Source organism: Sphingobacterium bambusae, assembly GCF_033955345.1.
Lineage (GTDB): Bacteria > Bacteroidota > Bacteroidia > Sphingobacteriales > Sphingobacteriaceae > Sphingobacterium > Sphingobacterium bambusae.
Genome location: NZ_CP138332.1, coordinates 173015 through 230685 on the forward strand (window position 1 = coordinate 173015; position 57671 = coordinate 230685).

The 57671-nt window shown below is 44.7% G+C and carries 46 protein-coding genes and 1 tRNA gene (2 of these 47 running past the window's edge); 14 read left to right on the forward strand and 33 right to left on the reverse strand.

Annotation, left to right across the window (positions count from 1 at the left end; translation table 11 throughout):
* Nucleotides 1-260 carry the end of a mechanosensitive ion channel family protein gene (locus SCB77_RS00785; RefSeq protein WP_320184529.1) on the forward strand. The gene continues 1633 nt to the left of window position 1, outside the view, so 260 of the gene's 1893 nt are visible here — the last part of the coding sequence; the start codon falls outside the window, past its left edge; the stop codon is at nt 258-260.
* 52 nt (nt 261-312) lie between these two features.
* Here SCB77_RS00785 and SCB77_RS00790 read toward each other — a convergent pair whose 3' ends face one another.
* The 7 genes from SCB77_RS00790 to SCB77_RS00820 form a co-directional block, all read right to left on the reverse strand.
* Nucleotides 313-1092, reverse strand: coding sequence for an SDR family NAD(P)-dependent oxidoreductase (locus SCB77_RS00790; RefSeq protein WP_320184530.1), 780 nt, complete (start codon nt 1090-1092; stop codon nt 313-315).
* Nucleotides 1093-1262: 170 nt separating this feature from the next.
* Entirely contained in the window at nt 1263-1640 is a 378-nt protein-coding gene (locus SCB77_RS00795; RefSeq protein ID WP_320184531.1) for a response regulator, read from the reverse strand.
* A 25-nt stretch (nt 1641-1665) separates the two neighbouring features.
* Nucleotides 1666-2259 carry a chemotaxis protein CheB gene (locus tag SCB77_RS00800; RefSeq protein WP_320184532.1) on the reverse strand — a complete coding sequence of 198 codons (594 nt, stop codon included), beginning with the start codon at nt 2257-2259 and terminating at the stop codon, nt 1666-1668.
* Nucleotide 2260: 1 nt separating this feature from the next.
* Entirely contained in the window at nt 2261-3085 is an 825-nt protein-coding gene (locus SCB77_RS00805; protein ID WP_320184533.1) for a CheR family methyltransferase, read from the reverse strand.
* A complete protein-coding gene (locus SCB77_RS00810; protein WP_320184534.1) occupies nt 3086-3451 on the reverse strand; it encodes a response regulator in 366 nt (121 codons plus the stop codon).
* Nucleotides 3452-3471: 20 nt separating this feature from the next.
* Complete coding sequence (locus SCB77_RS00815; RefSeq protein ID WP_320184535.1) at nt 3472-7071, reverse strand: response regulator; 3600 nt, start codon at nt 7069-7071, stop codon at nt 3472-3474.
* Between the two features lie 4 nt (nt 7072-7075).
* Complete coding sequence (locus SCB77_RS00820) at nt 7076-8542, reverse strand: ATP-binding response regulator (protein WP_320184536.1); 1467 nt, start codon at nt 8540-8542, stop codon at nt 7076-7078.
* 617 nt (nt 8543-9159) lie between these two features.
* On the opposite strand from SCB77_RS00820, the gene SCB77_RS00825 reads away from it, so the two are divergent.
* Entirely contained in the window at nt 9160-9609 is a 450-nt protein-coding gene (locus tag SCB77_RS00825; RefSeq protein ID WP_320184537.1) for a nuclear transport factor 2 family protein, read from the forward strand.
* Nucleotides 9610-9657: 48 nt separating this feature from the next.
* Here the strand turns inward: SCB77_RS00825 and SCB77_RS00830 are convergent, their stop codons facing one another.
* Both SCB77_RS00830 and SCB77_RS00835 read right to left on the reverse strand, forming a co-directional pair.
* On the reverse strand, nt 9658-10635 hold the full coding sequence (locus tag SCB77_RS00830) for a Gfo/Idh/MocA family protein (RefSeq protein WP_320184538.1): 978 nt from the start codon (nt 10633-10635) through the stop codon (nt 9658-9660).
* A gap of 137 nt (nt 10636-10772) precedes the next feature.
* On the reverse strand, nt 10773-11201 hold the full coding sequence (locus tag SCB77_RS00835; protein ID WP_320184539.1) for a cold-shock protein: 429 nt from the start codon (nt 11199-11201) through the stop codon (nt 10773-10775).
* Between the two features lie 243 nt (nt 11202-11444).
* Here SCB77_RS00835 and SCB77_RS00840 point away from each other — a divergent pair, with 243 nt between their 5' ends.
* On the forward strand, nt 11445-11858 hold the full coding sequence (locus SCB77_RS00840) for a putative signal transducing protein (protein WP_320184540.1): 414 nt from the start codon (nt 11445-11447) through the stop codon (nt 11856-11858).
* Nucleotides 11859-11888: 30 nt separating this feature from the next.
* Here SCB77_RS00840 and SCB77_RS00845 read toward each other — a convergent pair whose 3' ends face one another.
* Nucleotides 11889-13172 (reverse strand): Gfo/Idh/MocA family protein, encoded by a 1284-nt coding sequence (locus SCB77_RS00845; protein WP_320184541.1) that lies wholly within the window; start codon nt 13170-13172, stop codon nt 11889-11891.
* Between the two features lie 33 nt (nt 13173-13205).
* Complete coding sequence (locus tag SCB77_RS00850; protein ID WP_320184542.1) at nt 13206-14423, reverse strand: Gfo/Idh/MocA family protein; 1218 nt, start codon at nt 14421-14423, stop codon at nt 13206-13208.
* A gap of 144 nt (nt 14424-14567) precedes the next feature.
* On the opposite strand from SCB77_RS00850, the gene SCB77_RS00855 reads away from it, so the two are divergent.
* The 3 genes from SCB77_RS00855 to SCB77_RS00865 all read left to right on the forward strand — a co-directional run bounded on the left by SCB77_RS00855 (nt 14568) and on the right by SCB77_RS00865 (nt 18562).
* Nucleotides 14568-15128: a helix-turn-helix domain-containing protein gene (locus SCB77_RS00855; protein WP_320184543.1), complete on the forward strand. Its 561-nt coding sequence runs from the start codon at nt 14568-14570 to the stop codon at nt 15126-15128.
* Nucleotides 15129-15247: 119 nt separating this feature from the next.
* On the forward strand, nt 15248-15907 hold the full coding sequence (locus tag SCB77_RS00860) for a class I SAM-dependent methyltransferase (protein ID WP_320184544.1): 660 nt from the start codon (nt 15248-15250) through the stop codon (nt 15905-15907).
* Nucleotides 15908-15919: 12 nt separating this feature from the next.
* Nucleotides 15920-18562 (forward strand): heavy metal translocating P-type ATPase, encoded by a 2643-nt coding sequence (locus SCB77_RS00865; protein WP_320184545.1) that lies wholly within the window; start codon nt 15920-15922, stop codon nt 18560-18562.
* 64 nt (nt 18563-18626) lie between these two features.
* Here the strand turns inward: SCB77_RS00865 and SCB77_RS00870 are convergent, their stop codons facing one another.
* The 8 genes from SCB77_RS00870 to fbaA all read right to left on the reverse strand — a co-directional run bounded on the left by SCB77_RS00870 (nt 18627) and on the right by fbaA (nt 28596).
* Entirely contained in the window at nt 18627-20921 is a 2295-nt protein-coding gene (locus SCB77_RS00870) for a GH92 family glycosyl hydrolase (RefSeq protein ID WP_320184546.1), read from the reverse strand.
* Between the two features lie 73 nt (nt 20922-20994).
* Complete coding sequence (locus SCB77_RS00875; RefSeq protein WP_320184547.1) at nt 20995-21960, reverse strand: NAD(P)H-quinone oxidoreductase; 966 nt, start codon at nt 21958-21960, stop codon at nt 20995-20997.
* Nucleotide 21961: 1 nt separating this feature from the next.
* Complete coding sequence (locus tag SCB77_RS00880) at nt 21962-24715, reverse strand: outer membrane beta-barrel protein (protein WP_320184548.1); 2754 nt, start codon at nt 24713-24715, stop codon at nt 21962-21964.
* A 159-nt stretch (nt 24716-24874) separates the two neighbouring features.
* Nucleotides 24875-25402 carry a ferritin gene (locus tag SCB77_RS00885; RefSeq protein ID WP_320184549.1) on the reverse strand — a complete coding sequence of 176 codons (528 nt, stop codon included), beginning with the start codon at nt 25400-25402 and terminating at the stop codon, nt 24875-24877.
* Between the two features lie 171 nt (nt 25403-25573).
* A complete protein-coding gene (locus SCB77_RS00890; RefSeq protein WP_320184550.1) occupies nt 25574-25936 on the reverse strand; it encodes a DUF6686 family protein in 363 nt (120 codons plus the stop codon).
* A gap of 103 nt (nt 25937-26039) precedes the next feature.
* On the reverse strand, nt 26040-26384 hold the full coding sequence (gene hpf, locus SCB77_RS00895) for a ribosome hibernation-promoting factor, HPF/YfiA family (RefSeq protein ID WP_320184551.1): 345 nt from the start codon (nt 26382-26384) through the stop codon (nt 26040-26042).
* A 14-nt stretch (nt 26385-26398) separates the two neighbouring features.
* On the reverse strand, nt 26399-27280 hold the full coding sequence (locus tag SCB77_RS00900; RefSeq protein ID WP_320184552.1) for a tyrosine-type recombinase/integrase: 882 nt from the start codon (nt 27278-27280) through the stop codon (nt 26399-26401).
* Nucleotides 27281-27516: 236 nt separating this feature from the next.
* The gene (fbaA, locus tag SCB77_RS00905) at nt 27517-28596 is read right to left on the reverse strand and encodes a class II fructose-bisphosphate aldolase (RefSeq protein ID WP_320184553.1); all 1080 of its coding nucleotides are present in this window, start codon (nt 28594-28596) and stop codon (nt 27517-27519) included.
* A gap of 402 nt (nt 28597-28998) precedes the next feature.
* Between fbaA and SCB77_RS00910 the strand changes: the two genes are divergently transcribed.
* Genes SCB77_RS00910 through SCB77_RS00925 form a run of 4 tightly spaced genes read left to right on the forward strand, consistent with a single transcriptional unit; the run spans nt 28999 to nt 33513 of the window.
* Entirely contained in the window at nt 28999-29349 is a 351-nt protein-coding gene (locus SCB77_RS00910) for an ArsC family reductase (RefSeq protein ID WP_320184554.1), read from the forward strand.
* Between the two features lie 3 nt (nt 29350-29352).
* Entirely contained in the window at nt 29353-31302 is a 1950-nt protein-coding gene (locus SCB77_RS00915) for a M1 family metallopeptidase (protein ID WP_320184555.1), read from the forward strand.
* Between the two features lie 5 nt (nt 31303-31307).
* On the forward strand, nt 31308-32000 hold the full coding sequence (locus tag SCB77_RS00920) for a hypothetical protein (RefSeq protein WP_320184556.1): 693 nt from the start codon (nt 31308-31310) through the stop codon (nt 31998-32000).
* Between the two features lie 25 nt (nt 32001-32025).
* Nucleotides 32026-33513: an amino acid permease gene (locus SCB77_RS00925; RefSeq protein ID WP_320184557.1), complete on the forward strand. Its 1488-nt coding sequence runs from the start codon at nt 32026-32028 to the stop codon at nt 33511-33513.
* A 102-nt stretch (nt 33514-33615) separates the two neighbouring features.
* On the opposite strand, the gene SCB77_RS00930 is transcribed toward SCB77_RS00925, so the two are convergent.
* The 7 genes from SCB77_RS00930 to SCB77_RS00960 all read right to left on the reverse strand — a co-directional run bounded on the left by SCB77_RS00930 (nt 33616) and on the right by SCB77_RS00960 (nt 46878).
* On the reverse strand, nt 33616-38043 hold the full coding sequence (locus SCB77_RS00930; protein ID WP_320184558.1) for a chemotaxis protein CheB: 4428 nt from the start codon (nt 38041-38043) through the stop codon (nt 33616-33618).
* Nucleotides 38044-38055: 12 nt separating this feature from the next.
* Nucleotides 38056-39543, reverse strand: a complete 1488-nt coding sequence (locus SCB77_RS00935) for a GAF domain-containing protein (protein WP_320184559.1) — start codon at nt 39541-39543, stop codon at nt 38056-38058.
* Nucleotides 39544-39750: 207 nt separating this feature from the next.
* Entirely contained in the window at nt 39751-40215 is a 465-nt protein-coding gene (locus SCB77_RS00940) for an acyl-CoA thioesterase (protein ID WP_320184560.1), read from the reverse strand.
* 297 nt (nt 40216-40512) lie between these two features.
* On the reverse strand, nt 40513-41415 hold the full coding sequence (bla, locus tag SCB77_RS00945) for a class A beta-lactamase (RefSeq protein ID WP_320184561.1): 903 nt from the start codon (nt 41413-41415) through the stop codon (nt 40513-40515).
* 66 nt (nt 41416-41481) lie between these two features.
* Nucleotides 41482-44631, reverse strand: coding sequence for an error-prone DNA polymerase (locus SCB77_RS00950; RefSeq protein WP_320184562.1), 3150 nt, complete (start codon nt 44629-44631; stop codon nt 41482-41484).
* Nucleotides 44628-46130: a Y-family DNA polymerase gene (locus tag SCB77_RS00955; protein WP_320184563.1), complete on the reverse strand. Its 1503-nt coding sequence runs from the start codon at nt 46128-46130 to the stop codon at nt 44628-44630. The genes SCB77_RS00950 and SCB77_RS00955 overlap by 4 nt, the downstream gene beginning before the upstream one ends.
* A 4-nt stretch (nt 46131-46134) precedes the next feature.
* Nucleotides 46135-46878 carry an ImuA family protein gene (locus SCB77_RS00960; RefSeq protein ID WP_320184564.1) on the reverse strand — a complete coding sequence of 248 codons (744 nt, stop codon included), beginning with the start codon at nt 46876-46878 and terminating at the stop codon, nt 46135-46137.
* Between the two features lie 190 nt (nt 46879-47068).
* Between SCB77_RS00960 and SCB77_RS00965 the strand changes: the two genes are divergently transcribed.
* Complete coding sequence (locus SCB77_RS00965; RefSeq protein WP_320184565.1) at nt 47069-48661, forward strand: sulfatase family protein; 1593 nt, start codon at nt 47069-47071, stop codon at nt 48659-48661.
* 24 nt (nt 48662-48685) lie between these two features.
* Here the strand turns inward: SCB77_RS00965 and SCB77_RS00970 are convergent, their stop codons facing one another.
* From SCB77_RS00970 to SCB77_RS00980, 3 genes are all read right to left on the reverse strand, one after another.
* Complete coding sequence (locus tag SCB77_RS00970; RefSeq protein WP_320184566.1) at nt 48686-49639, reverse strand: sensor histidine kinase; 954 nt, start codon at nt 49637-49639, stop codon at nt 48686-48688.
* A 282-nt stretch (nt 49640-49921) separates the two neighbouring features.
* Nucleotides 49922-50563 (reverse strand): carbohydrate-binding family 9-like protein, encoded by a 642-nt coding sequence (locus SCB77_RS00975; RefSeq protein WP_320184567.1) that lies wholly within the window; start codon nt 50561-50563, stop codon nt 49922-49924.
* A gap of 5 nt (nt 50564-50568) precedes the next feature.
* The gene (locus SCB77_RS00980) at nt 50569-51687 is read right to left on the reverse strand and encodes a phosphotransferase enzyme family protein (protein ID WP_320184568.1); all 1119 of its coding nucleotides are present in this window, start codon (nt 51685-51687) and stop codon (nt 50569-50571) included.
* Nucleotides 51688-51949: 262 nt separating this feature from the next.
* Here SCB77_RS00980 and SCB77_RS00985 point away from each other — a divergent pair, with 262 nt between their 5' ends.
* Nucleotides 51950-53278: a hemolysin family protein gene (locus SCB77_RS00985; RefSeq protein WP_320184569.1), complete on the forward strand. Its 1329-nt coding sequence runs from the start codon at nt 51950-51952 to the stop codon at nt 53276-53278.
* Here SCB77_RS00985 and trxA read toward each other — a convergent pair.
* Nucleotides 53275-53580 (reverse strand): thioredoxin, encoded by a 306-nt coding sequence (gene trxA, locus SCB77_RS00990; protein ID WP_320184570.1) that lies wholly within the window; start codon nt 53578-53580, stop codon nt 53275-53277. The genes SCB77_RS00985 and trxA overlap by 4 nt on opposite strands.
* 39 nt (nt 53581-53619) lie before the next feature.
* Nucleotides 53620-54468, reverse strand: a complete 849-nt coding sequence (locus SCB77_RS00995; RefSeq protein ID WP_320184571.1) for a glycoside hydrolase family 25 protein — start codon at nt 54466-54468, stop codon at nt 53620-53622.
* Between the two features lie 59 nt (nt 54469-54527).
* Here SCB77_RS00995 and SCB77_RS01000 point away from each other — a divergent pair, with 59 nt between their 5' ends.
* Together SCB77_RS01000 and SCB77_RS01005 are read left to right on the forward strand one after the other, a co-directional pair.
* On the forward strand, nt 54528-55412 hold the full coding sequence (locus tag SCB77_RS01000) for a bestrophin family protein (RefSeq protein ID WP_320184572.1): 885 nt from the start codon (nt 54528-54530) through the stop codon (nt 55410-55412).
* A gap of 113 nt (nt 55413-55525) precedes the next feature.
* Nucleotides 55526-55613: transfer RNA gene (locus SCB77_RS01005), tRNA-Ser, on the forward strand.
* Between the two features lie 142 nt (nt 55614-55755).
* Here SCB77_RS01005 and SCB77_RS01010 read toward each other — a convergent pair.
* Together SCB77_RS01010 and SCB77_RS01015 are read right to left on the reverse strand one after the other, a co-directional pair.
* The gene (locus tag SCB77_RS01010) at nt 55756-56616 is read right to left on the reverse strand and encodes a hypothetical protein (RefSeq protein ID WP_320184573.1); all 861 of its coding nucleotides are present in this window, start codon (nt 56614-56616) and stop codon (nt 55756-55758) included.
* Between the two features lie 162 nt (nt 56617-56778).
* Nucleotides 56779-57671, reverse strand: partial view of a helix-turn-helix transcriptional regulator gene (locus SCB77_RS01015; RefSeq protein WP_320184574.1) — the 3' portion only. The gene runs 823 nt beyond the window's last position; only the last 893 of its 1716 coding nucleotides appear in the window; the start codon falls outside the window, past its right edge; it ends in the stop codon at nt 56779-56781.

Consider the following 57671-nt stretch of genomic DNA (forward strand, 5'->3'; position numbering starts at 1 on the left):
TGGAAGTGGGTCTGATCGAGAAATCACCGGAACCGTTCATTTTACAGACCAGCCTCGATGATTTCTATGTTTCCTATCAACTCAATGCCTACACGAAAGCGCCAAATCAGCAGGCTTTTATCTATTCCGAGTTATACAAGCATCTGTTGGACACCTTTCATGAGGCCGATATCGAAATATTATCGCCGCATTTCCATGCCGTTAGAGATGGCAGTGCACGAGATATACCTCCACCTAACGCATCCAAAGCGACGAAATAGCAGGATGTAAATTACGGCAGGTAGATTGCAAATCGGTTCCAACTAACGGATATTAAGCGCCTTGTCCCAAATTCAGGCTAAGCCCGCCATCTATAAAAATCGTTGCGCCCGTAACATAAGAGCTTTCCTTGCTAGCGAGGTAGACCGCCGCTGCCTTGATATCGTCTACAATACCCGCTCGCTTCATCGGTATGTGTTGCTCCTTCTCCTTGCGCACGGCATCGTCATCCATAGCCGCTTTATTCATATCGGTTAAAATCATACCGGGAGCAATGTTATTGACAGTAATTCTTTTTTCGGCAAGCTCTAGAGCAAGGCTACGTGCAAAATTCTTCAAGCCGCCTTTCGAAGCATTGTAATCCGCATTTCCTGCCGTGACTACATCTTCATGGATGGAGCTCACGTTAATGATACGTGCATCCTGTTGATTCGGCGTCCAATGTTTTAAGAATGCTCGTGAGCAAAAGAACGGTCCATAGAGGTTTGTTTTGATACAACGATCGAAAACCTCTGTTTCCATGTCTTGAACAGGAATTTCACTTCCGTTTACAGCCGCGTTGTTAACGAGAATATCGATCTTTCCAAACTTGTTCTTTATATTTTCAAACAAGCTCGCGACACGCTGCTCATCCCCTACATCAACCTGATAGACTGCATGCGGATATCCCTTTTCTTGCATGATCTGCCCTAGCGTATCTGCGCTATCTTTATCGCTATGGTAGGTGATAACAACAGTTGCCCCCTCTTCGGCGAATGCTTCGGCAATACCTCTTCCAATACCCGAATCCGACCCCGTAATCAAGGCCACTTGATCTTGTAATTTCTTGTTCATATCCGATCTACTTTTTGTTCTATTGAAAAAACAAACGGATCATACAAAGTGTTCACAAAAACATAAAAATATGATAGAAACAATAATTAGGCTTGTCTCATAACCAAAATTGCCCAGCTCAAGTACATGAACTGGGCAATATATACGCTCGCGAGATGGTCTCTTAGTTATTATTTAGCTTCCGCTTCTGCCAATACACGCTCCACGGTATTCTCTAATTCCGTGATATCGAATGGCTTTGCTAAATAAGCATCCGCTCCGGCCTTTTCCGCCAACAAATGAATGTCGTTATTAGCCGAAATGTACACCACAGGTATGCGCTGATAATCTGCATGCTTTTTTAATAAGCGCGTGGCTTCAATCCCACCGATTTCAGGAATCCAATTGTCCATCAAGATAATGTCGGGATGAATCTCTGAAACTTTCTCGATAATATCGTGAGATGTTTCCGAAATCTTGACGGTGTATCCAGCATCCACCAAGATAATGGTACATACCTCGAGGATATTGACATCATCGTCAAAAATAAGTATCGTTTTGTTTTTCATAGCTATATTTCAATTTCGTTGTTTTTCATTTATTTCTCCGCAAAGCATTGATTGTATCCGCAAAATCCTCCGGTTTTAAAACGGCATCAACCTTAGTCTGTAATATGGCCTGTTTAGGCATATAGGCAACCTCAGCGGTATCTGGATCCTGTACGAATACCAATCCATCTTGTGATTTCACATAGCGCAAACCCTCTACACCATCCGCATTAGCTCCAGACAGCAAAATTGCGACCAATTTATCCTTGCATGCCAATGCCGCAGACTGAAACGAAACATCGATAGAAGGCCTCGAATAGTTCAGCTTCTCTGAACAATCCAAAGAAACCAAATGTTTGCTTTCAAACAACAAGTGATAATCTGGAGGAGCCAAGTAAATTGTGCCTTTTTGTAATTCCATCTTATCTTCAGCCTCCAGCACCGCCAGTTTAGTATGATTCCGTAACAGCACATCAAGTATCGAATCGGGATCTGCCTTCCGGTGAAGCACGATAACGATCGGAAATTCCAGATCGGAACGCAAGCGCGGTAACAGCTTTAACAGCACCTTTAGACTACCGGCCGATCCACCAATTAACAACAGCTCAACGCGGCTATGTAAATGCTGAGGTTTCATCATGCTACATATTTTTGCGCCAAATTTTTTCCATATCCAATTGCCTATACTTGTTTTCCAAATTGGAGAAGCGAATCGTTTCTTTAGCGCCCAGCGCTAAAAAACCCAAGTTATCCAAGCTTTCGTCAAATAAGGTAAACACATGGTTTTGCAAATCCTTCTCAAAATAAATCAGCACATTGCGACACACCACTAGTTGAAACTCGTTAAAGGAGCTATCAGAAACCAAGTTATGCGTCGAAAAGATCATTCTATCACTCAAGTTTTTATCAAACTTTGCAACGTCATAGTTGGCCATATAATACGAAGAGAAGTCCTCTTTGCCACCAGAAAGGATATAGTTTTCTGAATATTGCTTCATTTGTGCTATGGGGAAAATGCCTTTGGCAGCTTTCTCCAGAACGCCAGGATTTAAATCGGTAGCATAAATCAACGAACGGCTATACAAGTTTGCTTCACGTAACAAGATGGCGATAGAATAGGCCTCCTCGCCTGTTGAACAACCTGCAACCCAAATCCGGATAAAGGGATATGTACCAAGCTGAGGCAAAACATTCTCCCGAAGAGCTCTAAAAAAACTAGGATCACGAAACATCTCCGTAACATTTACGGTAATCTCTTCTACAAAACGCTGTAAGTATTCCGGATGATTGAGCAAACGGTATCGGAGTTCCGCGAAACTTGTGAATTTATCGATCAGACAAATCCTATTCACCCTTCGCTTGAGAGAAGCTTTGCTATACTGGGTAAAATCGTAGCCATACAAACTGAATACGTCGGCTAACAAGATCTCCAGTTCCTCGTCTTTAATTACATTCGGTTCCAACATCTAACATACCTTTTCAATAACTGCCACTAATTTATCAATATCTACAGGCTTGGACACGTAACCATTTGCGCCTGCGGCGATGCATTTTTCCCGATCGCCTGACATCGCCTGCGCCGTAACCGCGATTATGGGCATTTCAGCAAAACTAGCCTGCTCCCTTATCATCCGTATCGCGGTGTAGCCATCCATTTCCGGAATCATCATATCCATCAGCACTACACTTACCTGCGGGTTCTCCGCTATCAAGCGTAGTCCTTCAGGTACATTGTTCGCCGATATCACGGCGTATCCCCGAGCCTTCAACACTAGACGTAACGCAAAGATGTTTCGGCTATCGTCATCAATGATCAAAACCAGATTATTCATAGGTATTTTGCTAGCTTCCATTAGTTTTCATATAACCAAACTCTTAACAAAGAAAGCAGCTGATCAATATCTACGGGCTTAGAAATGTAATCCGATGCACCTGCCAAAATACAGCGTTCCCTATCTCCGGTCATTGCCTTCGCGGTTACGGCCATAATCGGCAACCGCGCATACTGTGGCTGTGCCCGAATAAGCTTGATTGTTTCATAGCCATCCATCTCAGGCATCATCATATCCATAAGGACAATTGAAACGTCCGGATTGTTTTGTAATTGTGTGAGTGCTTCTTTTCCATCAATAGCCGATACAATACGCATTTGATATTTCTCCAAAGCCTTGGTCAAGGAGAAAATATTACGCACATCATCATCTGCAATAAGTACTGTCTTGCCATTCAAAACTTCATTCAGCGAGCCCAGCTTGCTGCCCGCCTTTTTTACCGAATCTGTTTTTCGTTCCTCAACAAGGTGCAAAAATAAACCCACCTCGTCCAAAATCCGTTGGTAAGAATGGGCTGTTTTAATAACAATGGAATCAGCGTACTGCTTAATACGAACTTCCTCCGCTTGGGAAAGGTTTTTTCCGGTAAAGATGATGATCGGCAAATTCTCCAATCCCTCATTTTTCTTGATCGCTTCCAACGTTTCGTACCCCGATTTATCGGGCACACCCATATCCAAGATGACACAGTTGACCTCATCGGATGCTAGCGCCCTAACGCTATCTTCAACATTATTTTTGATTTCAGAAACAATATCAAAACTACCCAAGAAATAAGAAAGCGCCATGGCATGTTTTGGATTTTCCTCGACAATAAGCACTTTCTTAGGGTGCACGCTCAATGCATGTTCGATACGTTTAAACATATCGCCGATTCTCTCTAATGCTATAGGCTTATTGATAAAATCGATGGCCCCCTTTAGTAGGCTTTCTTTCTTGACCTGCATCGATGACATGATGTGTACAGGAATATGACGTGTTGCGACATTTCCCTTGATCTCATCCATCACCTGCCAACCATCTTTAACCGGCAATTGGATATCCAACAAAATCGCGAGCGGCTTGTAGGTCAATGCCGCCTCAGCCGCTAAATCACCGCGCACCACCACAATACCCTTATAATTTTGTTGACGCGTATACTTCAGAAGTGCCTTTGCAAAATTGGTATCATCCTCAACAATCAAGATAACAGGATCTCCGGGCTGTATGTTATGACGGTCATCGTCCACCTCATCAGGAATGTTCTCCGTCGTGTAACTCGTTTCTTGGTCAGCGATCAACGTCTTTACTTCGTTAACATCCGAGCTGATAATTTCAATTAACTCATCCGTCACTGGTTTTACAGCTTTCGTTGCTCTTTCTTTCGGCACAAGAAGCGTAAATGTACTACCCTCATTTTCCTTACTGGCGAGCCTTATTTCGCCCCCCAATAAACGGGCTATCTCGCGACTGATAGACAAACCTAGACCGGTACCACCAAATTTCCGTCTGGTAGAGCCGTCAGCCTGCTGAAAGGCTTCAAAAATAACCAGTTGCTTATCATAGGCGATTCCTATTCCAGTATCCACCACCGAAAACGCAATAAAACGACTATCATGCTCGTACTGCTCAATAATAAGTTCAACACGTCCCTTGTTCGTGAACTTGATCGCATTGGCAAGCAGATTACGTAAAACCTGATCCAATCTAAGCCTATCCGTTTCTAAGGTCTGTTCAAGCTCCGCCGATAGATGAATACCAAAATCTAAAGACTTTTCTTGCACCAACGGTGTAAATAAATTATGGAGATCTCGAACTACATCCGACAGGTTTACAGCCGTATATTCTAATTCCATTTTTCCGGATTCGATCTTCGAAAGGTCCAAAATCTCATCAATAAGACTCAGTAAACTAGTACCTGAGCTCTGAATAACTAGTGCCGATTCTATCTGTTCCTCATTCAGGTTTTCTTCGGTATTCTCCGACATAAGGCGCGACAAAAGTAAAATCGAATTGAGCGGCGTGCGCAATTCGTGCGACATATTAGCCAAAAACTCCGACTTGTACTTGGTACTCAAGGCCAGTTCTTCTGCCTTTTGCTGAATTTCCAAATTACGCTCAGCGATCAACTGGTTCTTCTCTTCTAGTAATTTAGACCGCTCTTCGAGCTCTTGATTAGACTGTAGCAATTCCTCCTGCTGCACCTTCAGTTCTTCTTCCGAAGCCTGCAATTTTTGTGTTTGTGCCTCCAACTCTGTATTGAGGTTCTCGAGTTCGCCATGTTGTGTTTGCAATTCTTCTGCTTGAGCCTGTGTCTCTTCTAAAAGCGTCTGCACTTGCCTGCGACTTTTCGCTGCAGCAAGTGCTCGAGCTACATTAGTTGTTGCTTCTTTAAAGAAGGCCAGTGTGAAGCCATCAATCGCCTGCAAGGCGCCTAACTCCACCACGCCAATGCAATTACCCTCCAACAATATTGGTAAGAGCACAAGCTGATTGATCTGCATAGCGCCACTGGCGAAACTGACCACAAAACCACCATTAGATCCAATATCCTTGACTACTTTCTCTTTCGCGTCCAAGAATACCTGACCAACCATTCCTTCCCCCGGAGCATAAATGTCTTTCATCGTATCTTCCAAGCCGTAGGCCGCCTGCAAATGCAAAGCTTCGCCTTCGAAAAGGTAAAATGCCCCGTTCAGACACTCGCCATAGTCGACCAAATGCTGCAGCACATCTTTTGCAATGAGCTGCTCACTCTTATTGCCCATCAATTTGTCGTTCAATAACGCCAAGCCTTCCTGTCTCCATTCGTTGTCATTCAACTCGTCAAACGATTGCTTCAGTGCATCGGTCATATCATTCAATGATACCGCCAAGCTACCCAAATCGTCTTGCTCATTATCTTCAATGCGTGTCGAGTAGTCCCCATGAGCAATTTGATAAGCCACGCGCTGTATTAAGCTCAATCGTTTGGAAATCTCTTCATCCTTCTTTTTCAGCGCATGTTGTAGCTCTTCCCTTTTCTTAAAATCGTCTCGAATCCGCAAATAAAAAATAACCGTGATCAAGAGTGATAGAAGCGCAGCGATAATGATGAACACGGCTGTATACGAAGACGAGCTATCCAAAGTTTTGCGTCTACCATCCAATAACGACTCTTCATGCTGTATAAATCTAGAAATAACCACCCTACAGCTATCCATGTAAAGTTTCCCTTCTTCCAGCTGGCTAATAGTGATTGGCTCTCCGCGTCGTCTACCTGCCACAAGATTGGCTAAAATTGCTGTGCGTGATTCAATGACAGTCTTCAAGGTATCAAGCCGCTTAACCTGCAAGGGGTTATCCGCAGTGAGTCTCGAAGCCCTAGCTAGCGATTTAGGCAGCGATGCCAAGCTTAAATTATAAGGTTCTAGAAAGGCATCCCTCCCTGTGAGGTGAAAACCACGTTGTCCGGTTTCTGCATTCTGCAGATCGCTTAAAATACTATTTGCCGCAGCGATGGCCCTTCGTGTATGGTCTACTTTCTCCCGATTACTGATTTGATCCTGAATACTGATGTACGAAGCAGCAGAGCTGGCTATCAGTATAACGAGCGAAATACCGAACCCAACTTGAAGGTTTCGCAGGAATTTTCTTGGCATATTGTTAATTTAGTGGTATGGTAAAATAAAAAGTGGAGCCCTTTCCCAATTCACTTTCGAGACCAAAAGTGCCCTGATGCTGGCGAATAATTTCCGAACAAATGTAAAGTCCAATACCTAAGCCCTGAAATTTCACCGAAGATTCCTCCACGCGGTAAAATTTATTAAAGATGTCCTGCTGCTTATGTACGGGAATGCCTATGCCAAAATCCTTCACTTCCACCTTCACCGTGTGGGAATCACGCACCGTATTGACGATAACCTGCTCACTATTGGGCGAATACTTAATGGCATTCGTTAAATAATTGATCAACACCTGCTCAATACGAATCTCATCACCCAATACACCAACATCCAAAGAGTCTCCCGTGCGAATAATATCTGGAAGTTTCTCATGGGTATGGCAAATCGTGTCGATAGCATTGACCAGTAGATCCTCGAAGTTAAATGGACGCATGTTCATTTTAAGCTTTCCATTGTCGATTTTAGAAATATCTAATAAGTCTGCTATTAAGCTATTTAGCTTAGCCACCTGCACCTGTACTTTATCAATATATTTATTTGCAGGGTGTTCTTCGTCAATGGTTACCGTGCGTCCTAAGAGCTGCGTATAGGCCTTGATACTTGTCAACGGCGTTTTCAACTCGTGGCTAGCGATACTCAAAAATTCATCCTTCTTTTTCTCTACCTGCTTCCGATCTTCAATATCGGTGAATGTTCCTACCCAACGAGAGCTATGGCCCTGTTCCTTTATGGGGATAATACGCAACAAATGGGAACGAAAACTGTCAGCGCTGATCTCTTTGATCCGAACTTCCATCTCTAATGGCGTACTTTTCACCATCGAAGCAGCCCATTCCTCTTCTATAGCCGGATCTCCAGCAGCCGTGTCGGGAAACAGAGTTGCCGAATTAGAATATCGAAACCACTTATTGTTGACAAAATCTATCTTGCCATCGCTATTTGCTGTGAAGGCTATCTGTGGCAGGGATTCCAAAATAAGATGAAGGTAATCGACCCGTTCCTTTAACGCTTCCTGCGCTTGTTTGCGACTTTCGATTTCACTACGAAGTATACGTTGCGTCTCGTTTAGGGCTAAAGTTTGCTCATATAGCCTGTAAAAGGTCTTCACTTTCAATATCAGGATATCCGGGTCGACGGGTTTGGTGACATAGTCAATTCCACCGGATGCATATCCCCGTGTGATAAACTTTTTATCGGTGTTAACGGCTGATAAAAAAATAATTGGAATATCCCTTGTTTTGCTGAAGCCTGACAATGTTTCGGCAACTTCAAATCCATCAATACCGGGCATCTGTACGTCTAAAATAATTAACGCATAATCATTGCGAAGCACCTTCTTCAAAGCCTCTTCGCCCGACAAGGCAGTATCCACCGAAAAATCCTTCGACTCTAAAAGCTTTTTTAGCGAAAATATATTTTCAGGTTTGTCATCGACTATCAGAATCATCTATACCATATTGAATGTAAAGTACGAAGCCATGGTCATTCCGCAAAACGTTTAAATAACCAAGCGCATACCGCTATAACAAAAGTTTAGCCCTTTTATAAGTTAATAGTTGTCCCAAAACGAAATGTTTCGGCACGCCCTCTATCATCAAAAATCAATCCAATTTAGGGCGCGTTTTTGTTCTATAAATATACATCTTTCCAAACGTAAATGCAGGTTATCCTCCCGTAAAATATATTGCAGACCTTCCATTGTAAAACAGGGAGTCCCATGACACCTGAAAATGAACAGCTTTCGTATAAGAACTACTGCAACCATCGTAAATCCTGCGGCTGCTTCTTGGCATGATGCTGTTGTCAAAAACCGTATATTGGGACCCGCGTGATAAAAACAACAGGTATCAAAACAAAAAACAAGTATTTATACATATGTTATCGCGTATTTTTATCGGAAACATTTTTTCACGGCCATAGGCACATCCCGCCAATTTGAGTAAAAAACAAGTCAATTCCTGATCTATTTATCGTCACCAATGAGCGTATGATCTATTTCTTAAAAAAAGAGTTGTAACAATCCCAAGCTGTTCCTATATTGGTGTGAACAAATTTATAATCCTGATGACTTTTAGCAAAACCCTAACATCATTCCTTGCTGTTCTGGCTTGTTTCGCCTGTTTTCCTAAGGCAAACGCACAAGTACAATCCAAACAACAGGTAGAAACAGCCGTTGAAACGCTTAAACAAGCTATGCTCAAACCTGACGCATCAATTTTGAACAAACTCAGCGCCGACGAATTAACGTACGGCCATTCGAGTGGAAAGATTGAAAGTAAAAAACAATTTGTCGAAACCCTAGTTTCGGGCGCCTCTGTATTCAAAGAAATCAATCTAAAAGACCAGACGATACAGACCGTAGGCAATACAGCTGTTGTGCGTCATATATTAGAAGCAAAAACCGATGACCCGGGAAAAGGGCCAGCGGATGTCAAAATAGGCATTGTGCTAACTTGGGTTAAGGTCAAGGGACAGTGGCAGTTGCTAGCACGTCAAGCATTTAAAGTATCTTAAGGTAAGATGCGCATTTCGCAAAGTACTATGGAAATGCGCATTTTTCCATTAGCCCATTAGTATAGCTTCGATAATTTTTGTTGCACGCAACGCCGTTTCTCCTGTCGAGGGGCAATCGCCCTGTCCGCGCAGTTCATCCACAATAGCGCTTATCAAACCTTGCTGTATATGTAAGGGCCTTTCATAGTCAAATAACGTTTTTCCACTTTCAGTAAGCAATTCTATAGGCTTGAAATCAAAGGTTCCGCATGTCAGCTGACCTTCGGTACCGACAATAACAATCTCATCTTGTGCACTTCCTGCCGTAGTGGAAAAACACCAAACCGCATTACCCAAGACACCATTACGATGTTTCCATACCGCGGTAACCGTATCAGCAACATCGTAATTACCCGCCAAATTGACCGCACGTCCTTGAACATCGTCAATGGGCGAAATTAAGTAGTCAAGTATATCCATGCTGTGGGGTGCTAAATCGACAAAATATCCCTCTCCGCCTACCTTTTTATCGATCCGCCAGGTATGTTTCGCCGGATCTAAGTCGGTCGATAAGGGCGCTTTCATCAGGCGCACCGACACCGCTAAAATCTTTCCTATACTGCCTTGCTCCAGCAGCTGCTTCACCTTCTGAAAGTAAGGAAGGCTCCGTCTGTAAAATGCCACAAAAAGTCGACGTCCCGTTCGATTTGCAACTTCAATCATCTCCTCCGCCTCCCTTACCGAGAGCGCCATAGGCTTTTCCACATAAACATCCTTTCCCGCCTCCATCGCGCGTATTGCAAACTCCTTATGGGTGTCTGGCGGTGTGGCCACATAGACAATCGAAATTTCAGGATCCTCCAACATGTCTTCCCATGCACGGTATACCTTCTCGACCTTGTGTCGCTGCGCGTAATCCACGGCTTTCTCATATGTTCTAGATGTAACGGCGACTAAAGAAGAGTGCGCTACCTTATACAAGGCCGGTCCGCTTTTTACTTCTGTGACGTCGCCCACACCGATCATTCCCCAATTTACTTTTTCCATGTTATCTGCTTAAACGTGTTTAGTAGCTATCGACCTACTCGATATACTTTAAAAATAGGGATTATCAGGTATAATTAACGAAAAAAGGCGGAACATAATAAACTTATGACCGCCTTTTTTTATGAAATATTAAACAATTACGCCTCTACCAATACCTCGGATATCTGGTTTCCTTGCTTTGTACGAACCGACTTATATTTTACTTTTTGGTTTAACTGTAAAACTTTACCAGCTAAATTATCGTTGAAATACACGGTTTGGCTCGTTAAGTTGTCGCGAATAAAACCATAATGCCCTTGCTCATTGTAGTACGAAACCTTACCATGTTGATATTCATCAACGTCTACCGGTCGGTGAAGATCTTCTTCTTTGAATTCGTACTTCTTTTCTGGAGGGGTATTGGATATATTCCCGAACTCATCCACGTAGGCAAACATATCTTCCAATGATTTACCCTTGTCATTGTCCATTTTGTGCATTTCTCTCTTTTCGAGCTTATGCTGTCTCTTAAGCTGTTGCTTTTTTACGCGTTCCTTTTTGTTAAATGTAATCTGGCTTTTTCCCATTCAGTGATTTTAAAATAAATAGATAATTATGTCTCGCAAGACACCTTAGTTTTCCATGCTATCGTAAGCAAAGAAGATAGTGAAGTGAGGTATACCGCAAATATACAAAATTTCGAGCAGTTTTGCAAGTTATGCAACGGCAGGCAACGTTAAGCATGAATTATGCTAACGAAAAATAAGGATAATATTATAAATCTCATGATTTATATGTACATTCAAACATTACTTCTATTTCAAATCCAAATGGTTACAATAAAAACAGTCAACAACCCCGTTGACGCCCATCTGCTTAAAGTAAAATTGGAAAGTGAAGGGATCCGCTGTGAACTTCGATACATAGCATCCGGTGAAGACCAAGACGCATCGTCTACGGCTATCCAATTGCATGTCTTATCGGGAGACATCGAACAGGCCAACAATTTAATCGACGAGTCGAGTTCCTTGCGTTTCGATGAAACGCATTCTATTTGCCCGCAGTGTAATACCGCCAACAGTTTATCGACGAAAGATACCAACAAGCATCTGCGCTTGTTTATTGAATCCCTCTTTACCTTATCAACCATGAACTATCAGAAAACGGAACCGAAAAGCGGATCCATAGGATGCACCTGCAAACATTGTGGCCTAAATTACGCTCCCAATAAATTAGAAAAGTAACTTAGGCCACAGCATATTCCCCAGAACAAGCTACACTACGGGCAATTTAAAGCCATTATGGTAGTTTGCCTGTAAGTATTTATTGGCTTCTTTATCGCTAAACTGACGTTTATCGCGATCCCAAAACAATTTTTTTCCTGTTCGATAGGCGATATTCCCCATTTGCGAGAAAATCGCAATATGCGCCCCCGCCTCAATAGGTGCATGTAGATGTTTCTTATCCTTACGCTGTATGGCTTCAACAAAATTCAACATATGCTTATCCAAACCGTTGTCTACCGATTTCTGAAAGGTAACAGCATCCATACGCCCCTTTTCGGGGATCACCTCCCAGCCTTCACGGTTCAGCACAAGTGTGCCGTTATTACCAATAAAAGCCACACCGTGATTCTTGTTATAGGGACCTAAGTCAATACCATTGGCATGCTCCCATTGAATATTAAAACCCTCAAATTCAAAAACAGTGGTTAAGGTGTCTGGAGTTTGTGCCGCATCGTCTGGATAGGCGAATTTACCGCCGGCCGCCATAATCGACTTAGGGTCTGACACCTTCATCCCCATTAGGGCATAGTCCAACATGTGTACACCCCAGTCGGTCATCAGCCCACCCGCATAATCCCAAAACCAGCGAAATTCGAAATGAAACCTATTCGGGTTAAAGGGACGCTTTGCCGCAGGGCCCAACCATTTGTCGTAGTGAACGCCTGTTGGAACTGCCTCATCGGCTTTCACAGGAATGCTTTTCATCCATCCTTGGTAGGCCCAGGCCTTCACCAAGCGAATCTTGCCCAGTTTACCACTATGTACATAAGCAATAGCATCCTTAAAATGTTGTTGGCTACGTTGCCACTGTCCCACCTGAACCATCTTATCACTTTTCGCCGCCGCAGCCTGCATAATTTCGCACTCACGTATTGAGTTACCAATAGGCTTTTCAACATAAACATGTTTTCCTGCCTGCACAGCATCTACCATTTGCAAACAATGCCAATGATCGGGCGTGCCGATGATCACAGCATCCACCAGATCGGATTGCAACAGGCTTTTGTAGTCGATAAATCGCTTAACCTCAATCTTTCTTTCTGCAAGCTCCTTGATCCGCTTATCCAAAATACGTTCGTCCACATCACAAAGCGCTGTACACTGTACGCCTTTTTGTTTAAGTATGGCATTCAGGTTTGACCACCCCATGCCATTCACGCCAATCAGTCCTACACGAAGTGGAGCGTCGGCACGCGTAAATGCATGCGATTTTAGGAAAACACTGGATGCAGCTAGCAGCGTAGCCTGTTTAATAAAATCTTTTCTTTTCATATGTCAGGTTTAAGAACAATTCCGATTTAAGATCTAGGTTTTAGGAAATTTATAACCATTATGGTAGCGAGCAGCAAGGTATTCGTTGGCCGGCTTTTCCGAAAAGCGTCCTTTCTTTGCATTCCAAGTCAGCTTTTGTCCTGTTCGATAGGCAATATTCCCCATATGCGACAGTTTGGCGATATGGGCAGCTTCTTCAACCGGTGCTTTTATAATTTCCGGTGCACGACGGCGTACAGCGTCTATAAAATTGACCATGTGCAGCTCCAACCCGGCATCCTGCCTTTTTTGTAAAGGTACCGGCTCCATGCGATCATTCTCGGCAATTACTTCCCAACCGCCTCTATCCAAAACCAGCGTCCCTTTATTGCCAATGAAAGCGATTCCATGCTCGCGTCCGTAAGGACCATTGCTGATACTCGTCGCATGTTCCCAAATAATATTGAAGCCGTCAAACTCGTATACGGTCGTTAGCGTATCTGGTGTGTCGCCTGCATCTTCGGGATAAGCAAATTTTCCGCCTGTCGCCATAATGGATTTCGGCGTGGAAGCTTTCATGCCCAACAACGCGTAATCCAAAAGATGTACGCCCCAATCTGTCATCAACCCGCCAGCATAATCCCAGTACCAGCGAAAGTCGTAGTGAAAACGGTTTGGGTTAAACGGATGTCTTTGGGCCGGCCCCTCCCAACTTAAGTAGTCGACGCCTGCCGGCACGGGCGCATCGGTTTTTTCTGGAACACGTTGCTTCCAGCCTAGATAGGCCCAAGCTTTTACAGTCCTTATTTTACCAAGCTTACCACTATGCACAAAAGCTACGGCATCTTGGAAATGGCGTTGGCTACGCTGCCATTGCCCTACTTGAACAATTCGATCTGATGCCTGCTTGGCTTTAATCAGGGCGTCGCACTCCACGATGGAATTGGCCAACGGTTTCTCGACATACACATCTTTTCCCGCCTCCATAGCGGCAATCGCTTGCAGGCAATGCCAATGATCCGGCGTAGCGATGATCACCACGTCCACTTCTGGATCTGCCAGCATTGCATTAAAATCTTTATAGTGTTTCGGAACAACGCCGATCTCGCTTAGCTGCTTGCCTCGCTGCGCCAGCACAGCGTCATCAATGTCGCAAATGGCCGTGCAGCGAACGCCTTCGACCTTTAGTATGGCTTCCAAATTATGCCAGCCCATCCCCTTTATTCCAATAACGCCGACACGGACTTCGGAAGAAAAATTATTAAACTCCATTATATCGATGGTTTACGGATTAGTCTAGCCCAAGATAGCTATTTTTTTGACATCAAAAAGTAAAGCTAAAGTCAATATCGGGATTGTTACGTGTCGACTGTTTGCTTTTTTTCGTAGTTTTATCCGCATCCATTCCAAAGAGCTATGAAACTTTTCATCAAAAATATGGTTTGCGATCGCTGTAAAATGGCGGTACGATCCGAACTTACCCATGTTGGCCTTAGCCCCGTAAGGGTGGAGCTTGGTGAAATCGAAATTGAAGAAACCGAAACCGATGGAAAAATCGACGCCTTAGAACAACGGCTGCGGGATTTGGGATTTGAGTTATTGCTCGATCCAAAAGCTCGCCTTGTCGAACAGATAAAAGCAGCTATTATCCTGCTAGTGCGCCGTGACACAGCAGATGCGCCACCCAACATCTCAACCTATCTTGCTGACTATCTAAACAAGGACTATGCTAGCCTTAGTAATACGTTTAGCCAAATAAAACATACGACTATCGAAAAATACCTAATTCTGCAAAAGGTAGAACGTGTCAAAGAATTGTTGACCTATGGTGAATTCAACATCAATGAAATTGCCTACCAACTACACTACAGCAGTGTGGCACACCTCAGCAACCAGTTTAAAAAAATTACTGGGCTCAGCCCCAGTGCTTATAAAAAGTCTGCCAAAAACTTCAGAAGGCAATTGGATATGCTCTAAGCTTATTCCCCCTTATCCCACGCTCCCCTATAATTTTGCAAATCATTGCTGAAATTGTATAACATAATCCTGCACAAAAATGCGGTACTTTGAGAAACATAATCGCAATTAGGATATATATGGCAAGTACAGAGGAATTAAAGCAGCTAGCGGCACAATTGGCTCATCCTAGGGGCAATATCGGAAAAGATATTTCCCGCATGATGGAGCAGACCAATAGCAATATGACAAAACAAGCGATCCAATCCCTATCCCTTCAAGCAGGACAGCAGGTGCTAGAGCTGGGGCATGGCAACGCCGGGCATGTATCAGCCCTATTCCAAGAGCGTCCAAGCTTGCTCTACTTCGGGCTTGACGTGTCTGAGACCATGCAACAAGAAGCCATGCGCAACAACAAAGAGGCTGTAGAAAAAAAATCGGCCAGTTTCCAGATTTATGACGGAAAAAATATACCATTCCAAGAGCCAATATTCGACTCCATTTTCTTGGTTAACACTATTTATTTTGTCCAAGATCCAGCATCCCTTATACATGATCTTGCGTTGATACTTCGACCTGCCGGTAAATTAGCCATCACATTTGCGGACCGAACGTTTATGGAAAGCCTGCCTTTTACAGCCTACGGCTTTACCTTGTATGAGGAAGCCGAACTTCGCAACTTGGCAGATAATAAACTGCTCGAATACTGCGATAGTCATCACGGCAAAGAGCAGGTTACAAGCAAAGCTGGCGATCAAGTAGAACGACAGTTTACAACCTTGCTGTGGACAAGAAAATAAAAACGAAACAACATGAACAAGCAATACAAAATATGGGGAATGACCTGCAGTGGCTGCCAAGCTAGCGTGCAGCGCAAGCTTAATGAGCTGGAAGGCGTACAGGCCAACGTAACGTTGGAAACGGGCTTAGTCGACATACAAAGCGAAAAAAAGTATACCCTAGCAGAACTGCAGGAGCAACTCGCTCCATTAGCGCACTATGAAATCCATGAAGTTGATGCCGAGGTAGAACAGGTGCCCGTCGCAATCGCTGACTCCGCCAGCAGCACCTACGTATGCCCGATGTATTGCGAAGGCGAAGAAAAAACCTACAGCGAAAAAGGACGTTGTCCAGTGTGCAATATGCACCTTGTGCCCATCGAGTCGTTGGTAGGTAACGATGCACATCAGCATCGCAAGAACACGCCACAACCGTCGGCATCCAACGCGGGAAAATACTATTGCCCGATGATGTGCGAAGGCGACAAGGTCTATGATACATTCGGCTCCTGCCCCGTATGTGGTATGAACCTAGAAAAAATTCCGGAATTGACCCTACAGGTGGTCTATAGCTGTCCGATGCACCCTGAAGTACAACAAGACCATCCCGGCAATTGCCCTATCTGTGGGATGGACCTCCTTGCCAATCAGACTCCGGAAAGTGGCGACCCTGTTTATCAGGATCTACGCAAAAAACTTTGGATCAGTGTGGCATTTACCTTGCCCGTTTTCCTGCTCGCCATGGGCGATATGTTGCCAGGAGCGCCAGTCAGTCGATTGATAGCCCCGCAGACCAACGGTTGGATACAATTGCTATTGACCCTTCCCGTTGTATTTTATACCTGCCGGATGTTTTTTGAACGGGCATGGACCTCCTTTCGATCTTGGAAACTGAATATGTTCAGTTTGATTGGTCTGGGCGCTGGCGCAGCATTTCTTTACAGTCTACTGGCGCTATTTTTCCCAGCTGTGCTTCCGCAGGAGCATACTGCACATCACGGCGTACCGCTTTACTTCGAATCGGTGTGCGTGATTTTAACACTTGTTCTATTGGGGCAATTGATGGAAGCTAAAGCGCATGCAAAAACCAGTAGCGCTATCAAAGAGCTCATAAAACTATCGCCGCACGAAGCGATCCGTATCGAGGGAGCTGAAGAAAAACGCATTGCGGTGTCCGCCATCCGTGTGGGTGATTTGTTGCGTGTTCGTCCTGGCGACAAGGTGCCAATAGATGGCGAAATTACCGAAGGTGGAAGTAGCGTTGACGAATCTATGATCAGTGGAGAACCACTTCCTATCGAGAAATATGTAGGCGATACGGTCATTGGGGGCACCTTGAATGGCAATCACAGTTTTATCATGAAGGCCAAGCACATCGGTAGCAACACCATGTTGGCACAGATTATCCAGCTGGTAAATGATGCCAGTCGTAGCCAAGCCCCCATTCAAAAACGCAGCGACAAAATATCAAGCATTTTCGTCCCTATTGTTATTGGCGCGGCCATACTTACTTTTGCACTTTGGTTTTTTGCAGGTCATGAAGACCGATTTGCCTTTGCTTTCACAAATATGATTGCCGTACTCATTGTCGCTTGCCCCTGTGCATTGGGCCTCGCTACCCCAATGTCGGTCATGGTGGGCATCGGGAAAGGTGCAAAAAACGGAATTTTAATCAAGAATGCAGCTTCGTTCGAGCGATTACAACAGGTGGACACCTTGGTTGTCGATAAAACCGGTACCCTCACCGAAGGCAAACCGCAGGTATCTTATGTACATACGTTCGATACCGCCAAGTTTAAGGAAGCGGATGTGTTGCAGATCGCCGCATCTGTCAACAAAAGTAGCTCCCATCCGCTGGCAAATGCGATGTTACAACAGGCGAAGGCAAAGTCTTTGCAGCTCTTGGATGTCATCCAATTTGAAAATATCGCGGGCAAGGGTGTGTCTGGCAAGATATTCCACATGCAGGTACTACTGGGGAACAGGAAGCTACTCCGTGATCATCATATCGCACTGTCACAGACTATAGAACAAGAAATCGCACAGGCCGAGCAACAGGGGCACAGTGTTTCGCTACTCGCGATAGACCAACAGTGCGTCGGTATGCTTGCTGTAAGTGATGAAGTCAAAGCAAGTAGCCGTGACGCTATCGCCGCCCTGCAGCAACTCGGTATCAGTGTACATATGTTTACCGGCGATAATGAACAAAGCGCTCAGCTTGTAGCACAAAAAACAGGCATCAAACAGGTACATTCGTCCATGTTACCTGCCGATAAATTGGACGAAGTAAAGGTACTCCAACAGCAGCACAAGGTCGTCGCGATGGCAGGCGATGGCATCAATGATGCGCCAGCACTAACACAGGCAGATATAGGAATCGCTATGGGAACAGGAACCGATATCGCCATACATAGTGCGGAAATAACCTTGGTGAAAGGAGATCTCAGCGGTGTCAGCAAAGCGATAAAACTAAGCCACCAGATGATACAGAACGTCAAACAAAACCTAGCATTTGCATTTTTGTACAATGTAATTGGAATTCCCGTAGCTGCAGGCATTCTCTACCCGGCATTCGGCATCTTAATGTCGCCAATGCTTGCAGCGGCAGCTATGAGTTTAAGCTCCGTATCCGTGATCCTGAATGCTTGGAGACTAAATCGCAGCACGCTGGATTAGGAGGCTATCCTTTTCAATAAAAAAAACGGACATTGTATGCTTACAATGTCCGTTTTCTATTTGGTTACTTATCGTCCTTACTTAAAGAGAAAGGTAGATCAGCCTTATTTACGCCGCGCTGTTTGTTAGGCTCGGCCTGCATATCAAAATTCAAGGTGGCGCCTTTCAGCAGTTCACTATGCTTGATATAATTTTTGCTATAACTCTTTCCGTTCCACTTAAGCGCACGGACGTAGCGATTAGCATCCGAATTGTTTGCCGCATTTATAGCGACTTTCTTTCCATTAGCCAAATGCAAGGTAGCTTTCTGGAAAAGAGGTGCACCCAAGATATATTCGTCGGTAGCCGGCGTCACCGGATAGAATCCTAATGCCGAAAATACATACCATGCCGACGTTTGTCCATTATCCTCATCGCCGCAGTAGCCATCCGGATAAGGAGAATACATGCGTTTCATAGTCTCACGTACCCAGTATTGTGTTTTCCAAGGCGCACCGACGTGGTTATACAAGTAAACCATATGCTGAATTGGCTGGTTGCCGTGTGCATACTGTCCCATGTTTGCCACCTGCATTTCACGAATTTCATGAATAGGGAAACCGTAATAGGAATCGTCAAAAATCGGCGGCAAGCTAAATACCGAATCCAACTTTATCTCCATAGCTTGATGTCCACCCATCAATTTCGCTAAGCCTTCCACGTCTTGAAACACCGACCAAGTATAGTGCCAGCTATTGCCTTCGGTAAAGGCGTCGCCCCATTTAAACGGATTGAAAGGAGCCTGAAACTGCCCATCCTTATTTTTACCGCGCATCAATCCAGTAGCCGGATCATACAATTTCTGGTAGTTGTACGCACGTGACTTGTAATACTGCAGATCAGCTTCGGGCTTGTTGAGCGCCTTGGCCAACTGATATATCGAGAAGTCATCGTAGGCATACTCTAACGAGCGCGCTGCATTTTCATTGATATTGACATCATAAGGCACATATCCGAGTTCTTTGTAGTAGGACGCTCCTGCTCTACCAACCGCCGTTAACGGCCCAGCATTATCGGCGCCATGTTTAACCGCCTCATATAGGGTTTCGATATCCTTGGATCGAATACCTTTCACCCAAGCGTCGGCCACAACGGATGCTGAATTGTTCCCCACCATCACGTTACGTAAACCAGGACTTGCCCATTCCGGCAACCATCCGCTCTCACGGTAGGCATTGGCTAGGCCATCCTGCATTTTTTCGCTGATCTCTGGATACATTAAGTTCAAGAAAGGAAACAAACTGCGAAAAGTATCCCAAAAGCCCGTGTCGGTAAACATGTATCCTGGCAGTACCTTACCGTTGTACGGCGAATAATGCACGACTTGTCCCTGCGCATCTATCTCATAAAACATTCGCGGAAACAACAACGAACGGTACAAGCAGGAATAGAATGTACGCATATCATCAATAGAGCCACCTTCGATCTCGATTTTCTTCAACTCGTTGTTCCAAGTTTCTTCACCTTTCGCTACACGTTCATCAAATGTCGCCCCTTCCAATTCTTTTAGGTTCAAGGCAGCTTGTTCCTTCGAAATAAAGGACGACGCTGCCTTCATCAGGATCTGATCGCCTGCATTTGCTATTTGGAAGCCCACCAACGCACCCACATGATCCGCTTTAACCAAATAACGGCCGTCCGTCAACACCGAGTCGGCAAAGGTTGCCACGTTTGCAAAGGGACGATCAAATTCCAATACAAAATAGTTCTTGAAATTCTCCGGAACACCACCGCTATTCTTCGTCGAATAGCCAATGATGCGCTGTTCTTTCGGCAATACTTCTACATAAGATCCCTTGTCAAACGCATCAAGAAGCACATAGCCCTCATTCGTTTTTGGAAACGTAAAGCGGAAATACGCGGCACGCTCCGTTGGGGTAATTTCCGTCTTGACGTCGTAATCCGCAAGGTAAACCGAATAGTAATGTGGCTTGGCCACTTCTGCTTTATGTGAGAAGTAACTGGCACGCTTTTCCTCGTCGAAGGTTTTCTTGCCCACCATCGGCATCACCGAAAATTGACCATAATCGTTCATCCATGGCGACGGTTGGTGCGTCTGTTTGAATCCACGAATTTTTTCGGCGGTGTACATATACATCCATCCATCCCCCATCTTTCCAGTTTGAGGGCTCCAAAAATTCATGCCCCAAGGCATCGCTATCGCAGGATAGGTATTTCCAGTAGAAAGGAAATAGGTTGACTGTGTACCGACCAATGTACTAACGAGATCGATGGGTTTATCGATCTTACCAACAGTCTGGCTGTAGCCAAGTGAAACAGCAGCGCTGAGTATAAACGTCGTTAAAAATCTAAACTTCATATAACTATAGGCTTATTTTTGTCTAAAATAGCTATTCTTCGACAAAAAACCATAGCTAAAAGTATTTAGCAACTTAAAAAAGTAAGACTAGCTTGCCAAGAAAGTCACCATTTTCCAACAGTTGATGCGCTTCCGCAGCTTCCGTATAAGGAAAGGTTTTATATACCTGCGGCTTAAATGCGCCGCCCACCAGCGGCCATATAAATTCTTGCACCTCCCGCGTCAGCTGCGCCTTAAATGCTAGATCACGCGAACGTAAGGTACTTCCTGTCAGGATCAGCCGTTTCTGCATCAGTTTCAAAATATCCAAGGACACCTGCTTACCCTTCATGGCGTTGATATGCACCAAGCGCCCATCCGGTTGGAGCAATGACACATTTTTCTCAAAATAATCCCCCGCAATACTATCTAGTATAACATCTACACCCGTCGCCTGCAGCAGCTCGGCAAAGTCCTCCTCCTTATAATTGATTACCCGATCCGCGCCCAAGGAGGCGCAGTAGGCACATTTTTCCGCCGATCCGCTCGTTGCAGAAACCTGCGCACCACAAGCCTTGGCCAGCTGAATGGCCGTGCTTCCTATCCCTCCCGATCCGCCATGAACCAACAGATGCTCTCCCCGCTTTAAGGCTCCGCGACGAAAGACATTATCCCAAACGGTAAAAATAGTCTCTGGTAGCGAGGCTGCCTCCGCAAAAGATAACCCCTTTGGAATTGGCAGACAGCAATCGGCTTCAACAGCCACAAACTCGGCATAACCAGCACCAGCGATCAAGCAACAAATCTCATCACCTTCGGCCCAGCGCGATACCTCCGCCCCCACTTCCATCACCACACCAGCCACCTCTAGGCCCGGAATATCCTGTACCACATCCGGCGGAGCTGGATAATGTCCTTTACGCTGAAAAACATCGGGCCTATTGATACCCGCGGCCTTGACCCCTATTAACACTTGGCTTTCGCTGATCGTGGGGCGCCCCCTCGATTCCACACGCAATACATCTGCCTCACCGAACGCCGTAATAACCACTGCTTTCATACTATTTTTTCTTTGGATATTTTTGAAGACGCATATTAAAAGTTACCATAAAATAACGCCCTAATCTATTGTTCCGCGCTTCATAAAGATCATTGCCTATATATTCACTATAGGTACCCATGTTTTTATTTTGATCCAACAGGTCAAAACCTTGAAAACGCAACAGCCCCAATTTATTGGGCAAAAAAGAAATTTCCAAGTAGGCATTCAAGATAGTGGGGTTATTGTTCATAAAACTACTTTCGTAGCCGGCATTGAACCGCTGTGACATCTCCGCTCCTAAAGTCACGTGATCGCTCAGATACCCCTTGGTTGCTCCACTCAACAGCAGGCTGTGTGCCGTAATCTCTGTTGTGTAGGGCCAAGTGTATGTTGCATTGTTCAACAGGTAATTAGTGTTGAACAGCGATTCGAAATAGTCGCTCCAGGTATACCGAAACTGTACAGATTGGGAGTAAATAAACTGAGTAGTCTTGTTACGCTCGTCGTTGACAAAGGATATATTGTTGTAAAAATCTGTATTACCGACAAAATCCAATTGCAAGCTTTCGTTGAACAAGGGCATATTGAAGAGGTAGTACCATTTGAGATCAAAATAGCCATCGGCATTTTTAAATGTAGTCTCCTGAATAGTCGAGCTCCGGAAAGCCGTCTTGTCCGCCACAATCTTGTTCAATACTCTGTTGTAGGCAAAATTAGTCTCAAAATACTGATTTCGAGAGGTAATAAACTTTCGCAATGTGGTGTTGATCCGGTTGGAAAACTCGGCCTTTAGCTCGGGGTTACCGATAATGATATTTTGGGAATTACTGTTATCTCTTACGGGAATGATGTGCAGAAAGTTAGGTTGGTTGTTTTTACCGACATAATCCACACTCCAATCGACTTCATTGTTGAGGCGCCACTTAAAACCGGCGCTAGGCACCACATTTACATTGTCGTAGCGATAGTACATATCTTCACGCGGCAGGTAGCCATTGAGGGTGATGGGCTGCACCGCAAAGCCGACACTAGTTCTAAATTTCTTGTTGGGTACATATTGGTAACTCAATCCTGCCCTACTGCTATTAAATCGATAATTGTAGCTCACACCCAACGAATCCACATAAAAAAACTGACCAAATTCTTCCGACTTCAGTCTATCTTCCACGCGGCGAACGGCCGTCATGTCCGTGAGCTCATAGTCGTAAAAGAGCTCAACGGTGCTATATTCTGAGAAAGGCTCTACGAAGGATACCGCTGCCTTTACCCCATCGGTTCCGCTACGCTGTTCGATAAAATACTGCTGGTTAAACTCGGTGATCCGAGGTGGTATCCCCGATGAATCGACGGAAGTGTACCTGTCCACCACATCTTCTACCTTATTCAAGCTGTTAAAATTCAGCACCACGTTGCTTACCAACTTGCGCCCAGGCTTCTTAAAGGCTCGTGCGTATAAAATACTCATATCTAAATTGGGATTTTGCTGGTACGATGTATCTTGGTATGTACCATCGTTAGTGATCCGGTTGTTGTCGATCAATCGATCTCGCGCGTTTCCGAAATAAATCCTATTGTAGGAAAACACCGGTTTTATCTCCAAAACGTCACTATTCTTGAAACGATGTTTGAACTCCGTCGTCAGTTTATGATAGTAATCATTGCTGGTCGTTCGGTACGACTCCGCATTGGAGATTTTGTTGCCAAGATAATCCGACCGCAGAAAAGAATTTCCCGTGGTCACATTCTCTTTATGCGTAAAGCTATAGCTGGTATTGATCAATGTATTTTCAGCCAAGTTGTCCGAAAAATTAAATCCGAAAGACTTAATATTGTTGAGACCATCGGTAGGGTCTACGAAGTCGTTTGCGTCAAACAGCGATTTCTCCCGTTCTCCCACACCACTGGGCGAGCCGAATGAAAACAGGCTTGTATTGGTATTGTTGACCGACCCTATCACGGAAAACTCCTGTCCGTCATCAAATCGGTTAACGCCAATACTACCAATGTAACGATCGCTGGTACCACCTCCGGCGGTAATCTGGCCAAACGAAATACGCTTGCTATCTTCTTTGAGCACAATATTGATTACTTTTTCGGGCTCATCGGTTGTCATGCCGCGTTCGATAGCAAAATCACCAAAATGGTTAATGACCTGTATTTTCTTTACAAAATCTGCCGGTAGATTCTTCGTTGCCGTAATGACGTCACCACCAAAGAATTTTTTACCATCAACCAATACCGTCGATACCTGCTTCCCTTGGGCATACACCGTACCGTCGCGCAGCACCTGAATACCGGGCAACTGTTTCAGCGCCTCTTCCAGCAACGAGTTTGCGCGAAACTTAAAGGCATCCATATTGTACTGGATAGTATCTTCGGTATAAACAACGGGGATGGTTTTGGTAATGGAAACCCCTTCAATCAGGGAAGCTTGTGGAATGAGCACAACGTTGGGCACTACCACAAAAGAGCTATGCTCGTTCGACGACAACAACCTGTTGACGATCTGGTGTCCCAGCATACTATAAGATATGCGAATATGATTTCCGCGCACATTGCTAAACTGGTAAGCCCCATTTGCAGCGCTGCTTGTTACTAAGGTATCGAGGGTGCTGGTCAACCGAATATTGACCCCCGCTAAGCCATGCGCCGCACTGTCCAATACCAGTCCTTGGATTCGCTTCGAGCCTATTTGAGCATGCACATTGGACAAACCCAAAGCGCAGGAACAAATCAACATGACCAAAAGTATGATACACCTATTATTCTTCACAAAAACTGCTCGTTTGCTCGATTGTCATCAATATACGAAAAAATTGAATTTCAATAAAAGTTTTTAGTATAACGTTCCTTTATTCATTTTCCGTATAAATAAAAGCGGGTTATTTCGCTTGAAATAACCCGCTTTTATTTATTATGTTTTCGACAGGTTTTATTCGCCGTCAAAAGCTACTTTTACAAGGTGCTTGTCGATCTCCCAACGTCCTGTTCCGTCTTCACCGATCACATCGAACAACTCGAGTATACGACGTGCCACATACTCTTCTTCTACTTGCTCTTCCAAGAACCACTGCACAAAGTTAAACGTTACGTAATCTTTCGCTTTCATACAACGGTCAGCGATGTTGTTAAATTGTTCAGTCACGAACATTTCTTGCTCTAATGTCTGCTCGAATACCCCGCGGAATGACTCGAAGTCTGTCGGGATGTTTGTGATCTCTGGAGAGATAGCACGTCCACCACGGTTATTGATGTAGTTGAACAATTTCAACATGTGCTCACGCTCTTCGTTTGCTTGTTTAGCAAAGAAGGTAGCTGAATTATCCAAACCTTGATCGTCACACCATGATGACATAGCAAGATATAGAGCCGACGAATGTGCTTCAACTTTTACTTGTGCGTTCAATATATTTTCGATCTCTTCTGCTAGAGAAGATTTCAATTTCAATAAGTCTTTCATATTATGTTTCTATTAAATATACATACTAATAACAATGCGATCCCTACATTGTTTGTACAAAGATAAATCAGAAACGTTCGTTTTGGAACAAAAAAAAGCAATACAAATTAAGTCTAAATTAGCCAAGAGTATAGCTAACTTGTTTGGAATCAGTACAATTAAAATTAGATTTTAAACTGCTAGTACATTCCCTTCGCGAAGTATCTTTTTTACTTCACTGTTCAGCTCGATCATAAATTTAGCCCCCGAAAGAACTTCACGCAACGCCAATACATCTTCAACGCGCAATAAGAAACAGCGCTCGGTTCTAAAAGGCATGATAATCTCAAAATCAGCCGCTCGGGAGGCATCGCCGATCATAGAGGCCACATCTATGGCATCAATACGCTTTTTGAACGAGAAAAAGTCCGATATTTTAAAAGCCGTTGTCGTATCCTGAAATTCCAACCAATAACAGTTTTTACGGCTGCATTGATAAACAGCGCCCTGTGTTGTTTTGTAAATCTCTTCTACTTGTGCTAAAGGACAAATCATCTCTTCTCGTTAATTGCAAGCAAATATAATCCTTATTGATATTCAATCCAAATAAAAAAGCTGATTTTTCAATCAGCTTTCTCTTTTTTTGTAAGGTATGTTTTTAAAATTCTTCCTCGCCATCCCCCAGCAACTCCTTATGGTTGCTCACGGTGGCTCTTGTCTTTGTTTTATGTTTGTTAATCTGCCGTCTCAGCGATTCCACTGCGACATCTGTTGCTTCTTCAAAACTCTTCGCCTGTGCCTTTGCAAACAATTGGTTGCCCGGGATATTCATCTTCAGCTCCACCACCTTGTTTGCTTCATCGTCTACATTTTCTATACGCAAGTAGCAAACGCCCTCAATAATATTATCGAGAAACTGTTCCAACTTAGCTGTTTTTTTCTTAATAAATTCAACCAACTTTTGATCTGCATCAAATTTGATAGATTGCACAGTAATGTTCATTTTTCCTCCTTTTTTTAAGCCTTTGGATGGGCTTGTTTATAAATTGACTTCAACCGCTCTACAGAGTTGTGTGTGTATACTTGCGTAGCAGCTAAACCGGCATGGCCGAGTAATTCCTTAATGGCATTTAAATCGGCTCCATTGTTCAATAAAGCTGTTGCAAAAGTATGCCTCAACACATGGGGACTCTTTTTCTTTTGCGAAGTGATCAGGCTTAGGTAATGTCGCACCTTATCGTAGATCAACCTTCTGCTGGCGGCCTTTCCTTCTTTACTAACGATCAACAGCGTGGATTTGTTTTCCGCATCCAGTGCATATTTCAATTTAAGATAATGTTTGATCGTCATCAATAGGTTCTGATGTACGGGAACGAGGCGCTCCTTCCCTCTTTTACCGAAAATCAATATTCTTTTGTTGTAGGTATCGATATCTCGCTCTTGGATAGCTAGCAACTCCGCGAGTCGAATACCGGTACCGAACAAAAGCTCCAGTACTACGAAATCCCGCACTTCTTCAAAATCTTCCGCATCCCGAAAACCGGCATCCAACAGGGCCACCATCTTCTCCTGTTCAACTACCACAGGCAATTTCTTGGCGGTCTTCAAGGCATGCACCAAATTCATCGGGTTTTGGTCTGTCTTCCCCTCTCTGCGTAAAAATTTATAAAAAGAACGTAAGGCAGAAATCGACCTATTGATGCTGGAGGCTTCTTTCCCGTGCTCCTTCATCTGTGCAAGATACTGACGAACGACACGGTGATCAACCTCCTGAAAGCTTAAATCCTCAGCTTGAAGAAAAGCAAAGAAATTATCCAACTCCATGGTATACGCTGTAACCGTATGGCTAGAATAACGCTTCTCAAACTTGAGAAAATTTAAAAACTCATCTTTGCCCATTGTCGATCTCCTTCTTGCATAAATATAGCAAAAACTAGGAGCTAAACAAATTTTATTTCATCAATTTATGGTAAGCAAAAGCATCTTTATAATTAAGGTTATACGGGAACGGAATTATAAGAAATTGCAACAAGATTATTGATGGAAAAACAAATTATCAAAATTCCTTAACAACAGAAAGCCCAGTCGTTTGACTGGGCTTTCCTAGAGCATAATTAAGTCGCTTGAAACAGCGATTACAGCTTGCTGTTCACGTCAATAGCATTCAGCTCACTGAAAGCTTGTTTCAAACGCGTTACGAATGCTTCTTCACCCTTGCGCAACCAAACGCGCGGGTCATAAAACTTCTTATTTGGAGAATCGGCACCTTCGGGGTTTCCGATCTGTCCCTGTAGAAAGTCGTGGTTCTTCGCCTCGTAAGCACGAATACCATCCCAAAATGCCCATTGCATATCGGTATCGATATTCATTTTGATAGCACCGTAAGAAAGAGCCTCCGCAATTTCTTCCGGTGAAGAACCCGAACCGCCATGGAAAACAAAGTTCACAGGCTTTTCTGCACTAAGGTTAAATTTCTCGCGAATATACTCCTGCGAATTGTGCAAGATAACAGGCTGAAGCTTCACGTTGCCTGGTTTATAAACACCATGTACGTTACCAAATGCAGCCGCAACAGTAAATTTATCAGAAACCTTCGACAGTTCTTCAAAGGCGTAAGCTACCTCCTCTGGCTGTGTATATAGTTTAGAGCTATCTACATCCGAGTTGTCTACACCGTCTTCCTCACCACCTGTAACACCTAATTCAATTTCGACAGTCATCCCTAGTGGCTTCATACGCGCCAAATATTTAGCGGAAATTTCGATGTTCTCCTCAATAGGTTCTTCCGATAAATCCAACATATGCGATGAAAACAATGGCTTGCCGTGTTGCGCAAAAAATTTCTCCCCAGCATCCAACAAACCGTCGATCCAAGGCAATAACTTTTTCGCCGCGTGATCCGTGTGAAGAATAACAGCAACACCATAGTGCTCTGCCAATAAATGAACGTGATGCGCAGCAGAAACAGCACCCAAGATACATGCTTTCAGGCCTTCGTTGTCCAATGTCTTTCCGGCATAAAATTGCGCACCACCATTAGAAAGCTGAATGATAACCGGCGAGTTCACAGCTTTGGCAGTTTCCAAAACCGCATTGATAGAATTCGTTCCGATAACGTTTACCGCTGGTAAAGCGAACTTATGTGTTTTAGCAATCTCGAAAAGCTCTTGAACTTGATCTCCTGTCAAAACACCTTTAAAATCTTTTAGGCTCATATGTTTTGTCTATTTTTTATTTATGTGTGACTAAAGGTACAATTTTTTTTCCATACCCTACAAGACTTAGTGTTAAAAATACACTTCAAACAGCCACACCCCCATTCCCTACTGATCAATATGCTTGCGTTCTGAAAGCACAAATTGTTCATTTCCCCACATACGTTTTTCAAAGAGAAAGAAGCGCGGTACGATTTTGCCCTATTGTATCCGGATTTTTACCAGAATTATCCAGTCGACATATTCAATAAATCTATTTTACTATCTTATTTTGCGGAAACGTACTTCCCGAGCCTTGACGCGAGCAAAAAAGCAAGGAAACTAATTTTAAAACACGGCCGATGAGTGGCATTTTTAAATATATTAATATCTTTATCCGATTAAACGAACATATAAACGAAAATGGCTGTACATATTTACGGTATAAAAAACTGTAGCACGGTAAAAAAAGCATTGGACTGGTTCGACAAAAAGAACTTGGACTATGTTTTCCATGACTACAAAAAGGAACCTGCAACTTTGGAAAAGTTGGAACAGTGGGAAAAAGAAGTCGCTTGGGAGCAGCTGTTGAACAAGAAGGGTACTACCTGGAGAAAGCTAGACCCGGCCGAGCAAGCTGCCGTATCGGATGCTGCAACAGCCAACAGCGTGCTTCTACAGCACAACAGCATGATCAAAAGGCCACTTATTGAATCGCCCAAAGGCATTATATTGGGTTTTAACGAGACAGAGTATGCAACAAAACTAAGCTAGTCTATGAACGGAAAAATAATATTGGCTTCCATTTCCTGTGCCTTCGTGGCGCTCGGCCACGTGCAGGCGCAAAGCAAAAGCGTCTATAATTATACAGAAGCATTCAACCCCATCTTTTATACCAATAATGGCAATGCCTATCGGTCGGCTAGCGGCAAACCTGGACATGCATACTGGCAAAATGCAGCTGATTACAACATTAAAGTGCAGCTCGATGATAAGAGCAACCGGGTTACCGGTCGCGTTTCCATCAAGTACACCAACAACAGCCCCGATACCTTGCGTTATATATGGCTACAGTTGGATCAAAACCTATTCCATGAGCAGTCGCGTGGGCAGGCCACCATTCCCCTTGAGGATAGCCGCTATGGATCTGCCGATTCCGATTTTGAGGGTGGCTTCAACTTAAGTAATGTTACAGTTGCTGGCAGCAAACAAGCACAGTACGAGATCATCGACACGCGTATGCGCGTAGAGTTGCCAACGCCACTAGCAGCGGCAGGAGGAAGTGTTTCGCTGGATCTTGATTTTGCCTACACCGTACCGGAATATGGCGCCGATCGCACCGGAATCCTAAGCACTAAAAACGGAAAAGTGTATGCTATTGCACAATGGTATCCTAGGCTATGTGTATACGACGATATCTTAGGCTGGAACACAGAACCCTATACTGGGCCGGGCGAGTTCTATCTCGAATATGGAGACTACAGCATCGAGATAACCGCGCCAGCAAACCACATCGTGGTCGCAGGTGGCGAGCTGCTAAATCCCGAGGAAGTTTGGACCAGCGAACAGCTATCACGCTATAAGAAAGCATTGGAGAGCGATAAAACGGTATCCATCCGTTCCGCGGCCGAGGTTACAGCAACCAACTCTAGACCAAAAAAGAACAGCCTTACTTGGAAATATAAGTTGCATAACGCACACGACTTTGCCTGGGCATCATCGGCCGCATTTATCATCGATGCTGCCAAAATCAACAAACCTAGCGGCAAAACAGCTTTAGCACTTTCAGCCTACCCCGTAGAAAGCAACGGCAACAACGCTTGGGAGCGATCTACCGAATACACCAAGGCTTCCATCGAATACTACAGCAAAAAATGGATGGAGTATCCCTATCCAGTAGCGGTGAATGTGGCCGCCAATGTTGGCGGTATGGAGTATCCGGCATTATCATTCTGTGGCTACGAAGCCAAGGCTGGCAGCCTATGGGGTGTCACCGATCATGAATTCGGGCACAACTGGTTTCCGATGATCGTGGGCAGTAATGAACGATTACACGCTTGGATGGATGAAGGCTTTAACAGTTTTATCAACGAGCTCTCCACGCGGGAATTCAATAAAGGCGAATATCAACGTACCTTCGGTAATAGAAACAGTATGGCGCGTGCTTTTTCCCAACCAAATTTTGAACCTATCATGTCCTCGCCACAGAACATGAAGGAGCGCAATATCGGCACCTTGGCTTACTACAAGCCTGCATATGGTCTGCGTTTACTGCGCGATGAGGTTATCGGTGCAGAGCGCTTCGACCGTGCGTTTCGCAGTTATGTAGCCGCCTGGGCCTATAAACACCCTACACCGGATGATTTTTTCCGTACCATAGAAAACGAAACTGGCGAAAACCTAGCTTGGTTTTGGCGCGGATGGTTTAAGTACAACTGGACTTTGGATCAGGCGATCAGTAGTGTTGATTACGAGAAACTAGATCCTAAAAACGGCGCAATCATTACCATTGAAAATTTACAGAAACTGGCGATGCCCGTTGTTATCGAAGCGACTACTGAGTCGGGTCAGAAAATCAGAAAGAAATTACCGGTAGAAATTTGGCAGCGCAATACGAGCTGGCGTTTCAAGTTGAAGTCTACGGAGAAACTGACAAAAGTAGTTATCGATCCGGATAACGTGTATCCCGATGTCAATCCGGAGAACAATGTTTGGCCCAAAAACTAAGATTGATGAGTAAGAAACTGAATATAGCACTAACGATCTGCTTTTGCTGGGTCTTTTCCCTATTGGCACAACACAGCCAAGCACAGCAGATAAAAGGTATAGTCTACGAACTGGAAAGTAGCCAAAAGCTACGTTCTGTGTTGGTCAAAAATATACGCACCAACGAAAAAATAGAGAGCGACAGCGAAGGAAACTTCACGATCGGTGGGAACATCGAAGATTTGTTGAGCTTCACACAAGCAGGATACGAAATCGACACCGCCTATATCTATCAAGGAGGTATCCAACGTATTTACTTGGTACGCGATCAAAAGAGCATCGTTATTGATGAGGTTGTCGTTAGCCGCCTTACCGATAGCCGTCTGGTTGCTGAAATCGAAAAAGCAAAAAAAGATGGTCAAGTGGTGGATGCCTCACAAAATCGTGGCGGCATGCGCCTGTCCCCTTCCCGCCTATTTGGACGCCAAAGTAAGATGGCGCGCAAAAACTTGGAACTGCTGTTGAGCGAGCAAAGCAATAGGAAAGTCGATCGTCTGTTTTCAGCACAGGTTATCCGCGCTACCGTACCGGTAACGGATGATGAACTTCCGCTGTTCCGCGAGCAGTTCCGACCTACGTTGGAGTTTATGGAAACAGCCTCTCCGGAAGATATCCGTATCTACGTCCTAGACGCCTACAGTAAATTTAAATCAAAATAAAAAAACTACTAACCCAAAAAGAATTATGCTTTTCAAAAAATCTATTCCACAAATTATTAACGAAGCCCGCGAGAGCGGTGAGCATACGCTGAAGCGTACACTTACCAGCAGTGGCCTTATTGCCCTCGGTGTGGGTGCCATTATTGGTGCTGGGCTATTTTCCCTCACTGGTATCGCCGCTGCCGAAAATGCAGGACCGGCCGTTATTCTTTCGTTCATCGTTGCCGCGGTAGCCTGTTCGTTTGCGGGTCTTTGCTATGCCGAGTTCGCCTCTATGATTCCCGTCGCGGGAAGTGCCTACACCTATTCCTACGCCACCATGGGCGAATTTGTAGCTTGGATCATAGGTTGGGATTTGGTGCTCGAGTATGCTTTGGCCAGTGCCACCGTGGCCGTAAGTTGGTCGCAATATTTTAACCAGCTGTTGATGACCTTTGGCGTATCCATCCCCGATCAGTTCCTGAAAGGACCTTGGGAAGGCGGTATGGTGAATATACCAGCTATTATCATCGTCTGCTTACTTTCGCTGTTGTTGATGCGCGGCACCAAAGAATCTTCTACGGTTAACAATATCTTGGTTATCCTGAAAGTGAGTGTGGTATTGATCTTTATCGTATTGGGATGGAGCTTCATCGATTCGGCTAACCATACCCCATTTATCCCAACCAACGAAGGCGAAGAACTGGTTAAAAGTGGCGAGAAAGGTTTGTGGTCGTTCTTGACGAGTGATGATTTCGGAAAATTTGGTATCAGCGGTATCCTTCGTGCTGCCGGTGTATTGTTTTTCGCTTTCGTCGGCTTTGATGCTGTGAGCACCGCGGCGCAGGAAGCTAAAGATCCGAAAAAAGGAATGCCTATTGGCATCATCGGATCATTGATTATCTGTACCATTCTGTATGTGCTATTCTCTTACGTGATGACCGGTTTGGAAAACTATCAAATGTTTAAGGGAGATGCCAAACCTGTGGCTACAGCCTTTGCAAAAACTGGCTACACATTCTTGAATTCTGCATTGATTGTCACTATCATTGCGGGGTATACCTCCGTCATCTTGGTAATGTTGTTAGGCCAAAGCCGCGTATTCTATTCTATGAGTAAAGATGGCTTGTTGCCAAAGATATTCTCGGATCTATCGAAAAACCAAACACCTTGGAAAACCAATTTGATCTTCATGGTTTTTGTATCTATTTTCGCAGGTTTTGTTCCGGTCTCGGATTTAGGACATATGGTGAGTATCGGTACACTGTTTGCCTTCACCTTGGTGTGTATTGGTATCTTGGTGCTACGGAAATCTAATCCGGAAATTGAGCGTCCGTTTAAAACGCCTTTCGTTCCGGTACTACCTATATTAGGTGTTATTGTATGTATCTTACTGATGGCTTCTCTACCAATTGAGAGCTGGGAGCGTCTAGGCGTTTGGTTGCTGATCGGCTTAATTATCTATATTTTCTATGGTATGAAAAATAGTAAGATCAGAAAACAGCATAAAGCAGGTAATCAGACGAATTTATAATCTGGTTGACAGTAAATACAAAGCCGCTCCTGTTTTAAACAAGAGCGGCTTTTTTATGCGGTTAAAGAAACAAGGGATAGCCGGCTTTGTATCGATGGCTATTTACAAATTTGTAGGTATGGTAAACCAAAATGTGGAGCCCTCGCCCTCTACACTTTCTACGCCTATATTTCCCTGATGGCGCTCGATAATATCTTTACAAATGAATAGGCCTAGCCCCAAGCCTGAAAACTTGATAGACTCTTCCACCCTAAAGAAACGATCGAATACTAAGTCTTTCTTATCTTTCGAAATACCAATACCAAAATCACGTACAGCCACGCGCACGCTATCCTTGTACGATCGCTTGACGTCAACCCTAACCATGTCCTTGCCGGGCGAATATTTTATGGCATTGGAAAGGAAGTTGACCATCACCTGTTCTATGCGGTGCCTGTCGGCAGATAAATGCAGATCCTCCTCGGCAACCAGCTCAATATGATGCGAAACATCGCCATTTACAATATCATTTACAACTTCTTTGGCCAAATCCGCTAGGTTAAACGCGGTATAATTCAACTGCATCTTGCCGGAGTGTATTTTTGTCACATCCAACAAGTCGTTAATCAGGTAGGTAAGCTTATCGGTTTGCTTCAAGCTTTTAGCCAAGAAATCTTGGATAAGCTCAACGGATTTCCCTTGGTCTATGGATTTTAGTCCGATCTGTAGCATAGCTTTTAAACTTGTGATCGGTGTTTTAAGTTCGTGGCTGGCAATACTCATAAATTCGTCCTTCCGGTTCATCAATTGGCGAGTGGCGATTTGCGACTTGACCAATTCACTTACTTCAAAACCAAAAAACGCTACGCCGTCGATCTGTTCTCTATCGTCAAAGATTGGTGTAAAAAGATAATCTATCCAGGCTTGCCCGATTTCATTGCCGTCGCTGTCAAATTTTGCAACCCGAAAAGCTTTTCCTGAAAGCGATAGGCCTTGACTTAAGATCTCCCCGTCCTTTTGATACAAGCTGCGATCCACAGCTACTTTATGTGCCTCTGCAGATGCCAGTCCCAAAAAGTCGTTACCGGAATAGAACCGCTTGAATGCAGCGTTACTGTATTCATACCGAAGTTCTGCACCCCGCCGAATGGATATCAGCGCAGGCGCATTGGCAAACAACTCATAGAACTCCTTTTGTTGTCGCAGGATAAAATCCTGCAGTTCCTGCTTTCTGCGCTCCGCAGCTTTAATGCGTGTGACATCCACGACCGAGCCGACCATGCGATATGCCACGCCATGTGTGTCATGTTGCACACTACCGCGATCCAATATCTCGGCATAACTACCGTCGGCACGCATAAAACGATATTCTGCCAGCCAGGTTTCTTTTTGTTCATTGATCGTACGATAAACACTATCTCGCACCCGCTTGACATCTTCTGGATGAATACATTGATACCAAAAATCGGTTGTCTGTGTCTCGGCATTGATCTCGTAGCCGAACATCGCTGAAAAGTTTTGACTTCGCCAAATCCTGTTATTCACCAAATCCCAGTCCCATATGGTATCGTTCGTCGCTTCTGAAACCATATTAAAACGATCTTCGCTTTTTGTTAAACTGAGCGTACGCTCGCGCACCCGACTTTCCAACTCATTGTTGAGTGTCTTGAGCGACTCACGAACGCTTAGCAGCTCGTTATAGTTCTTTTTCAGACTTTGCTCTCCTTTCTTGCGTTCGGTCACATCGGTGTACGTGACGGCCAATAGATCCCCGATATTGGTCGCCGTCACGATATACCAGTGGTCGTTATCCAGCTGAATTTCGGTCTGCAGGTTATCCCCCGAGGAAACAATATCTTTTAACTGCAGAAAAAGTTTTTCATTGTACATCCCTTGCAATTGCTTCCGGAACAATAACCCCGAAAGGTCTTGTTCCCCCAGGCCTGCAATCTGTTCAGCAGTCGTATTTGCTGCATAGCATTTGAAATCAACTATTTCTTTCTTCGCATTGCGAATACTGGTGAATATTAATACCGCACTGAGACTCGTTTTGAAAACACCGACGATGATATCACTCAGTTCGTTTAAGGCTGTAATATCTACAAAGGTGATGACCACGCCATCCGACTGTCCATCGATACGAACATAAGGCATGATCCGTAGTAAGCAAATACGGCCATTCTTCAGTTGGATTTCACGTTCAGGCAGGGCAGAATTATTCTTTAGCGCACTATCAATATCCGCTAAGAAATTTTCGTAGTTGATATTGTTAGAAATATGTTTGATGGGCCTGCCGATATCTGCTTCGATCAAGTTGACCATCTCCACCGCCGCCGGATTAAATTTACGTATACGTCCGGTACCGTCAACAAAGATCTGCCCGATATCGACACTCTTGAAATAATTGTTTAAGTCGTCGTTAAGTTCGATCAGTTCCTTAATCTTCTGTTGATGTTCGGCATTCAGCGTATGCAACTCTTCATTTAGCGATTGAAGTTCCTCATTGCTGGATTGAAGTTCTTCATTGGCCGATAGCAACTCTTCGTTGCTGGATTGTAATTCCTCGTTGGCCGTATCCATCTCCTCTATCGCCACTTGCAGGTTATTGCGTACTTCGCTCAGCTCGCTTTCCAATTCGATCAGATAGGTCGTTTGATGCTCATCTGTAGCGACCTGGGGTTGATAATTTTGAGGCTCCGCTTCAGTTTCAATCTGTCGGAAAACCACGAGCGTAAAAGGTTTTTCCAAATCTGGATTAGCAGGACTCACATCTATATTGATCACCAGTTCCTCCTTGGCGTTTTTTACTCGTAGTCGTTTTAAAGACTTAGCGACGTTATCTTTCCAAACTGCACGTATCGTATTGTTCAATAAATAGGATATCTCCTTGGGCACCATCTTCAGGAGGTTCATCTCCAATTTTTTCTCCGGGAGTGACAAAAACTTCCGATAATTGCCGATCGTATCTTTAACCTCAAAATTCTTATCAATAAAAGCGCCCACATAGCCGTACTGTTCCATTAAAAACTGTTGGAACAACTCTTCTGATGTTTTCTTCGGCTTCTTTATTGTACGAACCGGAAACTGTCGTTGTATACCGCCTCGTTCTGCTCCAACAAATTCGGTTGCCCGAGGTATAACACCTGTTTTCTTAAATATCTTCCACTTGCTGCTGATTTCCTTTACACCATCCTTAATCGGAGCGATCGTTTCACTGGGTCCCAAAAACAGATAACCATCCTGATTTAACGAAAAATGAAAGGTCGTTAAGATATTGTGTTGCAATAAGCTGTTCATATAGATCAACATATTGCGACAGCAAATCAAATCGTTCTTAATAAACGGTGGAGTTTTGATGACGTTATGCTTGGCAAACACAATCTGTTTCCGAATATGGGGAACAACGGAAATACGCTGCCCATCCTGTATAAAATATTCGTTGAACAAATTTTCGGGAATATCCTTACGAAAAGAAGCCGGATAACTATTTCCGGAAGCAATTTCTAAACTCACTTCATCAATATCTGACGCGAAAATCTTGATGTCTAGATTTTTTTTGCTTTTCTTTACGTATTGATCCATCAATATGGCTACCGAATAAACTTCTTCACCCGTGCTACAAGCACAAACCCATATCTTAACCGTTTCTTTATCTTCTTTATTATCTATAATGTCTGGAATAGCCTTGTTTTTTAGAACATCAAATGCTGCTTGATCTCTAAAAAATCGCGTTACACCAATCAAGAAGTCTTTGCTCAACAAATCTACCTCCTGCTCACTGCCTTTCAATAGCTCCAAATATTGATCAACGGAATCGACGTGCAATGCTTTCATACGGCGACCGATCCGTCTAAAAATCGTGGGCGTTTTATACAAGGAGAAATCGTGATCCGTTTGCGTGTGCACTAGCTGAAACATTTCATTTACGATTGCGGCATCCACTTCACCGTTTTCGAGCGCTCTTACCGGTGCCAAGCTGATGTAATCGGCTAGCTTCTCGTACATCGCGGAAATCGGCACAACATGATCAACATTACCCGACTTGATGGCGTTGATCGGCATACTGTCAAATTTCGCCGTCTGCGGATCTTGGGCAATAACCAAGCCGCCGTGTTCTTTGATTGCTTCAATTCCAAGTGTTCCGTCACTGCCTGTACCCGAGAGAATAATTGCGATTGCTTTGCTTTTACTGTTTTCGGCCAAGCTGATCAAAAAATTATCGATCGCATTGTTGGGTACCTTATCTCCTTTTTTCTCCAAATGTAAACGTCCCTTCCTAATTGTGATAAATTTATCATTTGGAATAACATATACACAGGAAGGCTTCACCAATTGGTTCTCTGCCGCTTCGATAACCTGCATATGCGTGTGCTTCGACACGAGCTCCACAAGCAGGCTTTTATAATCGGAAGAAAGATGTTGAATCAAGACAAAAGAAACCTCTATTTGCGAAGGAATACGATCGAAAAGGTCGTGGATAGCTTCCAGTCCACCTGCTGACGCTCCAATACCTACCACATACTGTGAAACCGTCTTTTTTTTGTTTGCCATTCGAAAGAGAAATTAACGCTTATGTTCTAAAAGGAAGCTACGGACGGTGTTGGCTATCTGCAGTTCTTGTTCGTGCCAAGGCAATGCCGTCTGGTTGACGGTTTCCATCCATATCTTAAAAGAATGACGTGGGTGATACGTTGTACCTCCCACTTCAAAATTTATCGCTTGATGTGGATTTCCTCCCCACTCTATCGTTTTAACGACCTCTGGTCTGAAACATACGATATAGTCAGGCTCTGTGCTGGAAATTGGTATGACGAGCATTCCGCTGGCTAATTCACTATAGTTGATTGCCTCTTCCAGTACGCTTGCCAAATTGTGCGTCGAATAGACTTGGTTGATCTCTTTCGCTTGCAGCCATAAATAGAGGTTATCCAAAAAGGCACGCTCTGGTGTTTCGCCGCTTACAAACTGTTGGCCTGCCTCAAATATTACGGCACCCGACGCCCTAAATAATTTAAGGAGGTTGACTTCGCCAGAGAAAAGCCCTTCTTTGATACCCGATTTATATACGGCATCGATAACCAAGTTTCTGTCGCGCTGTAGATCGGATACGAATTGATATTCACTGTTATTGATAATCGACGATATCTTTGTGGAGATTACATTGCTCAGCAAAGCCAAGTTGACACCATCTTCAAAGTTCAGTCCAAACGTAGAACAATGATGACAAGCTATCAAGCCCCATAGTTTTCCGTTATGAATAACACGTAACGACATCGAGCCCATTACCTTCATATTGGAAAGGTATTCCAGGTGCACATCAGCGACGCCACGTAAAAAACACGCAGACAGATCAGTAAACGCGTTCGTCAAGGGATTGATGACCGGATAGAGGCGTGAAGGCGTATAGGTACCGTCAGGAATAAGGCGAATAGGATTCTTGAGATACAATTCCCTTGCTTGGCGAGGTACATCGGAAGCAGGAAAGGTAACCCCAAAATAAGGCTCCAGTGTCTTGGTTTTTACTTCAGCAATCACCGTCCCATTCCAGTCCGCATCAAATTTGTACATCATCACACCATCGATTCCCAACATCGACTGCAACTCTTTCACAATCAGATCGCAAGCTTCTTGGAGTTCCGATGTGGTATTCAGCGCGGCAACCAATTCGCGCACTTCTTGTAATCCGCCGAATTTGCTTTTCGTAGACTCCTGTTCGGGTTGCACTTCCAACAGGTAATAGCGATCATGTTCGCTGATCAGCGCGAAAAAAGGGAGATCTTCTATAACCAGTCTAAACGTGATTTTTTTACTTAAACTCTGAGTCAAGACGCCTTTGATATCGTCCACACCGTCCCTTACAAACGAATCAAGTGACGCGCCAACAATTTCCTGCAATTCCTTGTTGAGGTAAGTCGCTAAATTCACACTGATCTGCAAGATACGTAGATCATCTTTATCCAAGAGCATGATCGCCCCGTGAGGCTGTATAGTATTGATGTGGTGTATAGGAAGGTTTCCACAAAATTCCGAATCAAAGTTGGCTTTACGCATAATGCTGTACTAGTAATCTATTTTACCGATAAGTTACAAATTAACAAAAAAGCCGATAGCAATCAAATCAAATATTTCCATGTTAAACGTTAAAACACCTATATACACACGCATCAGGTATATCTACGCTCTTTCCGTGCGTGATATACCTACTTGTGATGTTGTGATGCGAAACGCAAATAATCCACGAGGCAGGTTCATTATGGTTTACAAAAAAGGCTTCATCTCCTCCTCAATCTGTTTACGATGCCCCATGAGCCGTTTGGCATATTCTTCTTGTTGTTTTTCCTCGTCGGTGACCGGAATCCATTTCGGCACTTGGGTTGCTTTTCCGTCATCGTCCAAAGCTACAAAAACAATAATGCAATGCGTTTTCTTCTCAAAGCTGTTGCTTTTTAGATCGCGCGCATATACATCAATTGCGATATGCATACTACTGGATCCCGTATAGATCACATGGGCCTCTACTTTTACGATCTGCCCGATTTTGATTGGCTGGTAAAAACGAATGCCACCGACATAAACCGTCACACAGTAGCGGCTGCTCCACGTGCTGGCACAGGCATAGCCAGCTTGGTCGATCCATTTCATCACGGCTCCGCCATGCACTTTTCCGCCATAGTTTACATCGGAAGGTTCCGAAATAAATTGAAAAATCAAAGGTGTATTCATATGGACATTTATTGCTTGCTCTCTAACTAACCTTTGCCAATCGGCAAATGTTTGCCAAACTCATCTTTTTTGCACGCCGGCAACACCGCAAACCCGACGCCACCGATGGTCGCAATAAGAATTAGACGGGCCTATCTGCAAGGAAATAGCAGATAAAACTTCGAAATGTTAAAAAGTGTTAAGAAAAACAGACAAGGGTACTACAGCCGAACAAGCGTCGTTTAAGTAGTATAATTTCATAATTTAGGTTAATAATTGGTTTGGTAAAATCCTGGAGTTCCCCGCTTCAGGATTTTTTTATGGTTTCTTTTCTTGCGTGAAATAATCGTAAGTCATCCGAGCAATCGCTGCAATAATGGCTTCGTTGGTTGCTAAATCCGCTTTAGACTGGCTTACAAAAACGGTTATAAAAATCGGTATGCCATCAGGCATAAAAATAACGCCAGCGTCATGTACGGCAGCAGTAATCCCGCCCCTAGTGCCCGAAAACCCTGTTTTATGTGCTACAATGGTGCCTGAAGGGAGATCCCCTTTCAGTCTTTTCAAGCCCGTTTCAGTTGTCTTCATAACGTCCCATAGAAAAGTGTGGCTTGCTGCCGATAATTCCTGCTGGCTATTAGCCAAGTAAGTGCGCATCAGATCGGTACAGGCTGCAGCCGTTGTCCAGTTCATAAATTGCATATCCCAATTGCTTTGCATGGTTTTCTCGTTGATGGCAATAGCCAGATCGTGCACCCGGCGATCTTTAAAGAAACGATCAACTTTAGTTGGCCCGCCAAGCATTTTCAACAGGATATCACAAGCCACATTGTCGCTTTGGGCAAGCATATAGCGCAAGATTTCCGACAGTGCCAAGGTAACGCCCTCTGGATACTTATCACGTAGCGGACTCCAGATGTCTGGTGTAAGGTCTTTTTTCTTTATTTTGACAGGTTGTTGCAGGGCAAATTGCCCTTTATCGATCGCTGTTAGCATGACTATAGCGATATGAAACTTAAACACACTTTGCATAGGCAAATGTTCTGCCGCTCGAACATATACAGCTTCCGACTCATTACCACGTTTTATGGCTACCGCCACAATAGCATCTTTATCCTGCGTGTACGCTTCAATTTGCGTTTGCAGGGCCTGCATTTGCGCCGAGGCGGAAAATGCGCCTAGCATAACGGCAAAACCAAGGAATAGCAACTGTTTGATCATGTGTGTAAAGGTATGTTTTTAATCTGCCTACTAAGTTAGTGATAAAGGGCAGCAATAAACCAATAGCTACTTAAAATTACGCCCTTTGTGCAAAACTTGGACAGCCGTGGGCTGGCCGGTGTGTTCCAGTTCCAACAGCCAATCGTTCAGGTTGATGCACTGCTTAACAACCACATGGATCACCTGCCCTTCTATTTGAACAACCCCACTAACCATCAATAGTTTAGACTGTAGTATCTCCCGTCTATATTTAACAAAAGTCTTTGCCCATACCACCAGATTTGCAAACCCCGTCTCATCCTCAATGGTCACAAATAACACACCTTTTGCCGTTCCCGGGCGCTGCCTCACCGTCACGAGACCACATACCTTTACCGGCATACCGTTTTTCACCAAAGGAAGTTTATGCGCTGGCACAACATGTCTTTTATCCAACTTCTCGCGCAGAAAATGCACAGGATGGGCTTTGACAGAAAGCCCCATGCTAGCATAATCTTGCAGTACATGCTCGCTCTCCATCATAAAAGGAAGTTCAATTTGAGGTTCTGCAGCCGTGGACGACAATTGCCCTTTGAACAAGGCTGTCGGACGATCCCGCACCGCGGCCACCTGCCATAAAGCCTGCCTTCTGTCGAGCCCTATAGATCGAAACGCATCAGCATCGGCCAATTTCTCCAAAGCCGTAAGGGGTATGCTATCCGCTAACCGTTCAATACTATGATAACCCTCATGTCGCTCCGCGATCAATCGCTGCATGTCATCCTCCTGCAATCCCTTCAACTGCCTAAACCCCAAACGCAATTGGTGGAACTCGCAGCCATATTCGCCTTCCAAGGTATTATCCCACAGCGAATGGTTGATATCCACCGGTAGCACCGTTATGCCATGCTTTTGTGCATCGATCACAATCTGGGCCGGATGGTAGAAGCCCATGGGCTGGCTATTGAGTAAGGAGGCGGCAAACACATCCGGATAATAGCATTTGATGTAACTGGAGATGTATACCAAAAGTGCAAAAGAAGCGGCATGGCTTTCCGGAAAACCATAGCTTCCAAAGCCTTCCAACTGCTTGAAAACCCGCGCGGCAAATTCCTCTTCATACCCGTTGGCCAGCATGCCATCGATCATCTTCTTTCGAAATTGGCTCACCTCGCCCTTCGATTTAAAGGTTGCCATACTGCGACGCAGTGCGTCGGCCTCGGCAGGCGTAAAGCCTGCGGCGACTATAGCTATTTCCATAGCCTGTTCCTGAAACAGGGGTACGCCTTTGGTTTTTGTCAGGATACCTTTGATTTCCTCCGAAGGATATTCAATGTCTTCCTCTTCGTTTCGCCGACGTAGATAGGGATGCACCATATCGCCTTGGATGGGCCCGGGGCGAACGATAGCCACCTCGATCACGAGGTCATAAAACTCCCGTGGTTTTAACCGCGGCAACATGGACATCTGCGCCCGGCTCTCTATTTGGAAAACCCCTAGTGTATCGGCCAAGCTGATCATATCATACACCCGCGGATCAACCGGATCGATGTTAAACAGCGTAAGTTCCTTTCCGTAATGTGCCTTCACCAGATCGAAAGCCTTGTGGATGCAGGTCAGCATGCCGAGCCCCAGCACATCCACCTTCAGAAAGCCCAAGGCTTCCAGGTCGTCTTTGTTCCATTCAATATTCGTACGGTTTTCCATCCGCGCCGGAATGAGCGGACACAGCTCATGCATCTTGCCCTGCGTAATCACAAAGCCACCAGTATGCTGCCCCAACTGCCTTGGGAATCCCATCAATTGGCCCGTCAGTTCCAATATTTTCCGGAAGTGAGGATCATCCACAGAAAAGCCATGCTCTCGAAAACGCGCCACATCCAATTCACTATCCCAATGTGAACTAATAGTTTGCGACAATCTACCTAAAGCATCCATCGATAATCCCATGGCCTTTCCCACATCGCGCAGAGCTCCTTTTGCGCGCTCTTGCGTAACGGTAGCTACAATGGCGGCACGATCTCGCCCATACTTTTCATAGATATATTGAATAACCTCTTCCCGGCGTTCATGCTCAAAATCCACATCAATATCGGGAGGTTCATCACGCGCATCCGACATAAACCTAGCAAACAAAAGCTTAATCTTAGTAGGGTCAACAGCTGTTATTTCCAAACAATAACAAACAATAGAATTGGCTGCCGACCCTCGTCCTTGGCACAGAATTCCGCGGCTACGAGCAAACTGCACATAATCGTGTACCGTTAAGAAATACGAGGGATAGTTCTTTCGCGCAATAAATTCCAGCTCCATTAGAATCTGCGCGCGATGTTCCGCCGGAATATCCCCATTAAAACGTCTGGCCGCACCTTCCCAAACCAATTTTTCCAGTTCCTGTTGTGGCGTACGTCCACCATGGGTCAGCTCTTCGGGGTAAACATAGGTCAATTGATCCAATGAGAAGCTGCATGCCGCGGCGATTTGCAAGGTATTGGCCAGCGCTTCGGGATATTTGCGAAAAAGGCGCCCCATCTCCTCCATAGGCTTTAGATAGCGCTCGGCATTGGCATGCAGCAGGTAACCGGCCTGCTGTATGGTACATTTCTCCCGCACACAGGTTAAAATATCCGAAAGTTCGCGGCGACTGGGCTCATGGTAATGCACATCCCCTATAACAACGACAGGCAATTGCAGTTTATGAGCAAGCTCCTGCACCCGAAACAAACGCTTGTCATCATCACCAAGGTACAACTTGGATACACCCAAATAAAACTGTTTACCAATAACTTGTACATACCAATCTATATCATCCCTATACTTATCTTCCAGCGAAAAATCAGCCGTTAATTGATCAGGTGGCACCGCTATAAACAGTATATCTTTATTATGGGAGGCAATATCTGCTCTGTAAAGGTGACATTTGCCTTTCTCGGCGCGCAGGTTGCCTTTGGAAAGCAGTTCGCACAACACCGCATATCCCGCTTTGTTTTGAGGGTATGCCAATAAGCTACAGCCATCCAACAAATCAAGTCTGCATCCTACAATGAACCTAATACCCTTCTTTTTGGCGGCAATATGCGCCCGGACGATCCCCGCTAAGCTATTTCTATCCGTCATGGCGATAGACCGATAACCCAGCCTGGCAGCTTGATCCATCAGTTCTTCGGGATGGGAAGCACCACGGAGAAACGTAAAGTTACTGGTTACCTGAAGTTCAATATACTGTTCATCCATCATGCAAAAAAGCCATGTAAATACCATTCGGGAGACACATCAGTGGTATAATGCCCCAACCGAAACAGCCAATATCTTCTCCCTTGTTCATCTTCCACATAATAATAATCGCGGTGCTCGCCCGCTTCCAGCCACCACTCCCGCTCGATACGTTCTGGACCATCCGCCCTTTTGATATGGTGCACCTGCCCTTGATAACGAAAAAGCATGGGCGGATAGTCCGGAATGGGAGCTGCGACCTCAATGGCATGCGGTGGGTGCAACATTCTGGTGGGCCGTGGCCTATCAAAAGGCCAAGCTATTGTTTTCTTCTCGTTCAGTGTAGCAGCCGGCCGGATGGATCGCTCTGGCCAATGCTGTGCATTGGGAAGGTACCGATTGATGCGGCAATAGCGATCTCGGGCTTTGATCTTATCCAATAGCTCCACAATATCGTTATCAGCCAAGCCAATATTCCCCTTCCACAAGAGCTCCTGTAGCGAGGGCGCATCATCTACCATAAGCGCATCCATGATAAAGAGCTCTATGCCCAATCCGGGGGCTATTTGTCCTATCTTTTGGGAAAATAGCCCACATAAATGGGGTACATGGGCCGAGGGACGATTGGTACCAATCTCTACCGACTGCACTTTTCCATCCACACGGTAGCAGGAAAGCTTTGCTTTGCGCAATCCTTTTCCCTCTCCGGCCAGTCGTTGGCACAGGTTGTTCAGAAGCTTGCCTATGGCTACTTCAATGCTCTTATCCGTACAGATGGGCTCCAAGCAAGGCAATCTTTCCGTGTAGGGCAATATGGGTTGCACAGGTGTAAGATATTCCTCGCTTTTTCCTAGAAACTGCTGTAAGCGCGTCACTATATCGGCCGTAAACCGGCGTTTCAACACCGTAACAGGTATGGAGGCAAAACTGGCCAAAGTTCGAAACCCTAGTTTATACAGGCGATCTACCGTGCTCCGCTCCAAGCGGAGCGCCTCTGGCGGCAAATCTCCCAACAAAGCGAGTTGTTTACCTTCCTCCACAAGCCTAGTTCCACAACTATAGTGGGCAGCAGCCCAAGCGGCACCAATGGTACCTGCACTACAGAGATATGCTTGATAGCCCTTACTAGCAAGCTGATCGACAATCGCCGACAGGTAATCTTGTTCTGCCCCCCAAAGATGTGTACATCCACTGATATCCAACAAAATACTACCATATTCATCAAGCGATACTATTGGTGTGAATTTAATACACCATAACGCCAATGCTTTTAACAGCTTCTCTCTTCGCAAAGGTTTATCCTGCAGTACATGCAGCTGCGGGACCGCTGCTCGGGCATCTGCCAACAGCATATCGGGCATCACTCCCAGCTGTTGAGCCAGGTTATTGCTTGCCGTGATCAACACACGCCCTTGCACCGGCATCACAAAGACGACAGGTACCTGCTGATATTGGGCATGACTACGTAAATACCAATCTGTCAGCAAATAAGGGAACCACAATACCGCATAGCGTTTTTGCATGAGACTATCCTACTTGACGATTTTCCGTTTTAGAACGTTTTACAGGGAGCTCTTGTCGCTGTTTCATGCTGAACGAGTTGTTCTGCCAAGCGACCTGCCACTGACTGGGGTTGCCATTTCGAACCTTCAACAAGCTTACCTCCCATGCAGGAAAGCCTACGCCGGGCAGCCCATCCACAACCACACTGGGCATAGTGCGCACCTGCCAGCGCACCGCACAGGCCGTTGTCATCTGTATGCGTGTGGCCGTACGCAACACCAAGCCGGTTACCTTGCTACGCTCAACCACCAGCTGCAAGCGGCGCGATTGTACAAAATCCAGATCCTTTACCTCAGCAATAACGACACATAGCGACGCACATTTCAACGCTTCCTCCAATGCCCATAGAATATCTTTATCCCGTTTCATACAAATAAAGACCATACGGTCGGGCTCTATCCCGAATGTACGAATGGCTGGCGCAAATAATTCTTGTGTATTGCCAATCCACAGTGCTGCCCCCCCTTTTCGCATCAATTCGCTCAAAAGACCAGCAATAAAACCGGTACTGGCAGCCTCTTCTTCTGCACAGGAGGTGACAAACTCATGAATGACCCCTACTGGAAAAACGTTCCCTGGAAAGGCCTGCTCCAGCTCTCCTAATCCCAACGATGCCGATTGGCCATTGGGCTCCTTAAATCCTTGCCAAGCTAAAATCTGCCTTTGTAGGTCAGTGATTGTTTTTTGTTTATTTATTGCTTCTTGCATCTGCCGCATCTCCTTTCTATAACACAAACATAATACTAAATTTTTTAGTAAAAAAGTTTTGTTGAATTTTCACATGGGATAGTATGTTTACTATACACGCTTATAGTTTCAACAGAAAAGCTAGCAAGTCTCCCTCGATACAGCATTTTCAAAAACTTACCGTATCTTTAGCCATCCTAATTATAAAGCGATGCGGAAGCTAACAATTTTATCGACGACACTTATATTTATGCTGTGTTACATGGGTGAGGCAAAGGCACAACGTAGCTCCAAGCGGCCAAATATTGTCTACATCATGAGTGACGATCATGCCTATCAAGCCATTAGCGCCTACGGACATGGTTTAAACCAAACTCCAAACATAGATCGACTGGCCAAGGAAGGGCTGTTATTTACGCGTGCAAGCGTCACCAACTCCCTTTGTGCCCCCAGCCGTGCCGTGCTGCTTACCGGCAAGCACAGCTACATCAATGGCAAGATAGATAATGAAGCAAAATTTTACTGGAGCCAAGATAATTTTGCCAAGATACTGCAGGCCAATGGCTACCAAACGGCGCTGATCGGCAAAATCCATATGGACGGCTTGCCCGAAGGGTTTGACCATTCCGCTGTGTTAATCGATCAAGGTGAATACTATCAACCCAACTTTATTATAAACGGTAAGAAACAGCAACTCAAAGGCTACGTTACCGACCTGACGACAGACATGGTACTCGACTGGATTGCAGAGCGCGATACATCAAAACCTTTCTGCGTGCTGTATCACCAAAAGGCGCCACATCGCGAATGGTTACCTGCGCTGCGCCATATCAAGCAATACAGCAGCAATACCTACCCAGAGCCGGCAACGCTATTTGATACTTTTGAGGGCCGTGGCACGGCGGCCAAGACCGCCGAGATGAGTATAGCCAGCCATATGAACTGGGCCGGCGACAACAAAGTACCTCCTACGATGATGGACGAACTAGGGCTACAGGAGCATATGCAATGGGACAAAGCTGCCTACAACAACAATTTGGCCCGCATGAGCGGCACAGAACGCGCTGCTTGGGATTCCGTCTACCAGCCCATTATGGATAATTTTAAAGCAGCATATCCCAAGATGTCTAGCAAAGAGCTGTTGCAATGGCGCTACCAGCGCTACATGCAGGACTATCTGGGCACGGTAGCTGCCGTAGATGATGGCGTAGGAAGATTGCTTGACTTTTTGAAGGAACAAGGTATCGACGACAACACCATCGTGATTTATACGTCCGATCAGGGTTTCTATTTGGGGGAACATTGCTGGTTTGACAAGCGCTTTATGTATGAAGAATCGCTTCGTACACCGCTCCTTATTCGCTATCCAAAAGAGATTGCTGCCGGCCAACGGTCAGATGCCTTGGTGCAGAACCTAGACTTTGCGCCAACATTATTGGACTATGCCGGCATAAAGGCGCCCAAAGATATGCAGGGCAGCTCTTTTCGGCGCTTAGCGGCAGGACGGGATAGCCACTGGCGCGATGTCGTGTATTACACCTATTACGAATACCCGAGCATACACATGGTCAAAAGACATTATGGCATACGAACCGATCGTTATAAGTTGATCCATTTTTATTATGATGTAGATGAATGGGAATTATATGATCTAGAAAAAGACCCGAACGAGCTTCGGAATGTATACGATGATCCGGCCTATGCCACCGTGAAAAAGAACATGATACAACAACTCAAAAAAGTACGTAAAAAGTATAAGGATTCGGAACAGAACGATCTACATTACCTCCCCAAAGGTGGGTAATGCAGATTAAACCAGCAAGCATCACTACAGCGCCAGTTGCTGCACAGGAAAGGGCAATGTAAGTTCTTGCACTTGCTGCCTTAGGGGTGTTTCTTTTGATTTCAATGGCAATAGCAATTGGAAGGTTGTGCCCTGCTGTGGTACGCTATGCACATCCAGTTGCCATCCAATCCGCGCGATCAGGTCTTGACAAAGCGCGAGTCCCAAACCACTGCCTTTTTCATTTTTCGTACCGGACAAGCTGGTTTGGTATTCCCTTTCTCTGATTTTCTTGAGCACTACAGGATCCATGCCGCAACCATAATCACGCACATACACAAAAGATTCTACAGAAAAAGGTTCTTTGGAAGCGCCAATCTCTATGCTACTATTTTCATGACTAAACTTTATCGCATTGCTTAAGAGGTTTCTTAAAGCAAACTGAAACATCTCTACTTTACCAAATGCGACCGTACTCTCGGCGATGCTATTTTTCAACAAGATATTTTTATTGTTCATCTGCAGGGCAAATAAACGAACCACCGCTTCCACCTGCTGGGATACGGAAAAAGCCTCTAGCTTCGTTTCTTTGATATCGAGCTGCTGGGATGTCCAAAAAAGAAGATTTTCCAACACCTTTTCGGATACTTGGATCTGATTGTGGAGAAGCGTATTGATCCACTTATTATCTTTTTCGGTAAAACGCAATTCTTCCGCGTGGCTCAGCAACATTTTCAGATTTTGAAAGGGCGTACGTAAGTCATGGGAGGCTACGGATAGTATCTTCAGTTTAAAATCTTCCTTTTGCCGAAGCGAACGATTCTTTCGCTGCATACGCTTAAAGAAAAGCTCATGCCTCGCGTTTTTAATCATCAGCTTCTTCTTTTCGATCTTAAGCTGTCGTTCCCTTTTGGTGAACTGCCATAGCCGATAGCCCAAACATGCCATTATACCTAAAAGCACAATGTTCAATGCTATTAATGTAACTTCGTTTTCCATACATGTCCCTTAAACTTCCGAAGGAAGTCGTGATACGATTTTAAAAGGCGAGTTTTTATTTATTATAAATTTCGATAGTTAACACAAATTCTTAAAATAAAAGTTTGGTTAATTTTAAATTTCAGGTATAAATACGACATTGAACTGACGTCCAACTCACATGATCGCCAGAAAATAACAAACTCGGCCAGCCGCAAGGAAGGAAAACGAAGGGAATACATAAAAAATAGAGGAACTTAATAAAAGCCAATCCTCCATTTTTCATAATAACGTAACGTATAACTATTGAAATACGATATCGCCAAAAAATTCGGGCAGGTGAAAATTAGGCTTTGGCCAGTCTATGGCATTCCAAGATAAAAAATGAGGATTGGGCAGTCCATCACCACATTTGTAAAAGTTGGCCTGTGCTGAAAGTCCCGACAGATGTGGGAGATGGCTATGTACAAATACAGCAGTTGGTATATACATCAGCATGCTCCAGCGTTTGTTGTTTTGTTGACTTACTATAGATGTCGCCGTCATCACCGAGGTGATGACCTCCTGTCTTAAGCGAGCCCTATCGGCTTTTATTTTGGGACCATAGCCTATGAGCCCCGTTCCGGCTACGTTAAATTCGAGGTTGTAGTAATTGACTCCCTTATCAAAAGATATAAAAAACTCGACACAGCTGTCTTCCCATACCGACTCATTTGGGCGGACATATTGTGCCTTGATAAATTCCTCTTCGACCGCAAAATGCAAGAAAACACCTTGATTGTTGTGCGCGACCTGAAATTTCACTTGGGACTTATCGGGAAACTGATCGGGCCAATTCTGCTGGGACAACGCATGCCACTGCAGCACGCGCATTTGCCGAGCAACATTAAAATAGTCAAACTCTACCAGAGATACATCCAAGTATTCTACCGTCAATTTATCCATATCTCTTAATTTTTGGTTTCAAAACTATCCAGAAGAATACGCTTCAATAAGGGCGTATGCGCTTCCAATTCGGCTACTAATTTAAGCTGCGCTTGGGTGCGAACCAAATTATGTCCGGGATACTGTATCTTGTAATAGGTGTCGCCATTCAGATAATCCGTCAGGAAGCGCACCGCTTGCATAAAGGGAAGCAGAAATACCCCTTCCAGCAGCGATTCAATCTCCGCCTCGTTGAGGAAGTCTTTTGCTTCTCGGATATAGCCTGCCGTGTAGGCCTTGAACAGCGGAATATTCAACAATATCTTGGCGGTATCCGCTTCATCCTCTGCCGCTGAATTGATGATAGTACGGATGGCATCACCAAAATCGTAGGCAACATAGCCGGGCATCACCGTATCCAGATCGATAACACATTGCACCTGATCTTCCTGATCGAGCAGCACATTGTTGAATTTGGTATCGTTATGGGTAATGCGCAAGGGCAACTCCCCTGCAGCGGCACGTTTCAATATGCTACGCATGCCATCTTCGCGCAGGAAGATAAAATCCAATTGCGCGGCCACCTCCTGCAGTCGGCCAGCAGCATCAGCATCCATAGCCTCGCGCAAATTGCCCATACGGAAGTCTATATTGTGAAAATTGGGTAGCACCTCGATCAGGTCGCGCGCATCCAAATCGGCCAGCTGCTTCTGAAACTCGCCAAAGGCACGCCCTCCCGAATAGGCCTGCGCTTCCGTCTCCACAATATCATAGCTCTTGGTGCCTTCCAACAGGATAAACATACGCCAATAACCATTTTCGCTATCTTTAAAATAAAGGGATCCAGATTTTGTAGGAATCAAGGTCAAGGTACCTTTCTCGACGGCTTCGTCGCCCAAGTGTGCCAATTTAGCCTTGAGATGATCAAGCACGATCTTGGTATTGGACATAAGACCTTCCACATCGGAAAAAATGTGGTTATTAATACGCTGCAAAAGGTAACTTTTCCCTTGCAGCCCATCTGTCTTCACGCAAAAAGTATCGTTTATATGTCCAGAACCAAATCGTTCCACACTAATGACATCGCCATCAATATCAAAATGACTCACCGAATCTATAATCGTACTATCTTTGCAATCAAACATAAAATATAATTAAAAATACCTTCTAGGTCTATCAGCTCGCAATATCACCAAATAATTATTAAAAACAAAAGGGCTAAATGAAAGCAAACGTTTGCACTTTTTTCAAAGCCTGTCTAAAGTGCGCCAGCCCTTTCTTTGCAGGCCTTTCAAGCACAAGAAATTGACATGGCAGAGACCGGTTATACGCAACAAATTGTTTTTTTAGCGGGTGCGCGCTTTCTATTAAAAAGATTTTGTATTTTTAGGAGACTAAATCAGCGACATGCTCACGGAAATCATCATAATTTTAGCATTAATTATTTTAAACGGTATTTTATCTGCCTCTGAAATAGCGATAGTATCTAGCCGCAAGGCAAGATTGCAGGCAATGGCAGACAAAAACAACCATTCTTCGCAAATAGCGCTAAAATTAAAGGAAAATCCGAATCAGTTTTTATCTACCGTGCAGATCGGCATCACCTTGATCGGTATCTTGACCGGTTTTTTCGGGGGTGGTAGCATCTCCTCTTATCTGGCACTCCGGTTTAATGAGGTAGCTTTTCTAGCGCCCTATAGCCAACAACTGTCAATTATCGTCGTTGTGCTGTTGATCACCTATCTCTCGCTAGTCGTTGGTGAATTGGTACCCAAACGCATAGGTATGGCCATACCCGAGCGTTACGCCTCTTTTATTGCAGCGCCCATGCAGATCCTTAGCAAGATCGTTAAACCTTTTGTGTGGCTGCTCAGTGTATCTACGGAAACTATTGTAAAACTCTTAAACATCAAAGTATCGGAAAATTCGGTGACCGAAGAAGAGATAAAGGCGCTGGTGGATGAAGGGGTAAGCAGCGGCGTTATTGAAAATTTCGAGCACGATTTTATGGACAGGCTCCTGATATTGGGCGACAAGCGAGCGATAAACCTGATGGTGCACCGTTCGGAGATCGCCTGTCTAGACCTGCAAAACAGCCTCGAAGAAAACAAAGCCATTATACGCAAATCGGAACACACGGAATTTCCGGTTGTGGACGGCGGCTTTGACCAAGTGAAGGGCATTATCCATGTGAAAACATTTCTGCGGAAATACATTGATGAACAGCCTATCAATTTTCCCGAGCTGATACAGCCTATCCCCTTTGTCAACGAGAACACCTCCGCCTACAACATCTTGAATGTGTTTAAAAATGCAAAGGCGCAGCTTGCCGTGGTGATCGACGAGTATGGCATTCCGCAGGGAATTGTTTCCATTAAAGATATAGTGCGCACCCTGTTTGGTGATATGGATGCAACCGACCTTGGCCATGGCGAAGGCAGCATCCGCAGACGTGAAGACGGATCTTTCCTAGCCGATGGACGCATACAGCTTAGCGATTTTATGAACCACTTCAGCTTGTCCTTAACCGAGGATGAGGAAGAGGAGCTCAGCAATATCACGACGCTGGGCGGATTGATCTTTTTGACGTTGGACCATGTGCCGCAGGAGGGCGAATATATACACTTCAAAAACTACAAGCTAGAAGTGATCGATATGGATGGCCACCGCATTGACAAAGTGCTCATCGAAAAACTATCTACCCTACGCCATGATATTCCAGAAAATGAAGACTAGTGGGCATGAAGGTGAGGCTCAACCACTTCAATCAGGTTGGGCAGGGTCAATACGCCGCTCTGGCGCCACACCTGTTGCCCATTTTGGAACAGGATAAGGGTGGGCACGCCCTGTACCCGGTAACTGGCGGCCAAGGCATTGTTCTTATCCACGTCGATCTTGATGACAGATAGTTGATCTTTGTAGTGCTCTTTTAAATCCTTTAATATGGGCGCCAACATTTGGCAAGGACCACACCATGTTGCCGAGAAATCCACCAATACGAGCGGATGTTGCTGAATAATATCGTTGAAAGTTGCCATGGGTTAAAGATACCGTTTTTAAGGTAAACATGTAGGCTATCAATACGGGATGGCCAAATCTTCTAGATCTTCCATATCGCCTTTGAACATATTGATATCGACATTTCCCTTGATACCGCGCACCGACCCCCGCTCGGAGAACTGCCAAAAGTGCCAGTGTTTTTTGGGTTTGTCTACCCAAAAGTTGTAGTTAGCGATCCAAAGTACATAATTGGAGAATTCCTTTTCGAGAAAGTCTGTAAAGTAACTGTCGCCCGAATAAAGGATGGGCTGCACGCCATAGTGCGCCTCTACTTCATCCAGCCAACGCTTTAAACCCACCTTAAGAGAATCCATAGGCTGCCGGCGAGGTCGCTCCTCAATATCCAGCACCGGCGGTAGGTCGCCCGGTTTCAGTTGTACCGTTTCTATAAAATTACGCGCCTGGCGTCGCGAATTTTCGTTGGGCCGGAAATAATGGTAAGCACCACGCAATTTCGTTCGGCTGGCAGCGGCCTGCCAATTTTCATCAAACCGACGATCCTTCCTCTTCTCGCCCATACTGGCACGAATAAACACAAAATCTAGCGGAATTTCGTCGTGAATAGTATTGACCTCGATCCAGTTTACCTTTCCCTGATATTGCGAGATATCGATACCATATAGGTAGTCATCATGTCGGCGCATAAGATCCAAGTTGCGCTGTATATGTGCATTGTCGGTATACTTCTCGCCGAGGTCGTCACCGTATATCCAACTTTTGACTGCATATTGCACATCTGTCAAGAACAGCACAGCGCCCAGAACAGCGACTGCCGTAGGTATGGCGATGCTCCATATCAAAAATTTCCGCTTATCATACGCCTCCTCTTTCACCTTGCTCTTGACCGTTCTCTTAGATTTTGCCATATTGCAGTGAAAATAGTGCATTTATTTTTTATTGACAACAGAAATCCAACAACACAAACATGCGCGTCTATAATTCCAAAGAATGGTTTACCGCTGCTGTCTTCTTTCATCGCAGCGATACGTTTCGCAAACTATGGCCCTTCTTGCTACTGATGGCGCTCTATTCCTGGGGGATAGCCTACTGGGAATTAGAGTACCTCAAGTTATCTGAGAAAAGCTGGATCAAGAATATCACGATGGTGCACAGCCTGCTGGGCTTTGTGCTTTCGCTGTTGCTGGTGTTTCGCACCAATACGGCCTACGACCGCTGGTGGGAAGCGCGCAAGCAATGGGGAACCTTAACGAACATCAGCCGGTCGCTGGCCTACAAGCTGGATGCCTTTGTGGCTGCGGACGACACGCATACGCGAAGCTTTTTTCGCCGCGCTATCCCCCTTTATGCGGAAACGTTGTTTAACTTCCTACGATCAGACTATGTTAAGTTTATGCTGGATGAAAAAGAACATCCCGAGCTGAAGTCCTTGGATGATGGTAAACATGGCCCAAACCAACTGGCCGCGCTGATTTTCAGAAAGGTGCATGTGCTGTACACTGATAAACAGCTCTCCGGCGAACAGTTTATCATCTTAAACAACGAGCTACACAGCCTGACGGACGTGTGCGGCGCTTGCGAGCGCATCAAAAATACACCCATCCCTTTAAGCTACAGCTCTTTCATCAAGAAGTTTGTAATCGTCTACTCGGTGACCCTGCCCATCGGCTATGTTTTTTCAATGGGCTACTTCGTCGTCGCTGCTGTCCCTTTTATTTTCTATGTGCTGGCTTCACTAGAACTGATCGGCGAATCCATCGAGGAGCCTTTCGGCGTCGATGCCGACGATTTGCCCATCGATAAGATCGCTGCCAACATCAAAAAACATGTCTCCGAGGTGCTGCAGCCTTGATTTGATCTGCTTTTTAAGGCTGAAATCAAAATAATCTACCTCATTTTCAACCCTTAAAACAATAGCACTAAAATAAGTTTTGCAGAAAAGCATAGAATTTCTACTTTTGTCGCGGAGAGTTGGCAGAGTGGTCGAATGCGGCAGTCTTGAAAACTGTTGACTGTAACAGGTCCGGGGGTTCGAATCCCTCACTCTCCGCCAGATAAAAGCAGCTTTTTTTAGCTGCTTTTTTCTTTTAAGGAATACCTGATTCGAACCGAAGCGCAGGCCGGGGTTCGATCCAGAGGAGGTTTAGGGCTGCGTGCGGGGCCGTGGGGCTAAACCAATCCCGAGCGCTCCGCCCTTAGCGACTTGTCCTATATCTACCTATAATCTCATCTTTGCTTTCTGTATACACAGCATTTTCAGGAATGCTAAAAAACTCGTCCTCCCCTTGGATATCGTCCACCGACTCCACCCTCATTACCAATATATATTTCCCCCTCTCGCCTTGCTTCCCTGTTCCATCCACCTTGGTTGTCAGCTTGGTGACATTGGAGCCCGACATGTCCGAAGGAAGATAGAAATTTAGCGGTGACCGTACCGGCCAATGTTTATTTTCATACGTCAGATAGGCGCTATCCGGTGCAGTTGGAAAAGAGATGGCCATCTCGAATACTTTCGATGGTTGTCCCTGCTCATTGTCCAAGGCTTCACTGCTGTTTACATGGCGACCAAAACTCTGCCACTTCTCAGGTTGCCTATAAAAGACGTCCATCGTAAAATCTTCCAGTGGTAACTGGTTTACATAATATGTATTTGAACTATCTATATAAATTAGATAAGACTGATTTTTCGCAAGATCGAGGTAATAGCTGGGAGCCAAAACTTTGATCTTTAATGTCGACGTTACATCTTGGCTCTTCGTGGTCGATGTCCTCGACACATCCAAGGAAGCATCTTCTCTTCTTAAGACCTTATCCTTGTTTATATAAAAGGTAAAATATTGAAATAGATGTGCTTGATCAAAAACAGGCGTTTCGCCCACTGCAAAAGAGTACATCCCCACTTTTACCCGTCCTCTGCCCAAGTCAATATCCTGAGCTGCTGCGAAGAATACTAGGCACAACAACTGCCCCATTGATAACACGAATATACTAAGAGCGTGTTTATTAACTTTGTAATCGGATGCAACATACTGCTTGATTAGTTTATATATCTTCATAAGATCGGCTTTATATTTCAAATATATTTGTTATAAAAAAAAATTCCAAACTCATTATTGATCATTAGTACTTGGATTTTAATTCATTAGCTGTACAGAGAAGTACTAAATGCCACAAAAATTTAGGTAGGTTCAGTAGACGACAAAAAAGCTTGTTTAGCGCTATAAAATCGATTTTAAGTAGGTAACCAAAACGGTTTCACTATCTAATCCTAACTTCTGTTTCAGCCGGTATTTTGTCATCCGCACACTTTTAGGTTCTACATGTAACAAATGAGCTATTTGTTTGGTATCCATCCCTAAATAGAGATACGCGCAATACCTAAGATCCAATGCTGAAAGTTGCTGCACAGCACGTTCATTAAGCGTCTTAAAAAAATTAGGGTGAATTTCTTGAATTTGGAATTTCACTTTTTCGAAGCCACTATCCAAGATGTTTTCCTCACGGATTATCTGGTTGATATTTAATGTGCCCTTATCTAATTTCTCTTTTAGTTGTTGAAGTACCGTATTCTTATGATGGATGTGCAATTGATTAGTCATGACCTCATTCTGTAGTTTTTCTTGTTGTAGTGTCAGCAATTCCTGCTCGGCTAACAGTTTAGCCTGTGCCACCCTCTCCAGTTGCATCTGTAGTTCTATTTCGTTTTTTTCAGCAGCCAATTGTTTCTCCCGCTCCGACAAGTATTTTAAGCGATATGTATAGGTACGAAACATAAAAAATATGCCTAGAAAACCGATGATTGCAAGTCCGGCATACAAAAGTCTTTGTTTATGAAAACTCTTAGCTCGTTCCTTGTGTAGCAGTAATTCCTGTTCTTTCCTATCATATTGATATTGCGCTTCTAATTTTTTTGAAGTAGCAGCCTGTTCCTGATCAAACAGCTGTATGGCATAATCACCTGCTTGCTTCTGAAACGAAAAAGCTTTATCATATTGTTTCGTTGTTTCGTACAGCTCGGCCAGCCTTTCACAGATCGTTATCATCGTATGAAGATAGACCGGACTCTCCGTCAAGAGCGCGCTATAAGCCGTTTTCAGGTAATCCTCCGCTT

What these genes read in the sequence shown, in the direction of transcription:
- SCB77_RS00950 (WP_320184562.1), bottom strand. Translation starts at nt 44,631, where the DNA reads ATGATGGATGAACAGTATATTGAACTTCAGGTAACCAGTAACTTTACG.
- SCB77_RS01000 (WP_320184572.1), top strand. Translation starts at nt 54,528, where the DNA reads ATGCGCGTCTATAATTCCAAAGAATGGTTTACCGCTGCTGTCTTCTTT.
- SCB77_RS00940 (WP_320184560.1), bottom strand. Translation starts at nt 40,215, where the DNA reads ATGAATACACCTTTGATTTTTCAATTTATTTCGGAACCTTCCGATGTA.
- SCB77_RS00850 (WP_320184542.1), bottom strand. Translation starts at nt 14,423, where the DNA reads ATGGAGTTTAATAATTTTTCTTCCGAAGTCCGTGTCGGCGTTATTGGA.
- SCB77_RS00810 (WP_320184534.1), bottom strand. Translation starts at nt 3,451, where the DNA reads ATGAATAATCTGGTTTTGATCATTGATGACGATAGCCGAAACATCTTT.
- SCB77_RS00815 (WP_320184535.1), bottom strand. Translation starts at nt 7,071, where the DNA reads ATGCCAAGAAAATTCCTGCGAAACCTTCAAGTTGGGTTCGGTATTTCG.
- SCB77_RS00870 (WP_320184546.1), bottom strand. Translation starts at nt 20,921, where the DNA reads ATGAAGTTTAGATTTTTAACGACGTTTATACTCAGCGCTGCTGTTTCA.
- SCB77_RS00970 (WP_320184566.1), bottom strand. Translation starts at nt 49,639, where the DNA reads ATGGAAAACGAAGTTACATTAATAGCATTGAACATTGTGCTTTTAGGT.
- SCB77_RS00805 (WP_320184533.1), bottom strand. Translation starts at nt 3,085, where the DNA reads ATGTTGGAACCGAATGTAATTAAAGACGAGGAACTGGAGATCTTGTTA.
- SCB77_RS00935 (WP_320184559.1), bottom strand. Translation starts at nt 39,543, where the DNA reads ATGCGTAAAGCCAACTTTGATTCGGAATTTTGTGGAAACCTTCCTATA.
- SCB77_RS00890 (WP_320184550.1), bottom strand. Translation starts at nt 25,936, where the DNA reads ATGATTTGTCCTTTAGCACAAGTAGAAGAGATTTACAAAACAACACAG.
- fbaA (WP_320184553.1), bottom strand. Translation starts at nt 28,596, where the DNA reads ATGAGCCTAAAAGATTTTAAAGGTGTTTTGACAGGAGATCAAGTTCAA.
- trxA (WP_320184570.1), bottom strand. Translation starts at nt 53,580, where the DNA reads ATGGCAACTTTCAACGATATTATTCAGCAACATCCGCTCGTATTGGTG.
- SCB77_RS00980 (WP_320184568.1), bottom strand. Translation starts at nt 51,687, where the DNA reads ATGTTTGATTGCAAAGATAGTACGATTATAGATTCGGTGAGTCATTTT.
- SCB77_RS00955 (WP_320184563.1), bottom strand. Translation starts at nt 46,130, where the DNA reads ATGCAAAAACGCTATGCGGTATTGTGGTTCCCTTATTTGCTGACAGAT.
- SCB77_RS00855 (WP_320184543.1), top strand. Translation starts at nt 14,568, where the DNA reads ATGAAACTTTTCATCAAAAATATGGTTTGCGATCGCTGTAAAATGGCG.
- SCB77_RS00795 (WP_320184531.1), bottom strand. Translation starts at nt 1,640, where the DNA reads ATGAAAAACAAAACGATACTTATTTTTGACGATGATGTCAATATCCTC.
- SCB77_RS01010 (WP_320184573.1), bottom strand. Translation starts at nt 56,616, where the DNA reads ATGAAGATATATAAACTAATCAAGCAGTATGTTGCATCCGATTACAAA.
- SCB77_RS00925 (WP_320184557.1), top strand. Translation starts at nt 32,026, where the DNA reads ATGCTTTTCAAAAAATCTATTCCACAAATTATTAACGAAGCCCGCGAG.
- SCB77_RS00865 (WP_320184545.1), top strand. Translation starts at nt 15,920, where the DNA reads ATGAACAAGCAATACAAAATATGGGGAATGACCTGCAGTGGCTGCCAA.
- SCB77_RS00910 (WP_320184554.1), top strand. Translation starts at nt 28,999, where the DNA reads ATGGCTGTACATATTTACGGTATAAAAAACTGTAGCACGGTAAAAAAA.
- SCB77_RS00920 (WP_320184556.1), top strand. Translation starts at nt 31,308, where the DNA reads ATGAGTAAGAAACTGAATATAGCACTAACGATCTGCTTTTGCTGGGTC.
- SCB77_RS00900 (WP_320184552.1), bottom strand. Translation starts at nt 27,280, where the DNA reads ATGGGCAAAGATGAGTTTTTAAATTTTCTCAAGTTTGAGAAGCGTTAT.
- SCB77_RS00835 (WP_320184539.1), bottom strand. Translation starts at nt 11,201, where the DNA reads ATGGGAAAAAGCCAGATTACATTTAACAAAAAGGAACGCGTAAAAAAG.
- SCB77_RS00830 (WP_320184538.1), bottom strand. Translation starts at nt 10,635, where the DNA reads ATGGAAAAAGTAAATTGGGGAATGATCGGTGTGGGCGACGTCACAGAA.
- SCB77_RS00975 (WP_320184567.1), bottom strand. Translation starts at nt 50,563, where the DNA reads ATGGATAAATTGACGGTAGAATACTTGGATGTATCTCTGGTAGAGTTT.
- SCB77_RS00820 (WP_320184536.1), bottom strand. Translation starts at nt 8,542, where the DNA reads ATGATTCTGATAGTCGATGACAAACCTGAAAATATATTTTCGCTAAAA.
- SCB77_RS00995 (WP_320184571.1), bottom strand. Translation starts at nt 54,468, where the DNA reads ATGGCAAAATCTAAGAGAACGGTCAAGAGCAAGGTGAAAGAGGAGGCG.
- SCB77_RS00885 (WP_320184549.1), bottom strand. Translation starts at nt 25,402, where the DNA reads ATGAAAGACTTATTGAAATTGAAATCTTCTCTAGCAGAAGAGATCGAA.
- SCB77_RS00840 (WP_320184540.1), top strand. Translation starts at nt 11,445, where the DNA reads ATGGTTACAATAAAAACAGTCAACAACCCCGTTGACGCCCATCTGCTT.
- SCB77_RS00860 (WP_320184544.1), top strand. Translation starts at nt 15,248, where the DNA reads ATGGCAAGTACAGAGGAATTAAAGCAGCTAGCGGCACAATTGGCTCAT.
- SCB77_RS00825 (WP_320184537.1), top strand. Translation starts at nt 9,160, where the DNA reads ATGACTTTTAGCAAAACCCTAACATCATTCCTTGCTGTTCTGGCTTGT.
- SCB77_RS00930 (WP_320184558.1), bottom strand. Translation starts at nt 38,043, where the DNA reads ATGGCAAACAAAAAAAAGACGGTTTCACAGTATGTGGTAGGTATTGGA.
- SCB77_RS00800 (WP_320184532.1), bottom strand. Translation starts at nt 2,259, where the DNA reads ATGATGAAACCTCAGCATTTACATAGCCGCGTTGAGCTGTTGTTAATT.
- SCB77_RS00985 (WP_320184569.1), top strand. Translation starts at nt 51,950, where the DNA reads ATGCTCACGGAAATCATCATAATTTTAGCATTAATTATTTTAAACGGT.
- SCB77_RS00960 (WP_320184564.1), bottom strand. Translation starts at nt 46,878, where the DNA reads ATGCAAGAAGCAATAAATAAACAAAAAACAATCACTGACCTACAAAGG.
- SCB77_RS00915 (WP_320184555.1), top strand. Translation starts at nt 29,353, where the DNA reads ATGAACGGAAAAATAATATTGGCTTCCATTTCCTGTGCCTTCGTGGCG.
- bla (WP_320184561.1), bottom strand. Translation starts at nt 41,415, where the DNA reads ATGATCAAACAGTTGCTATTCCTTGGTTTTGCCGTTATGCTAGGCGCA.
- SCB77_RS00965 (WP_320184565.1), top strand. Translation starts at nt 47,069, where the DNA reads ATGCGGAAGCTAACAATTTTATCGACGACACTTATATTTATGCTGTGT.
- SCB77_RS00875 (WP_320184547.1), bottom strand. Translation starts at nt 21,960, where the DNA reads ATGAAAGCAGTGGTTATTACGGCGTTCGGTGAGGCAGATGTATTGCGT.
- SCB77_RS00845 (WP_320184541.1), bottom strand. Translation starts at nt 13,172, where the DNA reads ATGAAAAGAAAAGATTTTATTAAACAGGCTACGCTGCTAGCTGCATCC.
- SCB77_RS00790 (WP_320184530.1), bottom strand. Translation starts at nt 1,092, where the DNA reads ATGAACAAGAAATTACAAGATCAAGTGGCCTTGATTACGGGGTCGGAT.
- hpf (WP_320184551.1), bottom strand. Translation starts at nt 26,384, where the DNA reads ATGAACATTACTGTGCAATCTATCAAATTTGATGCAGATCAAAAGTTG.